The 57671-nt window shown below is 34.3% G+C and carries 50 protein-coding genes, 3 pseudogenes and 2 riboswitches (2 of these 55 running past the window's edge); of the genes and pseudogenes, 30 read left to right on the top strand and 23 right to left on the bottom strand.

Annotation, left to right across the window (positions count from 1 at the left end):
- On the top strand, nucleotides 1-333 hold the 3' portion of the coding sequence (locus LO754_RS10690) for a methylated-DNA--[protein]-cysteine S-methyltransferase (RefSeq protein WP_231786219.1). It extends 201 nt beyond the left edge of the window; 333 of the gene's 534 nt are visible here — the last part of the coding sequence; its start codon lies beyond the left edge, outside the window; it ends in the stop codon at nucleotides 331-333.
- Nucleotides 334-355: 22 nt separating this feature from the next.
- Nucleotides 356-1174, top strand: a complete 819-nt coding sequence (locus LO754_RS10685; RefSeq protein ID WP_231786218.1) for a radical SAM protein — start codon at nucleotides 356-358, stop codon at nucleotides 1172-1174.
- 377 nt (nucleotides 1175-1551) lie between these two features.
- Here LO754_RS10685 and LO754_RS10680 read toward each other — a convergent pair whose 3' ends face one another.
- Nucleotides 1552-1890, bottom strand: coding sequence for a winged helix-turn-helix transcriptional regulator (locus LO754_RS10680; protein ID WP_024361736.1), 339 nt, complete (start codon nucleotides 1888-1890; stop codon nucleotides 1552-1554).
- 322 nt (nucleotides 1891-2212) lie between these two features.
- On the opposite strand from LO754_RS10680, the gene LO754_RS10675 reads away from it, so the two are divergent.
- Together LO754_RS10675 and LO754_RS10670 are read left to right on the top strand one after the other, a co-directional pair.
- Nucleotides 2213-2764: an NAD(P)H-dependent oxidoreductase gene (locus LO754_RS10675; RefSeq protein WP_024361737.1), complete on the top strand. Its 552-nt coding sequence runs from the start codon at nucleotides 2213-2215 to the stop codon at nucleotides 2762-2764.
- A gap of 30 nt (nucleotides 2765-2794) precedes the next feature.
- Nucleotides 2795-3508, top strand: coding sequence for an SDR family oxidoreductase (locus LO754_RS10670; protein ID WP_231786217.1), 714 nt, complete (start codon nucleotides 2795-2797; stop codon nucleotides 3506-3508).
- Between the two features lie 340 nt (nucleotides 3509-3848).
- Here the strand turns inward: LO754_RS10670 and LO754_RS10665 are convergent, their stop codons facing one another.
- On the bottom strand, nucleotides 3849-4124 hold the full coding sequence (locus tag LO754_RS10665; RefSeq protein ID WP_024361739.1) for a YqhV family protein: 276 nt from the start codon (nucleotides 4122-4124) through the stop codon (nucleotides 3849-3851).
- Nucleotides 4125-4601: 477 nt separating this feature from the next.
- A riboswitch (cobalamin riboswitch) is annotated at nucleotides 4602-4794 on the top strand.
- A 265-nt stretch (nucleotides 4795-5059) separates the two neighbouring features.
- Between LO754_RS10665 and nikA the strand changes: the two genes are divergently transcribed.
- From nikA to LO754_RS10640, 5 genes are all read left to right on the top strand, one after another.
- Nucleotides 5060-6553 (top strand): nickel ABC transporter substrate-binding protein, encoded by a 1494-nt coding sequence (gene nikA, locus LO754_RS10660; protein WP_231786216.1) that lies wholly within the window; start codon nucleotides 5060-5062, stop codon nucleotides 6551-6553.
- A gap of 72 nt (nucleotides 6554-6625) precedes the next feature.
- Nucleotides 6626-7579, top strand: a complete 954-nt coding sequence (gene nikB / locus LO754_RS10655) for a nickel ABC transporter permease (protein WP_231786215.1) — start codon at nucleotides 6626-6628, stop codon at nucleotides 7577-7579.
- Nucleotide 7580: 1 nt separating this feature from the next.
- Nucleotides 7581-8393 carry an ABC transporter permease subunit gene (locus LO754_RS10650; protein WP_231786214.1) on the top strand — a complete coding sequence of 271 codons (813 nt, stop codon included), beginning with the start codon at nucleotides 7581-7583 and terminating at the stop codon, nucleotides 8391-8393.
- A 10-nt stretch (nucleotides 8394-8403) separates the two neighbouring features.
- Entirely contained in the window at nucleotides 8404-9183 is a 780-nt protein-coding gene (locus LO754_RS10645) for an ABC transporter ATP-binding protein (RefSeq protein WP_024361743.1), read from the top strand.
- Nucleotides 9184-9194: 11 nt separating this feature from the next.
- Nucleotides 9195-9992 (top strand): ABC transporter ATP-binding protein, encoded by a 798-nt coding sequence (locus LO754_RS10640; RefSeq protein WP_024361744.1) that lies wholly within the window; start codon nucleotides 9195-9197, stop codon nucleotides 9990-9992.
- 141 nt (nucleotides 9993-10133) lie between these two features.
- Here the strand turns inward: LO754_RS10640 and LO754_RS10635 are convergent, their stop codons facing one another.
- The 8 genes from LO754_RS10635 to LO754_RS10600 form a co-directional block, all read right to left on the bottom strand.
- Nucleotides 10134-10829 (bottom strand): ECF transporter S component, encoded by a 696-nt coding sequence (locus LO754_RS10635; protein WP_024361745.1) that lies wholly within the window; start codon nucleotides 10827-10829, stop codon nucleotides 10134-10136.
- Nucleotides 10808-12460, bottom strand: a complete 1653-nt coding sequence (locus LO754_RS10630) for an ABC transporter ATP-binding protein (protein WP_024361746.1) — start codon at nucleotides 12458-12460, stop codon at nucleotides 10808-10810. The genes LO754_RS10635 and LO754_RS10630 overlap by 22 nt, the downstream gene beginning before the upstream one ends.
- Nucleotides 12433-13296, bottom strand: coding sequence for an energy-coupling factor transporter transmembrane component T (locus tag LO754_RS10625; RefSeq protein ID WP_255702667.1), 864 nt, complete (start codon nucleotides 13294-13296; stop codon nucleotides 12433-12435). Before LO754_RS10625 ends, LO754_RS10630 begins: the two co-directional genes overlap by 28 nt.
- A 16-nt stretch (nucleotides 13297-13312) precedes the next feature.
- Nucleotides 13313-13825, bottom strand: coding sequence for a DUF4430 domain-containing protein (locus tag LO754_RS10620; RefSeq protein WP_231786212.1), 513 nt, complete (start codon nucleotides 13823-13825; stop codon nucleotides 13313-13315).
- 132 nt (nucleotides 13826-13957) lie between these two features.
- Entirely contained in the window at nucleotides 13958-14182 is a 225-nt protein-coding gene (locus LO754_RS10615) for a hypothetical protein (protein ID WP_231786211.1), read from the bottom strand.
- A 1-nt stretch (nucleotide 14183) separates the two neighbouring features.
- Nucleotides 14184-15719 (bottom strand): S-layer homology domain-containing protein, encoded by a 1536-nt coding sequence (locus tag LO754_RS10610; protein ID WP_231786210.1) that lies wholly within the window; start codon nucleotides 15717-15719, stop codon nucleotides 14184-14186.
- A 71-nt stretch (nucleotides 15720-15790) separates the two neighbouring features.
- A complete protein-coding gene (locus tag LO754_RS10605; RefSeq protein WP_231786209.1) occupies nucleotides 15791-19588 on the bottom strand; it encodes an S-layer homology domain-containing protein in 3798 nt (1265 codons plus the stop codon).
- A gap of 108 nt (nucleotides 19589-19696) precedes the next feature.
- Nucleotides 19697-20428 carry a DUF4430 domain-containing protein gene (locus LO754_RS10600; protein ID WP_231786208.1) on the bottom strand — a complete coding sequence of 244 codons (732 nt, stop codon included), beginning with the start codon at nucleotides 20426-20428 and terminating at the stop codon, nucleotides 19697-19699.
- 170 nt (nucleotides 20429-20598) lie between these two features.
- A riboswitch (cobalamin riboswitch) is annotated at nucleotides 20599-20795 on the bottom strand.
- A gap of 491 nt (nucleotides 20796-21286) precedes the next feature.
- Here LO754_RS10600 and LO754_RS10595 point away from each other — a divergent pair.
- Nucleotides 21287-23085, top strand: a pseudogene (locus LO754_RS10595) (S9 family peptidase).
- A 539-nt stretch (nucleotides 23086-23624) separates the two neighbouring features.
- On the opposite strand, the gene LO754_RS10590 reads toward LO754_RS10595, so the two are convergent.
- Nucleotides 23625-24422 carry a dihydrodipicolinate synthase family protein gene (locus tag LO754_RS10590; protein WP_231786207.1) on the bottom strand — a complete coding sequence of 266 codons (798 nt, stop codon included), beginning with the start codon at nucleotides 24420-24422 and terminating at the stop codon, nucleotides 23625-23627.
- A gap of 169 nt (nucleotides 24423-24591) precedes the next feature.
- Complete coding sequence (locus tag LO754_RS10585; protein WP_024361753.1) at nucleotides 24592-25140, bottom strand: cupin domain-containing protein; 549 nt, start codon at nucleotides 25138-25140, stop codon at nucleotides 24592-24594.
- Between the two features lie 283 nt (nucleotides 25141-25423).
- Here LO754_RS10585 and LO754_RS10580 point away from each other — a divergent pair, with 283 nt between their 5' ends.
- The 12 genes and pseudogenes from LO754_RS10580 (at nucleotide 25424) to LO754_RS10520 (ending at nucleotide 39155) form a co-directional block, all read left to right on the top strand.
- Entirely contained in the window at nucleotides 25424-26338 is a 915-nt protein-coding gene (locus LO754_RS10580; RefSeq protein WP_231786206.1) for a LysR substrate-binding domain-containing protein, read from the top strand.
- 275 nt (nucleotides 26339-26613) lie between these two features.
- Nucleotides 26614-26766, top strand: coding sequence for a hypothetical protein (locus LO754_RS10575; RefSeq protein ID WP_231786205.1), 153 nt, complete (start codon nucleotides 26614-26616; stop codon nucleotides 26764-26766).
- Nucleotides 26767-26858: 92 nt separating this feature from the next.
- Nucleotides 26859-27425: a TetR/AcrR family transcriptional regulator gene (locus LO754_RS10570; RefSeq protein ID WP_025219476.1), complete on the top strand. Its 567-nt coding sequence runs from the start codon at nucleotides 26859-26861 to the stop codon at nucleotides 27423-27425.
- A gap of 55 nt (nucleotides 27426-27480) precedes the next feature.
- A pseudogene (locus LO754_RS23450) lies at nucleotides 27481-29336 on the top strand (alpha/beta fold hydrolase).
- A gap of 315 nt (nucleotides 29337-29651) precedes the next feature.
- Nucleotides 29652-30197 carry a hypothetical protein gene (locus LO754_RS10555; protein ID WP_231786204.1) on the top strand — a complete coding sequence of 182 codons (546 nt, stop codon included), beginning with the start codon at nucleotides 29652-29654 and terminating at the stop codon, nucleotides 30195-30197.
- 346 nt (nucleotides 30198-30543) lie between these two features.
- Nucleotides 30544-31323: a GNAT family N-acetyltransferase gene (locus tag LO754_RS10550; RefSeq protein WP_231786203.1), complete on the top strand. Its 780-nt coding sequence runs from the start codon at nucleotides 30544-30546 to the stop codon at nucleotides 31321-31323.
- A 430-nt stretch (nucleotides 31324-31753) separates the two neighbouring features.
- A complete protein-coding gene (locus LO754_RS10545; RefSeq protein WP_024361758.1) occupies nucleotides 31754-33322 on the top strand; it encodes a glycoside hydrolase family 10-like protein in 1569 nt (522 codons plus the stop codon).
- Between the two features lie 438 nt (nucleotides 33323-33760).
- Entirely contained in the window at nucleotides 33761-34411 is a 651-nt protein-coding gene (locus LO754_RS10540; protein WP_231786202.1) for a TnsA endonuclease N-terminal domain-containing protein, read from the top strand.
- Nucleotides 34387-36567 (top strand): hypothetical protein, encoded by a 2181-nt coding sequence (locus tag LO754_RS10535; protein WP_231786201.1) that lies wholly within the window; start codon nucleotides 34387-34389, stop codon nucleotides 36565-36567. The genes LO754_RS10540 and LO754_RS10535 overlap by 25 nt, the downstream gene beginning before the upstream one ends.
- Before the next feature lie 14 nt (nucleotides 36568-36581).
- Nucleotides 36582-37556: an ATP-binding protein gene (locus tag LO754_RS10530; RefSeq protein WP_231786200.1), complete on the top strand. Its 975-nt coding sequence runs from the start codon at nucleotides 36582-36584 to the stop codon at nucleotides 37554-37556.
- A gap of 19 nt (nucleotides 37557-37575) precedes the next feature.
- Nucleotides 37576-38265, top strand: a complete 690-nt coding sequence (locus tag LO754_RS10525; protein ID WP_231786199.1) for a hypothetical protein — start codon at nucleotides 37576-37578, stop codon at nucleotides 38263-38265.
- A 212-nt stretch (nucleotides 38266-38477) separates the two neighbouring features.
- Nucleotides 38478-39155 (top strand): hypothetical protein, encoded by a 678-nt coding sequence (locus LO754_RS10520; RefSeq protein WP_231786198.1) that lies wholly within the window; start codon nucleotides 38478-38480, stop codon nucleotides 39153-39155.
- Nucleotides 39156-39290: 135 nt separating this feature from the next.
- Here LO754_RS10520 and LO754_RS10515 read toward each other — a convergent pair.
- Nucleotides 39291-40025 (bottom strand): annotated as a pseudogene (locus LO754_RS10515) (DGQHR domain-containing protein); the annotation flags it as partial.
- A 56-nt stretch (nucleotides 40026-40081) separates the two neighbouring features.
- Between LO754_RS10515 and LO754_RS10510 the strand changes: the two are divergent.
- Nucleotides 40082-40441, top strand: coding sequence for a helix-turn-helix domain-containing protein (locus LO754_RS10510; RefSeq protein ID WP_024361764.1), 360 nt, complete (start codon nucleotides 40082-40084; stop codon nucleotides 40439-40441).
- A 245-nt stretch (nucleotides 40442-40686) separates the two neighbouring features.
- Here LO754_RS10510 and LO754_RS10505 read toward each other — a convergent pair whose 3' ends face one another.
- The 6 genes from LO754_RS10505 to LO754_RS10490 form a co-directional block, all read right to left on the bottom strand.
- Entirely contained in the window at nucleotides 40687-41721 is a 1035-nt protein-coding gene (locus LO754_RS10505) for a Ger(x)C family spore germination protein (protein WP_231786311.1), read from the bottom strand.
- 18 nt (nucleotides 41722-41739) lie between these two features.
- Entirely contained in the window at nucleotides 41740-41901 is a 162-nt protein-coding gene (locus tag LO754_RS10500; protein ID WP_231786196.1) for a hypothetical protein, read from the bottom strand.
- A gap of 178 nt (nucleotides 41902-42079) precedes the next feature.
- Complete coding sequence (locus LO754_RS23445) at nucleotides 42080-42268, bottom strand: GerAB/ArcD/ProY family transporter (RefSeq protein ID WP_255702666.1); 189 nt, start codon at nucleotides 42266-42268, stop codon at nucleotides 42080-42082.
- Nucleotides 42256-42819 carry a GerAB/ArcD/ProY family transporter gene (locus LO754_RS23440; RefSeq protein ID WP_255702665.1) on the bottom strand — a complete coding sequence of 188 codons (564 nt, stop codon included), beginning with the start codon at nucleotides 42817-42819 and terminating at the stop codon, nucleotides 42256-42258. The genes LO754_RS23445 and LO754_RS23440 overlap by 13 nt, the downstream gene beginning before the upstream one ends.
- 112 nt (nucleotides 42820-42931) lie before the next feature.
- Complete coding sequence (locus tag LO754_RS10495) at nucleotides 42932-44359, bottom strand: spore germination protein (protein WP_231786195.1); 1428 nt, start codon at nucleotides 44357-44359, stop codon at nucleotides 42932-42934.
- Between the two features lie 814 nt (nucleotides 44360-45173).
- Entirely contained in the window at nucleotides 45174-45536 is a 363-nt protein-coding gene (locus LO754_RS10490) for a winged helix-turn-helix transcriptional regulator (protein ID WP_024361768.1), read from the bottom strand.
- A 127-nt stretch (nucleotides 45537-45663) separates the two neighbouring features.
- Between LO754_RS10490 and LO754_RS10485 the strand changes: the two genes are divergently transcribed.
- From LO754_RS10485 to gshAB, 3 genes are all read left to right on the top strand, one after another.
- Nucleotides 45664-46779 carry an S-(hydroxymethyl)glutathione dehydrogenase/class III alcohol dehydrogenase gene (locus LO754_RS10485; protein WP_024361769.1) on the top strand — a complete coding sequence of 372 codons (1116 nt, stop codon included), beginning with the start codon at nucleotides 45664-45666 and terminating at the stop codon, nucleotides 46777-46779.
- 4 nt (nucleotides 46780-46783) lie between these two features.
- Nucleotides 46784-47617 carry an S-formylglutathione hydrolase gene (gene fghA, locus LO754_RS10480; RefSeq protein ID WP_024361770.1) on the top strand — a complete coding sequence of 278 codons (834 nt, stop codon included), beginning with the start codon at nucleotides 46784-46786 and terminating at the stop codon, nucleotides 47615-47617.
- A 130-nt stretch (nucleotides 47618-47747) separates the two neighbouring features.
- Nucleotides 47748-50006 (top strand): bifunctional glutamate--cysteine ligase GshA/glutathione synthetase GshB, encoded by a 2259-nt coding sequence (gshAB, locus tag LO754_RS10475; protein WP_231786194.1) that lies wholly within the window; start codon nucleotides 47748-47750, stop codon nucleotides 50004-50006.
- Nucleotides 50007-50836: 830 nt separating this feature from the next.
- Here gshAB and accD read toward each other — a convergent pair.
- The 4 genes from accD to LO754_RS10455 form a co-directional block, all read right to left on the bottom strand.
- Nucleotides 50837-51685, bottom strand: coding sequence for an acetyl-CoA carboxylase, carboxyltransferase subunit beta (accD, locus tag LO754_RS10470; RefSeq protein WP_025219471.1), 849 nt, complete (start codon nucleotides 51683-51685; stop codon nucleotides 50837-50839).
- Nucleotides 51686-52020: 335 nt separating this feature from the next.
- Nucleotides 52021-52143, bottom strand: coding sequence for a hypothetical protein (locus tag LO754_RS10465; protein ID WP_231786193.1), 123 nt, complete (start codon nucleotides 52141-52143; stop codon nucleotides 52021-52023).
- Nucleotides 52140-52289: a hypothetical protein gene (locus LO754_RS10460; RefSeq protein WP_231786192.1), complete on the bottom strand. Its 150-nt coding sequence runs from the start codon at nucleotides 52287-52289 to the stop codon at nucleotides 52140-52142. Before LO754_RS10460 ends, LO754_RS10465 begins: the two co-directional genes overlap by 4 nt.
- A gap of 850 nt (nucleotides 52290-53139) precedes the next feature.
- Nucleotides 53140-53760 (bottom strand): SCO family protein, encoded by a 621-nt coding sequence (locus tag LO754_RS10455; protein WP_231786191.1) that lies wholly within the window; start codon nucleotides 53758-53760, stop codon nucleotides 53140-53142.
- 559 nt (nucleotides 53761-54319) lie between these two features.
- On the opposite strand from LO754_RS10455, the gene LO754_RS10450 reads away from it, so the two are divergent.
- The 4 genes from LO754_RS10450 to LO754_RS10435 all read left to right on the top strand — a co-directional run.
- Entirely contained in the window at nucleotides 54320-54655 is a 336-nt protein-coding gene (locus LO754_RS10450) for a DUF485 domain-containing protein (RefSeq protein WP_024361773.1), read from the top strand.
- Complete coding sequence (locus LO754_RS10445; protein ID WP_024361774.1) at nucleotides 54656-56209, top strand: solute symporter family protein; 1554 nt, start codon at nucleotides 54656-54658, stop codon at nucleotides 56207-56209.
- A 460-nt stretch (nucleotides 56210-56669) separates the two neighbouring features.
- Nucleotides 56670-57008 carry a DUF485 domain-containing protein gene (locus LO754_RS10440; protein WP_024361775.1) on the top strand — a complete coding sequence of 113 codons (339 nt, stop codon included), beginning with the start codon at nucleotides 56670-56672 and terminating at the stop codon, nucleotides 57006-57008.
- Nucleotides 57005-57671 carry the start of a solute symporter family protein gene (locus LO754_RS10435; RefSeq protein WP_024361776.1) on the top strand. Its footprint extends 878 nt past the window's final position, so 667 of the gene's 1545 nt are visible here — the first part of the coding sequence; the start codon lies at nucleotides 57005-57007; the stop codon falls past the right edge of the window. Before LO754_RS10440 ends, LO754_RS10435 begins: the two co-directional genes overlap by 4 nt.

The following is a 57671-nucleotide window of genomic DNA, read 5'->3' as shown; positions in this document are numbered from 1 at the left end:
GTTGAATTGATTCAATACCTACAAGGAAAGCGAAAAACATTTACTATGCCATTTGATTATGTAGGGACACCATTTCAGATAGCAGTGTGGAATGCACTTTGTGACATTCCTTATGGACAGACGAAATCCTATTCAGAAATTGCCAATGCTATTAATAAACCAGCAGCTGTGCGCGCAGTTGGCACAGCGATTGGAGCCAATCCAGTATTAATTACTGTACCGTGCCATCGGGTAATTGGCAAGAATGGCTCATTAACAGGCTATCGAGGAGGATTAGAAATGAAAACACAGCTCCTAGAGTTAGAAAAGGGAACTTCAACTAGCTACGAGTAATTATGAATGGAGGGGGACGGTGATGAAAAGTGAATTATTCTATAAAAATCCAAAAACGATTCTGAATAAAGGAACTGGTTTTCTTGCTGGCTATACGCATTCACTAAATCCTTATACAGGCTGTTCATTTGGGTGCTCCTATTGTTATGTACGAGCAATGCCTGTGGCACTTTTTCGAGATGGTGAATGGGGCAATTGGGTCGATATAAAAAACGGAGCTGCAAATTTATTAAAAAAGGAGCTTCAGCGCGCCAAAGCTAAAGGAAATGTGACCATTTTTATGTCATCAAGTACAGATCCTTATCAGCCAATCGAGTATAAGGAAAAAGTGACAAGGTCCTTACTAGAAGTGATGGTCGCAGATCCCCCAGACTTCCTTTTAGTGCAAACTAGAAGCCCTCTTGTAAGCCGTGATATTGATTTGCTACAGCAATTTAAAGAGAAAGTTCGAGTAAGTGTAACGATTGAGACAGATTCCGAAACAATACGTAAACATTTTACCCCAGATGCACCAACAATTCAGGCGCGTTTTAAGACATTAGAAACATTAGCAGCCAACGGAATCCCGACCCAAGTAGCTATAGCCCCCATTTTACCAAGTGGGGAATATTTTCCTGAGAAATTGAAACCATTCGTCGATCGAATATGTTTGGATGACTACTTTTTAGGAGATGGCAGTGGAGGAAATCGCACAAGAAAACTTGGCATGGAGGAGAAATATGCCCAACTTGGTTTAGAAGATTGGTACGGACCACATGTAATAAATAATTTCTATAATCGATTGATTAAAATCTTTCCAGAAAGTGATGTTTATCTAAGTCAAGCAGGATTTGAGCCGTAAAAGTAATAGCACATTGGCTATCACAAATGGAGCTTTGCAAATAACGGAACGACCATTACAAGCATCCTTGCTGAATTTTACATAAACGATGCTTGTGCGCTGTGAGAGCTATCGAGATGGGCAACTGTATGTGTGGTTGAATCTCGATATGTTTTACAGTGTAATTTTTATGGGAAAATCCGTAAAAGCAATGTGTAGTAATCTACCCTACCCTAATATAATTACTTTTGTCACAACTTTCTAGTTATCGAAAGTATGGAAATGGGTGTGGAGCATCATATAGTGCATTAAAAAGTCGAACATACAAATTTGTATGTTCGACTTTTTTTACAATATATTAACAGACCAAAATGTAAAGCATGACTTGTTTAAACTATTTATAAATTTAATCCAAATCGCTTTAATTCAATGAAAACACCTTCCAACTGTTTTCCTTTGTCTGTTAACGTATATTCCACACGAGGGGGAACTTCTGGGAAAACCTTTTTAATCAAAATCCCATGATCTTCTAGTGTTTTAAGACGGAGGGAAAGTGTTTTCGGACTAATTCCATCCATAGATTTTAATAGGTCACTGAACCGCATTGTTCCTTCTATAAGTAAATCGCGAATTATTAAAAATGTCCATTTAGTTCCAATTACATCGAGTGTTTTCGCAATGGGGCAAGCCTCACCAGGTACTCCTTTGGTCAACACTACTGGCTCAATCACACTCATTTGAAACATCCTCCCTCAAAATTTTTGAGCAATTTACCTCATCATAGCACAATAGTATACTTTCAGAAACTTAATGAATTAAATATCACTACTTCCCTAAAGGAAGTTACTATATTTATAATATCATTGTATTTGTTAATTTCATCCTTAATTGAGGAGGTGCTCAAAATTATTGTCAGAAATCAATGAAATAAGCTACCGTTGCTATTACTATTTGTACAACACTAAGGGAATTTTCCCGCTGTAGCAAACGGTTAGTAGAACATTGGCAAGACACTAGGTTTGTTTTAAGAGATAACAGAATTGAAGGAGCCAGAAAAAGATGAAAAATATACTTATTATTAACGGTCATCAGAAATACAGTTCAGCTGAGGGGAATTTGAACCAAACATTGATGAACAAAATGGTTAGTTTTTTAGAAAAAAAGAACAATGTAAAAACAACAATTATTCAAAACGGATATAAAATCGAAGAAGAACAACAAAAATTTATATGGGCTGATATTGTCATTTATCAAACACCTATTTATTGGTTCAGTGTCCCCGGCTTATTGAAGACGTATATGGATGAGGTATATGCCTATGGTTTATTTTTTAGGGGTGCTGATGAGTATGGGAAAGGTGGATTGTTGACTGAAAAGAAATATATGTTTTCGCTTACCTGGAATGCCCCTGAAAAAGCATTTAACAATCCAAGTGAATTTTTTGAAGGGAATACCCTAGAAGATGCAATAATGCATTTACATCTTATACAGAAATTTCTCGGAATGAAACCATTAAAGAGTTTCTCTTGTTATGACGTAGTCAAAAATCCAAAGATTGAAAAGTTTGTATCCGAACTTGATTTACACCTGCAAGAGATATTGAATTTTTAAACTTATGTAAACGAATAAGGGGAGAGAAATATGTTAAAAGATAAAAAAGTTGTAATTATCGGTGGAAGCTCTGGGATTGGTTTGGCATCAGCTAAACAGCTAGTAGCGCAAGGGGCAGAAGTAATCATTGCCAGTCGCTCCGAAGAGAAATTGCAGAAGGCAAAAGAGCAATTAGGAGTTAGGGCAACAACTTATATTCTAGATACAACACAAGAACAGCAAGTACAATCTTTCTTTGAAAAGATTGGTCATGTCGATCATCTGGTGATAAGCGCGGCAGAAACATCCAGCGGGGCATTCCTCCAAACGGATACAGCACAAGCACGAAAACTGTTTGAAAACAAATTTTGGGGACAATATTATGCAGCCAAATACGGTGCTTCTAACATTTCACCAAACGGATCAATTATTTTATTTTCTGGCGTTGTAGCCTACAAGGCTATGGTGGGCTCAGCAATACTAGGTGCCGTTAATGCGGCTATTTCCAATTTAGGTCAGACTTTGGCATTAGAACTTGCTCCTATCCGAGTAAACATCGTTTCACCAGGTATAATTGATACACCTTCCCGTAGCAAAATGCCAGAAGAAGCACGTAATCACTTCTATAATACAGTTGAAAATAAACTCCCTGTGAAACGAATAGGGCAAGCTGATGATGTTGCACAAAGCGTACTATATTTGCTACAAAATAGTTTCGTGACTGGAACGGTTCTTCATGTAGAAGGCGGCCACATGTTAACTTAAGACTGCAGCAGAATATATTTCTTAAACAAACTTTTGTAGAACTAAAACTGACCTAACAAATAAAACACCTTTCGCGTTGACTAACGAGTATTGTATATATCAATTAACGCGGAGGTGTTTAGTTAGTGTTCTTTTTTACAACAGTGTGTGGACGATTTTAAGCACCAACGCCACAAACGAATAATTGCGTGCGATACACACAATCTCAATTTATTAGGTAGAGGTGACTTTTACATAAAAAAAGTAGCGTCGTCACACGCTACAGCAAATTATTTTGAACAGTAAAGATATTGTTCAGGATGGCTAATACATAACAAGGATTTAGAACAAAATGTCCCTATTACTTTATATGTGAGCTAACAATGATAAGTGTAATTCCAGTAAATAAGCAAATAATTCTCGCCACAGGAATTTTATCAGCTAGTCCAAATAATGCAATTGCTGTTGTTACGATTAAAACTGTTGGACCAACCAATGCAAGCATTGTATTAATATAGAATGCTTTTTCTAAATTGTTCAACTTTAGCATCAACAAACCAGCACTTACTTCAATACTCCCAGACAATACACGTAAAATAACCATAGCTAGAACCGATTTTTCAATAATGGTCATCATCCTATCTTTATCGATAATATTCGCATATCTTATAAATCCATCTCAGTCTAATTATAGAATTCTGTTTGAATGAAATACTAACATCACTATATGTATCATTCGTATGAGATATGCTTGTAATCGTATGCTTGATAGTGTTAATTACTATGTTGATTATCTAGTTAAAAGTGCAAAAAATTTATTAATACAATCAGTTTTATAAATCAATTTTCTGTATTGTAAAATCCTGGGGAAGATAGTATTTAAAGAGAGGTTTATCAAATGAGACTGGAAGGCTACGCTAAGATTTTTAAAATTTTATATTTGGAGTAGATATTTAATAAAACGTCAGCCTTATTCTCTTTTGGAACAATGGTCTTTTTTAGTTAAATGAATACACTCAGCAAGTTTATAAAATAATGAAGATTTTTCTTATTTTATTATATTCTGAAAATAAAATTGACGTAAACTTTCGTGCATGTTATGTTTAATACTAATTTCATAGCAATTATTACAAGTTTGAGTGAAATGAATTTTCATTCAATTAAAAGGAAAATGGGTGTAAATCCCATGCTGTCCCGCAACTGTAAATGAGGAGTTTTGTTTCCATTGACACAGAGTTATTACTCGTGAAGGTGAAACAAAATAATGATTCATGAGCCAGAATGCCTGCTTGTAAGAAGATTCATTGATGATCTACGAAAGATAGGGAGATGGATGGAGACTTACTTTTTGTAGGCTTATCTATCCTTATTCTTTTTGAATAAGGTTTTTTTATGCTTTCTTTTATCTAATAGTAGATGCTTTTGAACCAAGATAGGAGATAGGAGACAGAAAATGAGATTGACAAAGTATTTACTTCCTTTTGTACTTTTTTGACTTTCAGTGTTCTTGCAGGTTGTACAAACACTGATACAGAAAAGGGAAAAACAACAACACAAACAAATGACGAAAAAATGATAACGATTGGATGGCATTTAGATGTCGGTCCATTAAACCCTCATACATATTTACCTAATCAAATGACTGCACAAGCAATGGTCTACGAATCTTTGGTTGAGTATAACGATGATGGGACTATTACGCCTAAGCTAGCAGAAAGTTGGGACATTTCAAAGGATAAGACTTCTTACATTTTCCATTTAAGAAAAGACGTTAAGTATTCAGACGGAACTGCTTTTAATGCGGATAATGTCATTCGTAACTTCGATGCCATATTAGCAAATCGGGAAATACATTTTTGGATGGGCATGGTCAACCATATTGTTGAGGTTGTAAAAGAAGATGATTATACAATTCGTTTGCAATTAGATGAACCTTATTATCCAGTATTAAACGAACTGGCCTTTGTACGTCCATTCCGTTTTTTAGGGGATAACGGATTCCCTGAAGGAGATGCGACGCAAGATTCCATCAAAGCACCAGTTGGGACAGGTCCATGGGTATTAACAGATTACAAAAAAGATGAATATGCTTTATTTAGTCGCAACGAAAACTATTGGGGGGAAAAACCTCTCTTAGAACAAATTAAAGTAAAAATCATCCCTGATTCTGAATCGATTTCGTTGGCATTTGAAAACGAAGAGTTAGATTTAATTTATGGTCGTGGCATCATTAGTTTAGATAACTATTCGTATTTAAAAGATAGTGACAAATATAAGACGGCTACCTCTGAACCATTGTCTACAAAAGCGTTATTATTCAATACGCAGTCAGGACCGTTAGCAGAATTAAAGGTACGTCAAGCCATTCAATATGCTATCAATAAGGAGCAAATGGTTGATAGTATTACACATGGTACAGAAAAAGTGGCCGACACACTATTTTGGGATGCAATTCCTTTTGCCAATATTGATTTAGAACCAATCTTGTATAATCCAGAAAAAGCGCAACAGCTACTTGATGAAGCTGGGTGGACATTACAAAAGGGCGATAAAATTCGTTCAAAAAACGGACAACCATTATCATTAGATTTAATCTATATCGCAACAGATGCGATTCAAAAACCAATGGCTGAGTTGATGCAAGGGGAACTAGCAAAAATAGGGGTACAGTTGAATCTAGAAGGTGCAGATGTAATGGTTGGCCTTCAAAAATTAATGGATAATCAGGTGGATATTAATTTTTGGCGTACAAACGGACCACCAACAGATCCACATGGCTTTGCTAATGAATCAGCTACACCAAATGCTAGTGGTGTTTATGAAGCAAAATTAGGTTTACCAAACGCCAAAGAAATTGATACTAAAATTCACCAATTATTAGTTGGAACAGATGAAGAGGAACGAGTGCAGCTCTATACGGATATTTTAACTATGTTCCATAATCAAGCACTTTTCTATCCGATATCTTATGAAACAAATAACGTGATTTATCAACCATATATGAAGGATTTTGTGCCTCGTGCATCTGAATATGATATTCCATATGCACAAATGGATACAGAGTAATACAAGTAGAAGAGAGAGTGTCTTACAAAGACAGCTCTCTCTTTATCATAGGATTGGGTAGGAGGTGACAGCATGTACGAATCGACATGGATGTTTTGTTTAAAAAGAATTTTAACGTTACCGTTTGTATTATTAGGGGTATCTATATTGACGTTTGTATTTATTCGCTTCGTTCCAATAGAGCCTGCGGAGGTTATTTTAAGATTGGCTAAAGTTACGCCAACGGAAGAGGCAATCCAGGCATTACGTGAGGAACTTGGGACAGACAAACCTTTACTTATTCAATATCTGCTATGGTTAATAGGAGTTTTGCAGTTTGATTTTGGTACTTCTTTTGTTAGTAAATTACCAGTGGCACATGAGCTATTCGCTAAATTACCAGCAACTATCGAATTGGCTGTTGCTGCATTTGTGCTCATTCTTGTTTTTAGTATCCCATTAGGTATGATAAGCGCACTGTATAAGTGTGCCATAATCGATAAAATAATTAGATTGTTTTCTATCTTGAGTGTATCAATTCCAACATTTTGGTTAGGTTTTTTATTACTGTATCTATTTAGCTTAAAATTTGGTATTTTCCCGACTAATGGGAAGGGGACACTTGCTCATCTTGTTTTACCTGCGCTAACACTAGCCTTACCGACAATTGGATTATTTGTTCAGTTAATTCGTGCAACGATTATTGAAGAATTGCATAAGCATTATGTTCAATACGCTCAGTTAAGAGGATTAAAAAATTCTGTCATACTCATGCAACATGTAATGAGAAATGCTGCGATAACGTTGACTACGATGCTGGGCTTGACACTTGGTAATTTACTCGGTGGTGCGGTAATTGTGGAGCAAGTCTTTAGTTGGTCAGGACTCGGTAGGTTTTTAATTGAATCGATTATTAATCGGGATTACCCGGTTGTTCAATGCTATGTTCTAATTATTGCCGTCATCTATGTACTTTCTAATTTATGCGCCGATGTATTACATCGGGTATTGGATCCTCACCTGATGATGAAGGGCAGGAGAGATTGAAGTGAGTCTAGTAAAGAAACTAAGTCATGTAAATTATAAAAAATCGTTTAGTTTAACAATACTTGTAATCATTGGTTTGTTGGGGATTTTTGCACCATTATTAATGCCCCATGACCCTTTTGCAGTCGATATTACAAGGCGATTTTTAGCTCCTACTTGGCAATATCCATTAGGAACAGATCATTTAGGAAGATGTGTCTTTTCTCGAATACTTTTAGGTATTCGCTATTCTTTAGGATCAGCTCTTTTAATTCAAATGATAGCGATTATACTAGCTATCTTTCTAGGAGCATTTGTTGCTTTAAAAGGAGGTATGATAGATTTCCTATTCATTCGGATATGTGATATTTTATTAGCTTTTCCTACACTTGTACTAGCATTTGGGCTTTTAGGTTTATTAGGTCCAAGTTTGAAAAATGTGTTAATTGCACTTATTTTTACGCAGCTTATTTATTATTCAAGAATGATAAGAAGCTTATTTATAGGGATGAATGAAAAAGTATTTATTCAAGCAGCTAGAATTAGTGGAACTACAGGAGTCGGTTTAATCGTACGTCATTATGTCCCCAATGTGCTACCTATCATCGTAACAATGGTTGCACTGGATGTAGGGAAAGTCATTTTGGAAATTGCCGGCTTTTCATTTATCGGACTTGGCGTACAGGCCTCCATCCCTGAATGGGGAATGATGGTGAACGAAGGGAAGCAGTACATTCGCCAACATCCTGAATTAATGCTTTATCCGGGACTTGCCATTGTTCTGGTTGTTCTATTGTTTAATCGTTTAGCAAGTAGTCTGAAGAAATTTGAGTAAAGGGGAAGTTATGGACAAAGAGAAAGTGTTAGAAGTGAAAGATTTAACGGTGAAAATCGGCGAAAAAAATGTATTGTCCTCTATTAATATGACTGCCTATAAAGGGCGTGTCTTAGGAATTATCGGGGAAAGTGGTAGTGGAAAAACAATGCTTTGCCATGCCATGATGCAAACACTCCCATCTTTGGCGCAGATTACACAAGGTCAAGTTCTATATAGACAAAAAGATTTACTGGCTATGACAGCTTCTACATTAAGAGCTTATCGTGGAAGGCATTTGTCTATGATTATGCAAAATCCAGCCACTGCCTTCGATAGTATTCAAACAATTGAAAAGCATTTCCTAGAAACATTAAAAGCTCACTTTGTGATGACTAAAAAAGAAATGAGACAGATTGCAATTGATACCATGTATAAGGTCAATTTACCCAACGCAGATGAGCTATTGCACTATTATCCATTTCAATTAAGTGGTGGCATGTTACAGCGAGTGATGATTGCTTTGTCATTGGCGATACAATCCACCCTATATATTGCAGATGAGCCAACGACAGCTCTAGACACAGTCAATCAAAAACAAGTGTTAACATTATTTGATCGTATTTGCTCAGAAACGGGGGCTGCTATTATTCTTGTGACTCATGATTTAGGTGTGATTGCTGAACTGGCTGACGATGTTGCCGTAATGTATAAGGGAGAAATTATTGAGCAGGCAAATGTCTTTGATTTTTTTGATGCCCCTCAGCATCCTTATACAAAAAAACTTTTACAATCAAGAATTACTTTTTAGAGGTGAAAAATATGACACTACTAGAAGTGAAGAATATTGAGAAGTACTATTCTCAAAGACAGTTTATGTTTAGAAGAAAGCAGGAAGCACCTATAATACAAAAGGTGTCATTTTCACTTCGAGAGGGCGAGTGTTTAGGCATAGTTGGGCAAAGTGGTTCAGGGAAAAGTACATTAGGTCGCATTATTTTAGGTGTTGAGCGACCAACAAATGGTGAGGTTTTATTTCAAGGTGTCAATCTTTACGAAGCAACAAGCAAGGATAAAAAAATGGTACGGAGAGATTTGCAGGCTGTCTTTCAAAATAGCTACGATTCATTTAATCCGAAGCAAACGATTTTTGAAATATTAGAGGAACCATTACTTAATTTCGAACATTACAGCAAAATAGAAAGAAAACATAAAGTGATGGAATTACTAGACTGTGTGGAATTAGCGAACACCATTGCCCAACAATATCCTGCACAGCTTAGTGGAGGACAACAGCAGCGTATCAACATTGCTAGAGCGCTTGCCTTAAATCCTAAGTTAATCGTATTGGATGAGGCAATTAGTAGTCTAGACATGATACTTCAGAAACATATATTACAGTTACTTCAAACACTACAAAAAGAAAGAAAGCTAGCATATATTTTCATTTCCCATGATTTACAGGCGACACATTTTATGTCTGATCGAATACTAGTTATGCAACACGGTCAGCTTATGGAGGAAATCCAGAAAGGACAAACATGTCAACATCCCGTTTCTCAAGAACTTTACAATGCAATTTTGCCATCGCATCCACGGGAAAGAAATAAAATGAAATAGTAACAAGATGAAATAGTGAAGTATAAATCAAAAGAGCATGAAAACATGCTCTTTTGTTGTTAGGTCATTATATAAACGTTTTGGTCTTACTAAGGATTTAAAGTACGTTGATTAAAAAAAAACAACTTTTTTTACAAAGCATTACTGTAAAATCCCATATTTATTTTTTATTCGGTCTAGTTTTTCACTAATCGGTTTAGCTAACAATAGTAAAAAAATTACATTAGAAATACAGTAGATTATCATAAAAGGGACTGCAGAAGTCAATGCAAGTGCGTAAGCTTTCCAGCTAAAAACACCGTACATTGATATTGTTCCCCAAACATCCATACCAAACGAAAAAAATATGCCTGCAAAAATACCAAATAATATAAGTGGTATTTTTTTATGCATTAAACGAGTTTTACCTAACAAGCCAGCAATAAAACCAATCATTCCCCACATAAACATTTGGAAGGGTGTCCAAGGACCTTGTCCAAAAAACATATTGGATACTAACGCAGAAATTGCCCCTGTTAAAAAGCCTGCTTCTGCTCCAAGTGAAAAGCCAGTAATCGCTGTAATAGCTGCGACAGGTTTAAAGCCAGGTGTAACAACAAATAAAGCACGACCTGCCACTGAAATAGCAGACATCACTGCTATGACTAAAATTTCGCGTGGCTGTGGCTTTCTACGCTCAAATGAAAGGAAAAAGGGGACACACGCTAAAATCATAATGACAATCGATACAAAATAATATTTTCGATCAGCAAAAATTGTAATACCAGCATATAAAGAAAGTGGAATGAAAACTAGAATGACAATAAATGAAATAATTAATCGAATGTTTTTTTGCATAGAGTAACGACATCCTCACATGTAATCGCATTGCTCAATATATCTCTTGATATTCGATGCGCAGCAGTTGTATAAAAATTATTTCCACTATAAAATGCTCGTGGTTCGTCCTCTGATACGATACTACCATCGAAAAACAGAGCGCATCTATCGCTGTATTGTGCAGAAAATTCTATATCGTGTGTCACCATAATGATTGTTGTCCCTTTAGTTTGTAAATCTTTTAATATTTCTGCGAGCTCTTCCTTTGAATGTGCATCAAGACCTTTTGTCGGCTCATCTAGTAGCAGTATTTTAGGTTCTATTAATAAAATTTTTGCAAGCGCTAATTTTTGCTGCTCACCACCACTTAAATCATAAGGATGTCGATTTAATAAATGAGTTAAATTGAATAATTGAACAGTTTCTTGAATTTTTGCTTCTGTTACTTTATGTAATTGAGCCATGTCATTTAACTCTAGAAGTACTGTTTTTTGTACAAATAATGATTTCGGATTCTGTGGTAATACAGTTAAAAATTGTTGGTACAATTGTTTACTACTGTAGCTTTTCAGGGCTTTACTGAACAAAAATATTTTTCCATGATAAGGCTTTTGTAGCCCAGATAAAATAGCAAGAACGGTTGATTTTCCAGTGCCGTTTCCACCTATTATCGTTAAAAATTCCTGTCCCTTCACTTGCAAATTAAAATGATGGACAATATCCCTGCCTTTCTTTTCATACCGAAAAGCAACATCCTTTGCCTCTAATACAACATCTGATTTATTTTGAGTTATTGTATGAGGTGTGTGTAAGGGAGAACAGTTATATTGTTGGTTACTAAGCCAGCGTTGTCCCTCACGAATAGTAAGAGGAATAGGACCTATACCGTTTAGTAGGTGGAAAATCTTTGTAGCTGCCGGCAGTGCTGTAATCATAGCGTGATTTGCTGGTAAAGAGTTTAAAATTTCCTTAGGTGGGCCATCAAATAAAATACTGCCTTCATCCATAATAAGTACGCGATCAGCAAGAGGCAACACTTCTTCGAGACGATGCTCAATTAAAATTATCGTAATACCTAATTCTTTATTTAAACGATGCAATGTCTGTATAAACTCCAATGCAGCTATTGGATCTAATTGTGATGTTGGCTCATCTAACAGTAGCAATTTGGGCTGCATCACCATAATGGAGGCTAAATTTAATAATTGTTTTTGTCCGCCAGAAAGCTCGATTGTTTTTTGATGAAACCATTTTTCAATACCGAAGAAATTGGCCATTTCGGCTACCCTGCGGCGAATTGTTGGTGAATCTAGACCTAGGCTTTCTAGTCCAAAAGCAAGTTCATGCCATACTTTATCTGTAACAATTTGATTATCAGGATTTTGAAATACATAGCCAATGTCAGTAGCAGCTACTTCAGCATTTAGCTTCTCCAAGTCACAATCTTTGTAGAAAATATTACCCGTCACCGTGCCATGTGGGCGCAATTCTCGTTTGAAATGGCGAAGCAATGTACTTTTCCCACAACCAGATTGGCCTATTAACACGATAAACTCGCCTTGCTGAATAGTTAGATTAATATTTTTTAAAATAGGAATTGCTTCATTAGGATAAGTAAAGCTTACATTGTCGATTTTAACGATCGCCATTTTAATGCCCCCCAGATTTCAAATACTAATGGAATAGAGAGTAGAATGACATAGCTAATATAAAACAGAATGCTTGCTATATCCCATTTAACTGCTCCGAAAGTTGGATAAAAATAATATGTGGTTGTACCAATAAAGCTTGCAACTAAATTGCTAAAAAAAAGCAATATAATCATTGCCAAAACAAAGCCGTCACGACGCTCGAAAATAAAAATAGAAAAGGCAGTCCGCTTTTTGACACCGTAACCACGAGCTTTCATAGAATCAGCCGTATCAATGGCGTTATCCAATGCCCATGTAATCAAAATTGATAAAATTTGCACGGTACATTTAATACGGTGCCATAGTGAGCCAGTTGTAAAATCCATGCCAATTACTTTTTGCGCTTGTACAATTTGCGTTAACTGATGTCTAAAGCGCGGAACTAATCGCAATGAAATCGACAATGTTAATGATAAAGATGGCGATACTTTTCCAAACAGATAAATAAACTTATCAGATGTCATCATGACATTGTAGCAGCTGAACCATAGCATAATCGCTACAATCATTGTGGCGATTGCGATACCATACAAAATGGCCTCTACAGTAATGGCGTTACCATTTACATAAAGTAATACAAGTTGACCATTATGGCTAATCATTGGATTAATAATCGCCATTAAGAAAAACAAAGGTACATATAACTTCCAGTCCTTAAAGAAAAGTTGTCTGCGTAAAGCTATATTTAAGCTGATTGCTGAGAAAATTGTAATAGTTAAATAGATTGGATGCATAAAAATCATGGATAAGCCGATAGTAGCTACAAAAAAGAAAAAAGTACGATAGGGTGAAATGTTTCAAATGTCTTCATTAGTTACCATCCCAATGATGTCCTAGGTCGCGACCTAAATCGACCGTGTAGTTCCATTCAATGACATCGCCATCTTTTAATACGTATTGATTGCAACCATAATTTGGATAAACACCATTTACTTTGTACATCCAGCCACTTAATTCACCAGCACTAAATTCATATAAATGATTAATACCTTCTATATAAACACTGTTATAAATATTTTCGTTTGCTCCTTGATATTCCATTTGAATTTTATGCTCCTTCGTTGCGCGCTGTAATACATCCCAAACAGTATCCTTCTCTGATAGTAGCTCGTATGTTGTTGTCTTTAAAATGATGCCGTTCTTGGGCACATATCTCTCACTTTGTAGGGAAGAGTCTAACTTTTCCCAATGCTTTAGTAATGTATCAACACGGATTGAAATTTTTACAGTGCGTTTTTTAGGTTCTGCATTTTTTTGCTTATCTGTAGATGAGTTAATTGTTTTTGTTTGTTGTTTATTATCAGCTTGTTTAGTAGTAGACAAATCAGTTATTGTACTTGGTAATTTGGTGTCTTCTTGCTTTTTGTCCGCTTCATGTTTTGGTTGTTGTTTTCCATCTATCGTTTCTTGCTGTGCTTTTTGCTGGGAATTTTTATCTATTTCCTCCAGTGGGGCCTAGTCATCTATCTCAGACTCCTTCACTTCCTGCTTTTCCTCAGCAGTGTCATTTTCTACTGAGGGAGTTTGTTCTTCCGCTTCAAGTTGTTCAGAGGGAGGGAGGGAGTCAGCGCTTCGGTCCTGATCTTCCATTTGCTCGAATTGCTCAACTGTTTGAATATTGCACGCAGTTAAAAATAGAGCTAACAACGATACGAGTAAGCAGTGTAAAATTTTATTCATATTATTCTTCAACAACCTTTAAGAAATTAATATACATTTTAGCTGCATGTGCACGAGTAATAAAATTAGTAGGATTAAACGAGCCATTTGCGCCCTGTGCTATGTCAAAATCATACAAGAAAGTAATTGCCTGCTGAGATTCCTTTGATAGCTCCGCAATATCATTTAATGGTGCAATGTTTGTTGGTATATAAGGTCTGCCTGTTTTATATGTATAGGCATTTGCTAGCATAACCGCTAATTCCTTACGTAAAATAGGGGAGGAAGGTGCAAACTTCTCCGACTTTACTAATAAATTTGCCTCGTAAGCAGCAGCAATCTCCTGTTTTGTTTCATCATTATAGGAGCTAATGTCTGTAAAAGGTGCATTTTTGGAACTTGTTAAATTAAGAGCGCGAACTAAAATTGATACAGCCTGAATACGAGATAAATTGTTATTTGGCCTAAATGTATTATCGTCATAGCCTTTTAATAATCCTTTAGCTACTGCAGCTTCGATATCAGACTTTGCCCAATGAAATTCAATATCCTTAAAGCTCACTTTAGTAGGGGGAGCTTTAGGATGATTTGACTGAACCTGTGTTGATGGTTTATTTGTTATTTTATCAGACGTATCATATAACTTTGTTTTGCTCTCAATCAGTCGGTTATATGCTGCTAATGTATAAGACGCCTGCTCTGTTGCCATACCATTCGATACGGATTCTGTTAATACATGCTTGAAGCCGCCATCTTTTACATTATAGAAGGTGAAAAAGCTCGTAAATAACTTATGAAAGCGCTGATCTTTGTTGGCATCAATATTTAAACTAGCAAGTGCTGTAATAACTTGTGCTACACTTTCTAAGTTTGTTGTTCCCCAGCTTTGGTAACTACCATTAGCTCCTTGTAAGTTATTTAATGTATCAAGTGCTTTATTAATAGATGCCTTAACATCCTCTCTATCCCTATAAGTTGAAAGAGCTTGAATAGCCATTGCTGTCATATCTGGATCAGCTTTCACTCCTGATAAATTCCATCCACCATCAGGCAATTGCTTTGATAGTATATGTTGAATAAGTTTTTCGCGTGTAGTTGTTGCTTTTTTAGGAAGCTCGAAGCCCCATGTGTCTAAAGCGATTAAGGCAAAAAAAGCACCATTTGTGCCTTGCCATACTACTTTGTCAAAGTCACTTAATTTTTCTACTAAATTAAAGCCGCCTACATTTGTAGGGTCTTTACCGATAGCAGTGAGTGCAATAATTAAACGAGAATAATCAGTATACTTACGATTGTGTAAATTACCCTTTACGGATTGTACATGCTTCGTGACATTTTCATAATATTTATCATAATAGCCTTTCGGAACATTATATTCACCACGTGTAAGTGCCATAATAATCCACTCATCACCAAAAGAAGGGTTTGGTGCTTTATTTACTAAAAACTGACCTGTTGTATCATAAGCATCTACTGTTGATACTTGCTGTGCAGAGACTGGAACCACAATTAACAACAAAGCAAGTACCATTATAAACATCGATAATTTTTGTTTCATTTGAAAAACAACCTCCATTCTATAAAAGATACTAACCCAAATGCTGTGATCACTTGGGTTAGTAAGGAAAATTACATGATGCCTGCGATATTTAACGTACGTTTTAAAATTTTTGCTGTTTGTCCACGTGTTAAAGAAGCACGTGGATCAAATGAACCATCCGGCTTACCTGTCATAATATCCAGGCTATTTAATAGCTCGATATAAGGCAAGTATTCAGCGCTAATATTGCTAGCGTCTGTGAAATTAACCTCTCCTGTGGCTTTCACATCAGCATTTAAATATTCTAAAATGCGTGCCATAAATGCCGCTGCTTGTTGACGTGTAATCGGTGCTTCAGGATTAAATGTTGAAGAAGTTGTGCCTTTTGTAATACCTGCCTCGAACAGAGCTTGAATATCTGTTGCATACCATTTGCCTTCTGTATCGTTAAATGGATTTTCACCTTTTGCCTGTAAACCAAGTGCACGGCTGATTAATACTGAAAATTGCGCACGAGTAATTGGTTTATATGGCTCAAACGTCTCTGGTGTAGTTCCTTTGATTACAAGACGTCTCGCTAAAAATTCAATTTCTTCTTTATTAGCTAAATGGGCAATATCGTTAAATGTTACTGTACTTTCTGTTACAACGAATGTACCACTAGATTTTGTGAATAGAACAATTTCACCGTTCACAATTCTATGTGGAACAGGCTTGTATTCACTACCATCAAGCTGTAAAACGACCATATTCGGTTTTAACTCGTTGGCAAGTAGCGTAACTTTTAAATATTCTTTATCTATAGTAATTGACTTTGTTTTACCATTAGTAGTCTCAATACCGAATTTGACAGTGAATTGTTTATTTTTAGCTTCTTTCGTTACCGAGGCAATTATTTGCTCACTTTCTGTAAGCTTAATTCTAGTAAATATAGAAGTTGGAATTTCTATTTTGAAATTATTTTTGCTTTGAATAACAAACTTTTGTACATTCTTTTCAAGATATTCTTGAACATGTTTGGATGTAATAATTGCTTTGTTACTACCATCTTCAATAGTAATTTCAGCAACTGGGTTATCTACATTTCCTCTGTTTCCTTTGTTTTCTTCATTCCCTTTATTCATTTCTTCAGCGCATTGTGCTTCTACGCCTGTACAATTATTTTCTGTCTCTTTGCAATTTTCTGTATTTTTACCCTTGCATTTTTCTTTGTTTTCTTCAGCTGGAGGGCCACTTTTTTCGCTTCCATCTTCTACATATCCACCGACATCTTTACCTAAATCGGTCGTATAAAGCCATTCAACTGAATCACCAGGTGATAGTGTGTAAAGTGCCGCAGAATAAGATGGGTATTGACCATTTACACGATACATCCAACCACTTAAAGGACCGCGGTCAAATTCATAAACACCAGCAATTCCGTCAATATATGTTCCATATTCTGTTTGACGATAGCTTAAGGCAACACTGTTTTCCGATGTTACTCGTTTTAAAACGTCAAAAGCAGTTTCACCAGCAAATAATTTAGTTGATGTTGATTTTAATGGCACTTCAGAAGACGAAATTCGAATTGAGAATGTCGTATAACCAATTTCTTCATTATCAGAAGGTTGCCCATCAGGGTTAGAGGGTTGATTTCCTTTATCATCATGGTTGGAAGGTTCTTCTCCATCGCTTCCATTGTCAATATCTCCTGGATTATTTCCAGTATTATCAGACTTTGTATCTGACATATCGTAAAGAGCAGTTTGATTATTTAATAAACGGTTGTATGCTGCTAATGTATAGCCAACCTGAACCGTTGCCATGCCGTTTGCTTTGTTTTCGCTTAATACATGTTTAAAGCCACCATCTTCTGAGCTATATGTCATGATATGAGAAATGACTTTATTAAAACGATTATCGTTGTTAGCATTTATCCCTAAGCTTGCTAGAGCAGTCACAACCTGTGCTGCACTTTCAGCATTTTCAAAGTTATCTGACTTATATCCGCCATTAGGTAATTGAATAGCTGCTAATGTATCAATTGCACGATTAACGGCTGTTTTTACTTCTGCATTACTTTGATAGTATGGAGCGAGTGATTGAATGACCATTGCAGTGATATCAGGGTCAGCTTCAGTACCAGAATAGGCAAAACCACCATCGTTTAATTGCCTTTGTAAAATATATTTAATTAATTTTTCACGTGTTGTTGTAGCTGTTTTAGGTAATTCAAAGTCCCATGTATCGAGTGCAATTAAAGTGAAGACGGCAGAGTTGATGCCTTGACGTGTTACAAAATTAAAATCTGTTAATTTTTCAACTAAATTATAGCCTGCGACATTTGTAGGATCTTTCCCGATAGCTGTAAGAGCTATTATTACCCGAGAGTAATCTGTTGCTTGAGCGGCGATTACGCCACTGTTTGATTTTACATGATTCTCTATATTTTTATAATATTTACTATAATAACTATTTGATAAATTGACATACCCACCACGTGCAAGTGTTAAAATAGTCCACTCTGATTGATAGACAGGCTGCGGTGAGCTTGATACTAAATATTGACCAACAGAGTTGTAGGCTTTAATCGTTGTTGGCTTCAATTCTACTAATCGCTTTTGTAAAGCCTCTAGCTTATTATAATTTGATACAGATTGTTTTTCTTGAGCTGACAAATTATCATAGGCTTGTTGTGTTGCATTAACTTTCAAATGATCCGCCCATGTAATCGAATCTATAGGGGGGAGCACGTTAATTTTAAATATCACTTCTTGAATCCGAGGGGCTGTTGTGAAAATGTTTTCTTTATCTACAAGCTCTTGATAATTATTTATTTTAGTTTTTTGATTTTTATCTAAGGCATTGTATGTTGTCCGAGCTTCTTCTAATTGTTTTTTTGTTGCCTCATCAGCAATCTGAATTGTTTCAGGAAGAGAGTCAATTAAATATAAAACATATTCAATTTCTTTATCTACAAGATTTTGGTAATTTGTTACATTTACTTTTTGCTGTGCTGGTATTCCTTTGTATATTTTACGAGTAGTATTGAATAGTGAACCTAACTCTTCATTGCTTATTTCTAATGACGAAATAGTAGAAATTAAAAGTCCGACGTATTTCAGTTCCTTCTCTATTAAGATAGCCTCTATTTGCACTAGTTTCTTTTTTTCATTTAGTAGTAAAGTGTTCCATTTCGTACGAGCATTTATTAATTGTTGAGCAATTGCTTCATCTAATGTATCAAATGAAGGAATAGAATTAATGAAGGCTTCTACCAGTTGGCTTTCTTTTTCACCAAGTTTGTTATTGTAATTACTTATTAATGCTTTTTTCTTTTGATCTAGTGTTAATGCACTATATGTTTTGCGAGCTGCTGTTAATTGTAGTTCTGTTACCTCATCAGTAACTATAATTTCTGGAAGGCTATTTACCAAATTTATAAAGTTTTGTTCTTCAGGTGTAATAACATATACATCAATTGCCTTAGATACTTCACCAACTTTTGCGTTAATCTGAGCATCCCCAATTGAAATCGCTGTAACTAATCCTTGATTGTCAACTGTTGTAATTGTAGGAGCACTCGATGACCATTCAATTAGGGTACTATCTTCTGTTGTTGAGCTAGCTACAGCAAGTTGCGATGTTTCTCCAATTGTTAAAAATAAAGGTCCTGTGGTATTTAATTGAATATCACTAATTGTATTCGGCGCATTCTCTATTAATGGCGTAATAGTTAATTGTTCATTTGGATTGTCTAATTCTGTGTTATTTATGTCTGAAGTGTTTTGCTCGTACGTTTCTCCTTCAAGTTGCTGTGCTTTGCCAGTGGCAGCAGGGGATAATAGCGAAAATATTAAAATAAAGATAATGACTAAATGTATTTGCTTTTTAAAAATATCCATTTGAAAACTCACTTCCTTTAGAGATGTTGCTAGTTATATCTAAAAAAACAATAGTACTGAAAAAGTGCATTTCTTTAAAATGGATTCACTTTTTCAGTACTTAATTACTTAGTTATTGGGTGTGACGTCAATAGTTAATGGTTCACTTGTTGAACCACCAAGTAGTGCATTTGCAGAGGCTGTAATCGAGATACCACCTTCTGCAGCTTGACCAGAAAATGTGATAACTGCTTGTTGATCTGTGTTGACAGTAATTGATTGAGCTGTTAACGCTGTAGTACCTGTGTTAATTGTCCAATTAGCAATATTAGAGGCATTTGTTAGAAATAGGTCACCCGTTAAATCCACAGTAACCTTTGGATTTATTTGTCCTACATCCACTGTGCTAGCAGTGCCCAGCTTAGCCCATGTCGTATAATAAATATGAACTTTATCATCAGGCTCTAATTTATAAGCATCTAAACCAACAGTTGGGCTAATACCATTTACAGTGTATACCCAACCATCCCAACCATTTAAGCTGCCACTAGCTCGCCCATCAACAGATTCAAGATAAGGACCATAGATAGGATGAATAGTAACTATATATGGAATACCGTTTGCTGTTAATGTATTTTCCATTAGTGATAATGCCGTAGTTCCAGTTGAGACAATCTCTGTTGCTGCTGGTAGGATGGAGCCATATAAACCGTCAACAGCTAATTGGACATCGAATGTTGCAATTTGTGCCTCTTGTTTTGTAGGTTGTAATACTGTTGTTGCACTTGCTGTCGGTGATAATAGCGAAACAGCTAAAAGAAAAGCGAACGCTATATGCCACCATTTTTTAAAAGTAACCATTTTGAAAACCTCCTAATTTTATTGTAGTGAAAGTTTTTGCGATTAACTCCAATAAAAAAGATGCTTCTCTTAAAAAAGGGAAGCATCCAAGGTAAACAGAAAAGGAGCATAATAAAATAATATGCCTGTCCATCTATTTGCCGTAAGTTCTCCTAGCTTCCGAAGAGAGTTAATACGATGGAATAAAGGCAGGTCTCCTGGCTCGTGTATCCTATTCAGAACCTTCCCATCTACTGGGGGCATTTTTCCCCGTTTGACAGTGGTATTTTCTGTAGTCATCTACACTTACAGTTGCGGAAACAGCTTCGGCTTTGCACCGAATTCCCTATTAAGCTCTTAAAAGAGCACCTTTATTCTGCAATTGCTATTCACTTGATGTTTATTTTAACATATTTTCCTCATTTTCCAAATAGTTAAATAAAAAGGATAGATATTCCTTATCGAATAATGGAGTTACCTCCATTATTTTTGTTTATGTATATAAGTTATAATCGCAAGAAGAAACCGATAGATATCCCACTCTTCCGATTGTTAAAGCTATTACAAGTTATGTAGTAGATCGCAATATTGAGTAAAACTAGGGACAGATTTCTAAAATATTGTAGGGAAGAGAAGGGAGATAAGCTTTACTACTCAGGGAATATGAAGCTTTTTGAGGAGAAGCAGTTATCTTTAAAGATAATCCTATGAAATTTATCAATCAGGAAGTTTCTTTATTTTTTTATGATAAACAGAAGGTAAAATCATAGCATATAGTACATTTTCTTATCATATTTATTATACATTGAAGTGTAATAATGATATTTTATAAATAGATAGACTTTTCACGCAATTTAAAATAAGTAAGGAGTGTTGAATTTGATATCTTTTTCTAAACCAGATGTAGAACAGTTTTTACGAACATTTTCGATTGGTGATTTTGCGGTGAGTCCAGATGAAAAACAGCTAGTTTTCAGTACAAATTTAAGTGGCAAGTATAATTTATGGGCGATGAATTTACCAAATACGTTCCCGACACAGCTTACTTTCATTGACCAAAGCTGCCAAGGGCTTATCTATGACAAACAAGGACGGTTTATCATTGCTGGTTTTGACAGGAATGGGGACGAAAATACGCAATTTTATGGAATTCCACTTCAAGGTGGAACAATGAAAAAAATTATTTATGAAGAAGGAACTCGCAATTCTGTGCCCATTTTATCTGAAAATGGGAACAAGCTTTATTATACATCTTCGAAAGAAAATCCAACATATTTAAATGCATATGTCTATGACTTGGTGACAGGTGAGGAAAAAACAGTTCTTGTGGGAAAAGATGCGCCCACTTTTTTACTCGATTTTAGCCCGAATGAAGAGGTAGCCCTCTACTATAAACATTTTGCTAATACGAATACACTACTATACGCTAAACGAGGAGAGGAGCATATTCTCCTGACTCCGCCAACAGATCAGCAACATACGGTCGGTGACGCAGTGTTTGTATCCGATAACCTCATCTATTTATTAACAAATTACAATGCTGATTTTACGTATTTGGCTTCCTATAATTTAGAGACAAATGAGTTTGTAAAATTGAAAGATTTAGAGAATGAAAGCTTTACTACGTTGAAATATAACAAAGAAAAGCAGTGTCTGTATGTCATCAGTGAAAAAGGTGTAGAAGATCATTTGTATAAGCATGATTTGTTATTGAATAATTGGGAAGAACTCGATTCACCATGCAGTATTATTGAAAAACTTATCGTCACAAAATCCGGTAATTTGTATTTATTAGGAAGAAGTGCGACGAAGCCACATAATATCTATTATTTTAAGGAAAATGGATGGACATCTTTAACGGAATACACAGTTCCAGGCGTAGATCAAAGTGAATTAGTGGAGCCAGATGTGATTACGTATTCTTCCTTTGATGGACTTGAAATAGAGTCCTTATTTTTCAAAGCTAACAAAGAAAATGATAATGGTGAAATCATTTTTTGGCCGCATGGTGGTCCCCAAGCCGCAGAGCGAAAATTTTTTAGAGCTTCCTTCCAATTCTTTTTAAATAATGGGTATAGCATTTTTGCGCCAAATTTCCGTGGATCAACAGGCTATGGATTAGCTTTCACAAAAATGGTAGAGGGAGATTGGGGACACGGTCCAAGACTTGATAATGTAGCTGGTCTCGACTGGCTCATTGAAAATGATTACGCGAAAAAAGGCAATATTTTATTGATGGGCGGAAGTTACGGAGGATACATGGCCTTATTGCTCCACGGTAGACACGCTGATTATTTCAAAGCCGTCGTGGATATATTTGGGTCATCTGATTTGTTCTCATTTATCAACTCAGTTCCTGAAGACTGGAAGCCCATTATGGATCAGTGGGTGGGAAACCCGGAAAAAGACAAGCAAAAACTCATTGAATACTCACCAATTACTTATTTAGAAAACATGGTGAAACCAATGCTAGTTATCCAAGGAGCCAATGACCCGCGTGTTGTAAAAGAGGAATCTGATCAAATCGTGCAGGCTTTAAAAGATAAAGGTCGTGAGGTCGAGTATATGCTTCTTGAAGACGAAGGACATGGCTTTTCTAAAAAGAAAATGAAATTGCTGTTTATCAAAAAATCCTGTCATTTTTGAATCAGTTCGTTGAATCTAAAGTGAAAGCATAATGATACGTATGATAAAAGAAAAATAAGCCCAACTGGGAAAAAACCTAAAGAGTATTAACAATTCTTTCTTTAAGTAATGAGGGCGTAAGTTGATGGAAATATTAGTTGAAGTGAAAAAGACTAGATTCTACATCAGTAGACCCTAGTCTTTTTCCATTTATCGTCCGTTTATAAGGGCAAAGAGAACATTATATGTGCTAGTGCACGAATTTAAATCCTCATTCTCGGCAAATCATTTTAGTTTACATAATATAATACTAGCGAGGGAATATATGAATTGCTCCTGGAGTTACAAAGCGAAACACCTAGTTGCTGCGACTGCTTTTTTTACGTTAAACAAACGAGTACAGAGCGAGGCATAATTAGATTTTCGTATTGAAACCCCCTGACCAGCTTCAGGGGGTGCATTGACTACTAAGCATTCGCAGTCCATTTCTGTTTTGAACAGCATGAAGCCGCATTCTCATGTTGAAAAATGCGGCTATTTCAAAAAAGTCGTTTGTTTGAGTCAACTGTGTATAGTAGGTGGAAATTAGTTACTAATTAATGGGTGATCGACAAGGACCTACTTTTATACCAAGGGAATTGTAATGTTCTTTTATGTTAATAATGGCTTGATAATGTGTCACTTCGTCAATTAGTTGATTTATTTTATGAACGTCAACTGGTTTTTTCATTAGTAGGTCATTTAAAATTTGCTTGATTTCTTTAGGGTAAACATTGCCTACCATACTGGAAAGTCCATTGCAGCCACCGAGTATTTTTTCTATGAGGTCAACATCTCCTCCAGCAAACATAATGAAATCATCGGGTAACTGTGTATTTTTATGACGCTTCACATTGTACTCTTCTTTAAGGCCGATAAGGTTCGGGTGTTGTTGAGAAACAAGTTCATTCAGGGATTCAACACTTAGGTTAAATCCAGTTCGGGCAGGATTATTATATAGCACAACTTTTTTAGTAGTATGTGTTAGCAATTCATTAACATAAGCAATGGCTTGTTTTTGTGATGGTTGAATATAAAGTGGAAACTGGACAAGAATGGCATCAAAAACAGATTTCTCAAGTGCTTGAATTAGTTTTATCGCATCTCTCGTTCTCGCACCTGAAACACCAAACATTAGTTCAATATTTTGAAAGTTTTGCTTATTAAAGTAATCAATGATTTGCAATCGTTCATCAATGCTCATTGAATTTTGCTCACCGGTAGAACCAGATACAAGTAGTGACTCAATTCCGTTATTCTTTAAATGTTCAACAATGGGGTTGAAACCTTCTAAATATAAGCTTTCATCATCATGAAAGGGGGTTGGAATAGCAACATTTAGATTTTTCATCAATTATATCCTCCAATTATTTACCCAATAATATTAATATAGAACCAACGTAATACCACCACTTTGTACGGATAAGAGGATGAACTATCTCTCCACGTGTGTTCACGAATCCGTACAAACTTATTGTCAGAGGTATGAGTAAATTCATTGCTGGCAGGAGCTTGTTATTTTACTTTTCTGGTAAAATATCATTCTTATTCGTGATATTTTCTTTAACAACATGTTTTGCTCCTGACCCAACAGGTTCTTCCAAAAACCATGTCCCCATACCGGAAACAGTAGGTACATCCTGGATAGTATAAAGAACAGCATTTTCATGATCAGACGTATTGCAATGTTCGTGTGAAAGCCAAGCAGGAGAAACAAATACATCGCCTTTTTCCCACTCAATTTTCTCGCCATTAATGATACTATAGCCTTCTCCTTCAAATACAATAAAGATAGCCAAATTACTGTGTTTGTGTGGGTTATTATGTTCACCTGGCGCCAATACTTGGACCACTGCGTTTATAGTAGGGGTCACACCGTATTTATCACCAGTATCTTTATTTATCAGCGAAACTGCGCCTCTGCCATCACCCATAAAATCGCTAGACAATGAATCATCTAATTGTGCCTTTATATCTGTTCCTTTCCAAATACAAGGACGAACAGTCGGCTTGGTACTTTTTTGTAAAAAATCTTTGTAACTAATAATATCCGTTCTTTGATCGCTCATTTTAATAACCTCCTAGGTTTTTTGAGAATTTTTTAACCTTCCTGTGCTTCCATCGCCCTATCAAATCTTAAAGGCACCTCCTTTCAAGACTAAGTGAATTTAAAGCAATACAGCGTTGGAAAGGGAAACCCACTTTATTAAATACTGTTATAAACTGGGCTTGTAATTACAGTTTAGGGCACCTCAAACCATAGTTCAATTCAATTATTTATATAGTAATAATAGGTTAAAACTATGATACAATACATATTGCCATAAATTGATTTATGAGGGGGACCCTAGAATGGAATTAAGACAACTTGAATATTTTCGTTCAGTATGCCAGGAACTTCACTTTACAAGAGCTGCAGAAAAGATTGGAATTTCCCAACCATCTTTAAGCCAACAAATTCGCCTATTGGAGCATGAGATTGGAGCACCTTTATTTGATCGAATTGGTAAAAAGACGGCACTTACAGAATCAGGAAGACTACTTCTGAAGTATACTCAGAATATTTTCCATGAAATAGAACAAGCACAAACTGCTATAAAGGAATTAAACGGACTCCAAAGAGGAAATATTTCTATCGGAACATTGTTAACAGTTGAAAATTACCTAATTCCACCGACATTACTTAATTTTCATCGTTTATACCCTGCTATTAAAATTTCTGTGTTTGGACTACGCACGGAAGACATTAGGATAAGCTTGTTAGAAAATAAATTGGATATAGGGATTGTTTTTTTACCTATGAAAGATAGAGAATTAGAATCGATTTCTTTGTACAAGGAGGAACTGGCTCTTGCGGTACCCAATGGGCATCCATTAGAAGAACAGGAAATGGTCCATTTGGATGTTTTGCGGACAACAGCGTCCGTTTTATTTCCTGAAAACTACTTTATAAGACAACTTATCAATAAATCTTGCAATGACTTGGGATTTCTCCCTCAGCCCGCTTTTGAAATAACAACGATGGAATCGTTAATTGACATGGTTGAAAAAGGAGTAGGAGTGACTATATTGCCTAAACCTTATTTAGAGTGCCTTAGCAATAATAAAATAACAGTCATTCCAATTGTAAATTCTAATCTTTCCCGAGAAGTAGGAATCGTCTATAGGAAAGATAAATATATGGGTGCTGCTACACGTATGTTTATTGAACAGCTAAAGGCTACCACAATTAATTTGAATTATAAAACCAATAAAGATACTGATTAAAGATTACCTAGTTGAACCTAACGAGGTCGTGTTGCAATGGATAACACGCTAAAACAACAATGAATTCTCTTAAGGTCCATTTTTGGGGAAGTTCCGAAATCAAAACCCCCCTTGATGCTCAAGGGGGGTTCCGAATTGTTCATTTTTATCGTTTATACATGATTTTAAAGCAAAATAGATATTATAAAGGTTGTCACTTAACGATCGGAAGTGGTTAGGTTAAAAGTAGAAGACAGAAATAAAATTGGAGGTAGGATAATGGATAAAAGAGGGATGTGGAGGATGCTTTAGATGTTATCCAGCAAACAGTGCTACTGGCGATTGAGTCCATTCATCGTGAAGCCCAAGTTCGCTTAGTGTATCCACCCAATCTCTTTGTAATTCTATACAAAAAACCACTATGCAAAGTAAATACAATTAAAGTATAGCTTTTTTTATCAATTTTTTATTAAACTAACAAAAATACTTGCAACATCTGTTTTAGTACTATATAGTACTAATTATGACAAAAGGAAAATTAATGAATCAAAAACGTGTGATTGAAGTAGCTGCAACATTATTTTTAGAAAAAGGGTTTGCTTATACAAGCATGGATGAATTAGTTCGTGTAAGCAAAGTTTCAAAGTCTAATGTGTATTATCACTTTTCTAATAAGGAAGAATTGTTGGATGGGGTCGTCGATTATTGGATTGCAATGTATCAAGCTGCAATTGATGACTTACTATCTCAAAACCAATTATTAGTTGAAGATCGTATCCAACTGTTTTTAAAGCAATTATCACAAGGAGTACAGACGAGAGAATATAAGGGGGGCTGTCCATTTATTACGCTTTATATTCAAAGCCCTACAAATGCCTCAAAAGTAAAAGAAAAAATAGGTCTTTTTTTCGTAGGATTACAAACGAAAGTTTCTCTATTACTTAAACAAGGGGTAGAGAATGGTGAATTTAAAAAGACAATTAATATTGACGAGGTTGCATCTCTTTTTATTACAAATCTTGAAGGAGCGCTATTTATTTCAGAAACACTAAAGGATGCAACTGTAATCATGAAAACAGCAGATCATTTGTTTAACTTGCTTCGATAAAAGAAGCATTTTTTACACCAAATTAGTACTAAATAGTACTAAAAGGAGGATTTATATGAGAACAGTATTTTTAACTGGCGGAACAGGTTTTATTGGAAAGGAATTAGTGAAGGAATTAGCCAAAGAGCAGGTTACAATTCTTCTTTTAGTGAGATCGAAAAGCAAAGCAACACGTATTTATCAAGAAAGAGCCTCTTAAATGAGGCAGTTATGCACTTTATTGAAGGTGATTTGACGAAAATAGACTTAGGTCTAAGTGCTGAAGATAGGGAGTGGGTATTGAAAACGGATGTGATTATTCACGCAGGAGGCCTCATGGATATTCAAGCGACAAGCAAAGAGGCTGCTTCCGTATTTTTGAATGGTGCCAAACATATTAGTGAATTCGCTAAAAACATCCACCAATTGAAGGGATTGCAACAATTTATTCATGTTGTAGGCTATATGAGTCCCTTTGATGATAAAAATAGCAAAATTGCGATAGATGTGTTTAAAGAAGGAAACAATTTTTTGAAAATAAAAAATCCATATGAGAAAACAAAGTTTTTAGCAGATCTTTATATCCGTCAGCAGGCATCAACAATAGGTTATCCGCTTTCAGTAATTAATCCACCAACTGTAGTTGGTAGTAGTAAAACAGGGAGTACGGAGCAAACAGGAGGCTTAGGCTTGCTTGTGATGAGTATGCGAAAAGGGCTCATGCCAGTAATTCCTGGAGGTAAGAAATATAGATTACCACTTATTGCAAACGATGAACTAGCAAAGTTTATTGTGCAGGTTTTCAGATTGGAGCAACCAGCTATACAAACATATACACTTGTTGAAGATAAACAACACGATCAAAATATTTCACAATTATTAGATGTTATGTCAGAAAGTATGAATATGACTGCACCTAAAATCTCTGCCCCATTGCCATTTATGAAAGCACTTATGCATAGTGGCGTAAGCAAAATTACCAAAATTCCTGCTGATGGGCTAAACTTTATTACAAATCGAACATTTTCAAATGGTTCAGTGAAAAAGATTATGGGAGAAGATTGGTTTAAGGAGACAAATGTAATGAAATTTTCCCCAGCCGTAATAGCTGATCTGGATTATCGCATGATGTATCAAAATGGCCAGCACAGTCATTTATTTAAACGAACATTATGTTACAATACTACCATTTACCAATCACAAGGAGAGGGTAAACCGTTTATTTTATTACATGGTTTATTAAGTGATGGAGAGGATTTATTTCCTTTAGGGAAAGAGCTTCATGAAAAAACGGGTCGACCTGTATGGATTATGGACCTTCCGGGTTTGGGACGTTCTCCTTTTAAACGAGAGAAAAATCTTTTAAATATCTATTTGAATGTATTGAAACAGTTATTGGAGAAAGCTACTAATGGTGCCCATCTAATTGGTCATTCATTTGGTGCGTATATTCTTTTTGAAGCATTAGTACAAAAGCACATAGATAAGAAGTATACAATTACTTTACTTCAGCCACCTGTTGCTATAAAAAAGGCTAAATCGATAAATGTTCCTCAATTTATGAACAAATGGACATTGAAATTGGCAACTACTAAATTGATAGAGCGTTATTTATTAAGTAATGGTTTATTTGAAAGTACGGAGAGTATCCCTGAACATTACATTGAAAAAATTACTAGCAGTTTTACTTCTCCTAGAATTTTAAATACTACTGTTCAGCTTAACAGTTTACTATTGAAAAGCGTTCAAGGTGATTTCAATGAAGTAACAAAGTATAACCTTCACATTATTTGGGGGGATTATGACAGAGGCTATTCTGCTCCTTCGCATCTTGGTAAGGTTGATTTTGTTCCATATGGACATCATTTTCCTCTTAACCATCCGAGTGAAACGGCTAATTTGGTAATAAAAAATAGTAGTACTAGCAGATGAGAGTGTATATCCGTATCCTAAGGTAGTAAAATGTGAATTGAACAAAGTATTGCTCTTTACGCATGGCATGTAATTACCCTTATCTTGACAAAGGATAAAGACTTTTATTATGCGCTGGGAGAGTAATCGAGATGGGCAACGGTACGCGTTTCTGAATCTCGATACGTCTCATAGCTCTAATATTATTTTGAAAATTAGTAAATTACATCAACGAAATATCCCCAAACGATGGTTTTGAACTTAAATCGTAAAAAACTAATAATTTTCATTTATGTTAATATTAAGGAAACTCTTTGAATATTAAATGGGGTGGAAATGTTGAAAAGATATTTTTACATAAGCATTTTATTAAGTTCATTGGCTTTATCAGGTTGTATTAATGGGGAAGCTGATAACAAAGAAGCAACTGCAGAATCGTTGACTACTAAAAATACCAAAACAATTAACATAGATGATAAAACTAAAAAGACAGAAGAAGTAAAAGAAGTTGAAAAAAAGGAACCTGTTATCTTAGATGTCACTGATATAGAGAAAGTAGCACCAATTAGAAGTTTTTATCCTATTGCGATTGATGCAGAGATAACATCTCCTATAGGTGAAAGTAAATCTTATTTTAATCATTCTGGTGATAGTCCATTTAAAATAACTGTATTAAATATTGGTGCTGAAAGTTTTATATACAAAATTCAAAATGTAGATACAGAAACAAAAGTAGCAAATGGTATTTTAAAAAGTAATGAAAGTTATGAGAAGATATTTGATGGTTTCCCTAAAGGCGCTTATGTCATATCTTTCCTAATAGAAGAAGAAGGGTTGCCTACAGATATAAAGCTAAAGATAAAGGTAGAGATGCTCCGCTAACTAATTTGTTTTTTAGGTGTACAAACAAAACCTTGTTCAACTAACTGTAGCAGTAGTGAAACAAGGTGTTTCTAATGGAACTATCGCTTTAGTAACTAGGATCTTTTCTTTAATAGCATGCATATTCTTTTTCGAAATCTATTTTCCTTCTTTAACTATAACAAGGGGCTTTGTTGCACAAGTGAAAAAGTGAACACAATCGGGCGCGATTATGGAACAAGGAAAAGCGTCTTTTTTACGAAAAAAAAGATTGAGTCGAACGTCTTCTTTTGAAATAATTGGTACTAATCTAATTAAAGGATTAAGATTCGTTAGAAAAGAATTTTTAAAATATAGGGGGTCGCCCATGGATAAAAATGCATTAATCTCACTATTCCACAAAGAACTTCGACAAGAGGCTCGAGTAAAAGGTTACATAAGAGAGGAAACAGAACATGTCGTGCGTCACATTTCACAGTTTGGTGAAAAAGGGTTCATTGTCTCATCTAATGTAAACGAAAGTGATGTAAGAGAAATTATTAAGAACGAGTTAAACTATTTTAGTAACCTTGAGCAGGATTTTGAGTGGAAGGTGTACAACTATGACAAGCCTACTAGTTTGAAAGATATTCTTGAACAAGAAGGATTCACAGTAGATGACCCTGAAGCACTAATGGTCATGAAGTTAGAGGAACAACACCCCTTGCTTAATCATGACCGACACTTCAATTTAAAGGAAATAACAGATGAACAAGGCATTCAAGACATTATTGTGCTAGAAGATGCCATCTGGAATGTACCGCATGCTGAGCTGGGAGAAAGACTTTGGAGAGATAAACAGAATAATCCTGAATCCCTATACCTTTATGGAATTTATGAAGATGGTCAGCTTGTAAGTGCAGCTTGGATGTATTTAGAGGAAAATTCCTCTTTCGCCAGCTTATGGGGAGGTTCAACACTACCGTTGTTCCGAAGAAAAGGTTATTATACAGCACTTTTAGCTACTCGTGCAAAAAAGGCATATGAAAACGGGCATCCTTTCCTTACTGTTGACGCCAGTTCAATGAGTAGGCCTATCTTAGAAAAGAGTGGTTTTCTATGCCTTGCATACTCTTATGGCTGCCAGTCACCCTCTACCAAGCAGTAGCGCCTTGTACTTAAAAAACTAGCTAATAGAAGCTCATGTGTTATTCCGTTAAAGGGAGCGATTGTGGAATAAGCGTATTCAACTAATGGCGTGCGTTAGTTGAATATTCGCTTTCCGAAATAATCAATCTTTTTATGGTACACTTTATCACACAAACTTAACAATTGACCAAATGATTGGAAATAGAAATTACCAGTGAAGGGAGAATAATTGGGTATTTGTGGTATTATATAGTGAGCGAAGAAACAGAAAAAAATTTTCCACCGAGCTTCGCAAACAATTGGAATTACCAATAGGGGGTCTGCCGACAAAATTTAGAAGGATTAATCAGTTCCTACTTTTATAGAATAGGCTGAAATGGTATTTACTTAGGTTATAGTAACAGCTAGGTTTGAATAGCTAAGAATTAAAAGGAGAGATTTCAATATTTATGTTTAAAAATTTTTTTGGAAAGTGCTTAGTAACTTTTTTTGTTTTACTTTTACTTATCCCTGGTTTTACAAATCAAAAGGCTACAGCTAATTCACTACCTCAAAATGAAATGCGTGCAGCCTGGATTGCAACAGTTTCTAATATTGATATGAAGGCAGGTATGAGTAAAACCCAATATACTCAATGGGTTCAAAGTACCTTAGACAAATTAAAAGCTAATAACTTTAATACAGTTATTTTTCAAGTTAAGCCATTAAATGATGCACTGTACCCATCTAAGCTTGCTCCATGGTCATCGTATATAACAGGCAAGACACAAGGGACCAATCCGGGTTTTGATCCATTGCAAATAATGCTGGACGAAGCACATAAGCGAGGATTAGAACTTCATGCTTGGGTAAACCCATATAGGGTCACGATGCCATCGCAATCTTTGTCTAATCTTGCTGCCGATAATGTAGCCCGTAAAAATTCTAATTGGGTAGTGAAATACGGTAAACAATACTATTTAGATCCTGGTTTGCCGGAAGTTCAAAATTACTTATTATCAACCATAGAAGAATTAGTAAGCAACTATGATATCGACGCAGTACATATGGATGATTACTTCTATCCTTATAAAATAAAAGGAGAGACTTTTCAAGATCAACAAACTTTTAAAAAGTATGGTGGCTCATTCAATAATATTGAAGACTGGCGCAGAAATAATGTTAATGAATTAGTTAAAAAGGTTTATGCAAGCATTAAGGCAATTAAACCACATGTTCAATACGGAATATCTCCGTTTGGAATTTGGCGAAACAAAAAGCAAGATTCTACTGGTAGTAACACGAATGGAATGAGTAACTACGATGATCTTTATGCTGATACAAGACAGTGGATTAAAGATGGTAGTATCGATTATATTGCGCCTCAAATCTATTGGTCTAGAAATCATAAAGCAGCAAATTACTCGGTTTTATTAGATTGGTGGGGAAGAGAAGTTCAAACGTACGCAAAAGTCCATCCTGTTAATCTATATATTGGCATGGCCAATCATAAAGTTGGAAATGATTCTGATACTGCGTGGAATAATAAGACGGAAATTATCAGCCAAGTAAACGCCAACAGAGCAAATAATAATGCTCAAGGACAAATGCATTTTTCTCTAAGAAGTATTAACAATAACGCTCTTGGACATGCTTCTTATCTAAATCAGCAACTATACAATTATAAAGCTTTAACACCTTCAATTTATTGGAAAGACTCTGCAATACCTTTACGTCCAACTGATGTTAAATTGAGTAAAGAGTCTTTCGGCATGAAGCTTACTATTACAGATGAAAATAGTACTCAACCAAGGAAATATGTAATATATCGATTTGATGGAACAAAAGAAGGATCATATGAAGACGCTAAAAATATAGTGGACGTGGTTTATAACACACAAGGTAATACGATTTATGTAGATACGAAGGCAAATAGGAGTAAAGTATACACATATGGTATAAAGTCTATATCTGCTACAGGTGTGGAAAGTAAAACTGCTTTTGTTCTAAAAGATGGAATTCCTTACCAGTCAAACTGAAAAGTTTAATCATAACAACCTCGTAACTATAGCTTACGAGGTTGTTTCCATGAGTTAGTTAAACGCAGAGGAACATTTAGTTTTCCTTATTGTAAAGCAGCTCTATATACGGCCTAGAGATATATCAGTAAGGGGCAGGTTACGAACCATCAAAGGTCGTAACAGTTGCTACAAATGCTTAAAAACAAAAGAAAAGAGAATCACACAGTCACGCGTGAGAAACTTTATGTATCGTTAGTAATTAAATGTATATGGACAAGAATGTCCAGACATTAAATATTTTACTTGATAACTGGTATAATAGCATTTTAAAAAAAGAAGTCCGTACATTCTTGTCTAAATTTAGAGACAAGAATGTACGGATTTTGTATAATAAAGACAAGAATATCCATACTTATTATTTTCAGAATATTCAATTTATATAACGGGGTGATATTTTTGTATATACCATTAATTACTTCTGCTAGTAAAAAATTTGGCAACAATAGGTGGGAATCTTTTAGCAATAAATTAAAACGAAATGTTTTTTTATTTAGCGATTTAGAATATCAGCATTGGATACAAATAGAAACGGATCCAAACATAATTGATTTTTGTGAACAGGCGATAAAAATGGAGATTATAGAAGAAAATAAAAAACAATTCTCTATTATAGATATGTGGGTAAAATACAAAAATGGGGAGCAGCTTTTTATAGAAATAAAATATTCTAAGGATTTAAATAAAGATTCTGTAAAGAAACAAATAAATGTACAACGACTATGGTGCAAAGCAAATCAAGCGAATCATTTAATTAAGACGGAAAATGAAATAATACTTAACCCTATTAAACTATCAAATTTAAAGCTTTTAATACGTCAAATCAATAATACACTGGCAACAAAAGAAGAAAAGGTAGAAATAGTTAAGAAGCATATTATTGAGCATCCAAAATCAATACAACAAATAACACTTGAAACAAATATTGAAACAAGTGAATTGATAAATATTATATGTATTCTTTTATATAACGGATATATTAAGTGTGATTTAGATTCACGGCATTTAGGGAAGAATACGGAGGTATGGAAGATATGCGCAGATACCTAACAGATAAAGTACCTATTAATGATTTAGATATTACTAATTGGGAAGATATTTATACAGGGGATATGACAGCGAATGAACTACATACGTTTAAATCGCGGAAGAAGGCAATTGATCTCTTTTTCAGTACCGATATTCCCATAGATAAAATAGTAGAAATAACAGGGATTGTAAGGAGTGAAATATATCGTTTTGCTTCCCGCTGTATTATGTATGATGAAGTAAACAAAATTCTGGGTTATAGAGGATTAGTACATTATCAAGCTGTTGTCCCATATAATCGTAAAACGATTTGTAACATAAATCCAACTAATTATTCAGGTGCTTTCCAATTACTTTTGAAAAATTACCCTGAATTAAAAATCTTCTTAATAGATGAGTATTTTAATAAATCTAAAGCAAAAATTAGCGCTAGAGAACGTAAAATTAGTTATAAAAATTTGCATAGGAAATTCATTAATGAATGTAGGAAGATCGGTATTAGACCTAATGAGTATCCTTTTAACACAATTAGTTTAGCCCGAAAGTCCGTTGAAAGATTTATTAAAGATGTTTCAAATAACTATATCCGTGAAGTAGCTGATCTTAATGGAGGGCAATCCTCCATGATTTTAAATAATGTTAACAATTCTATTAACTCGAATTCAACAATTACTAGACCATTAGAAAGAGTAGAATTTGATGGCCATAAACTTGATGTAATATCCGCAATTGTATATCAAACACCCAAGGGAGAAGAAATAATAGATATACTTAATCGTTTTTGGTTATTAACTGTTGTTGACGTCGCAACAAGGGCAATTGTAGGTTACCATTTATCTTTCAATAAGGAATATAACCAAGAAGATGTTAAGAAGTGTTTTCAATCATCAATTTTACCTTGGAAACCTAAAACTCTTACTATACCAGGATTAAACTATTCTAAAAATGCAGGTTTTCCCTCATCAAAATTTTCTGAAGCTGAATACGGCATTTGGGATGAAATATGTTATGACAATGCAAAATCACACCTTTCAAATGAAATAAAAAATTTATTAACAAAACAAATCGGTTGTTCTATAAATATGGGGCCTATAGCAGTTCCAGTTAATATACCAATTATTGAGCGGCTTTTCAGAAGTATTGAAGAGAACAGTTTTCATCGGCTACCTTCAACTACAGGTAGTAATGTAATGGATCCTCGAAGAAAAGATGCTGAGAAGAATGCTATAAAATTTTCTATTACCTCTGATGCGATAGAGGAGTTATGTGACGTAATTATAGCAAATTACAACGCAACACCACATGACGGTAATAATGGCTTTACTCCTTTAGAGGTATTTGAAAGTAGGATTAATCAAGGTATGCATATTTCTACAATCCCAGTAGAAAATAGAGCCTTAGTTAATTTATTTCCAATAACTTGTGTACGAAGAATTAAAGGAAATTTAGATCAAGGCAGGAGGCCATATATACATTATAAACATGAACGTTATACTAGCCCTGAACTTAGTAGAGATTTTTCAATGGTAAATGAAAATGTAACAATTTTGATTAATACTGAGGATCTTCGGTCAGTTGTAGTTTATAGACAAGATGGCACAAAATATGGGGTATTAACTTGTAGTGGCTATTGGGGAACAGTACAGCACTCCTTAAAATTAAGAGATGCAATAAACAAATTTAAGCGCGAACGATATTTCCATTATACCGAAGATGAAGATCCTATGGATGCTTTCCAAGCTTTTTTAGAAGAAAATGCAATTAACGATAGAAAACTTAGAAATCTATTAGCTGAATTAAAATCCTATAAAAAAAGATATAAAATTGACTCGAAAAATAAAGAGAAGAAAAAAGTACAGGTAAGGTTAAAAAAAGAACAACAAAATCTACACCAAGAAGTTATTGATGTCAGAAAGGATGCTAAGGCAGAAGATATTTCAAAAATTAATCCTAGTAATAAACAGAATATTGAATTCAAATCAACTCATGATTTAATCATAGAACAAAAATTAAATCAAAAAGAAAAACATTCTACGGCGGGTAATACTAGTTTAGATAAAGATGAAATCAAATTAAATATCATTAATCCTGAAATCACAGAAACAAACTACTATGAACATTTAATAAACGCAGAAAAAAACAAAAATAAAAATAAAAGAAAATCAATCACACTTTAGGTGGTGTAGATATTATGGTGAACTTATCAAAATTTAATGTTCCTATTGGAAAACACCCTGTAGACACCGGAAAATATTTAATTGCTACGAATGAAATTGATAAATTATGTTATATAGTAGGTAACTGGATTGATAACAGATTTCCAGGTGCCATAATTCATGGTCGCCCTCGCTTAGGGAAAACTCGTGCCATTTCCTACTTAATTAAAGTACTTCCAGATGAATTAAAGCAGAATATTCCTATGTTCCATATTAGATGTAGAACCTATAAAAGTGCGAGGGAAAGTAACTTTTTTGAAGATTTGTTAGATGGAGTTGGACATGCTGCACCTGATTTAGGAAGACCAAGTGAAAAAAGAGTCCGGTTAAAGTATTTTTTTATTAATGCAGCCGAAAAATCAAAACAAAATAAAATTGTTATTTTTATAGATGATGCACAAAAACTATCTGCCATCCAATATGACTGGTTAATGGATGTATATAATGAATTAGACGAATATGGAATTGTATTAACCACTATTTTAGTAGGACATGATGAATTAATTGACCGTAGAAAGAGATTTATTAAAAATAAGGATTTTCAAATAGTGGGTAGATTTATGAGTGATAGCTATCAGTTTAATGGATTAAGAGATGCTGAAGACTTTAAGATATTACTGGAGCAATACGATGAAGGAACTGAATTTCCTGTTAATTCAGAGGTGTCATTCACACACTATTATTACAGGGATCATTTTGAAAACGGATTTAGGCTAGTTAACTTTGCAGATGAGTTTTATGAAGTATATTTAGAACTTCAATTAGAAAAAGGATTACAAAACAATAAAGAAATACCGATGCAATACGTTACGCTTTCTATAGAATATATATTAAAAAACTATGGGTTTTTTAGTGAAAATGTTCAACTTTTAAATAAAAATCTTTTTAAAAAAGCAATTATTAATTCTGGTTACATTCAATCTGAGTTAGTTTTATTAGATTTAGATTAAATACATTTGGAGGGGTAATTTGAATAATAAAGAGTTTGTTTGGGATAGGGATTGGATCCATAGTTATTTATCCAATTGGTGTATATTCGAACGCTTTAAGTACTCGAATGCCTTAAACAATAGTGCTTTACTTCGTATTTTTGGAAACAATAATGTTCAAACAGTTAAGCGTATTGAAGGCGTAGGAGATTACCTAAGAGACCTAGTAACCTTAAGTGGAATAGATGAAGGAAAAGCTATTGAAATATTTGGGATAAACTTAAAAAGTAGAAATTCATTGATATACAAGAAATTAAAACCCATATTAGGTTTAACATATGCTTATGCCATCAGAGAGAATATTACCATTTGTCCATGTTGCATTAAATTTGGCTTTCACAGTATTTTTCATCAAATAACCCTTTTTAAAACATGTATTTTTCATACAAATGAAACATTAGTAGATAGCTGTGAAAAGTGTGGAAAGGTTTTAGGGAAGTATCTCTTGTCCAATTTTTCAAATCCACCGTTTACTTGTGCATGTGGATTTTGTTTCTTAGATAATAATAATGTAATTTCAATTTTCAGAAGTTGGAAAAACAAATTTAGAATAGAAAATGCGGAGCTATTAAACCTCCTTAGCATATACAAAAGTCAAAAAGAAACTCCGTTACTAATCCAACCAATACGTATTTTAAGAAAAATAATGAATTCGTCCAATCCAATTTAAGTCTGTTAATTGATTATCAAAAAAATTACTACTTAAACAAAGAATTAAACGAAAATACAATTTTAAAAGAAGTATATTCTCAGAACTTTTTTTCCTCTAAAAGTGCTTTAAAAAATATAATGACCAACTACGAATACAATTTCAATTATCGTTATAACATTCGTTCATTCTTGCAAAAGGATAAGATTGACGCAGTGTTTTATGAGATTTATATGCAATCAAGAGATATTTATAAAGCCATTAAAAGATATTTAATGAAATACTATTTAAATGATCATAAGACTTGTATCCAATTAAATAATGAATTAAAAGCTAATGACTCTTTTTGTGGATTCGCTTTGGCTTTTACTTTTTGGAGAGAAGAGTTTGAAGAAATAAATTTATCTAAAAAAATAAAACAAATACCGGTTGAAACAAAAATATTTAACTATGAGTGTTATTTAGAAAGATTTTCTCTTTATCCTAAGGGTATTTATTCTAATTATCTAGAAGATTTATTAAATAATAGTTTTAAAATCACGCATGATTTTAATTTAATAGATATAAATCAAATTAAAAAAATAATAAATACGATGCTACCATATTTATTGCTCGAAAGGTTCGCTGAATATTTAGATTTGATATTAAATCCTACAAAATATAAATCAAACAATTATTATTTACACGATATAATACCAATGCATTTAATTATAATAGAACAACACATACAAGATACTACAATATATCACCAAAATATATTTAATAAATTAGAAAAATTAATTCAAGACATGCAAAAAGAAAAAAATATATGCGGTTTTGATAAAAATATTAAATATGAACGGTATAGAACACCATCAGAGCTTGCAATTTTAAAGATGGATCTTAATAGGGGTGAGAATATAACTAATTAATGATAATAGTGAAGTGTATCTAATACTTCTTGAAGATTACGGTGAATATAGTGTCTAGTAAAGAATCAAATATATTTACTATTTGTGGTTAAATAAAAGTAGTCTCCAATAAAATGGAGGCTACTTTTTATATAGCTAACCTTTAAGACAATTTAAAATATCATCAGCAAGCATTTTAGACCCTGCAGCACCTTTAATGTACTTTAAATTCCCTGAAGATAACCAATCAATATCTTTCAAATTTCTTAAAAGCTTTGTTAATTCAATAGAATCTGGTTGTTGGGATTTCATCGAATAGTTATCATTAATAATTTTATTCCCTACAATTGCCAATGCATTTAAACATGTAATATGTGTCATTCTATACAACTGATTATCGTCCCACTGTTCTGGAAACAAATCTTTAATTAAGTTGAAGTAAAATAAAGCCATGTTTAATTTTCTTTCTTTAGAGAGACTTGCTAAAGCAGATTTTTTAGTTAATAAATTCATGATATTATATAGATTTTGCAATGTTACGTTTTTTTCTTTAGTTCTTCTTCCTATTAAGGTCCCTTTACTAAAGAAAGGGCTCTCTGGCTTAAGAATTAAGTTTGTAGCTACCCAGCTAAGGTCATCATTATCCCTATTTAAATAACGACTTAGTGATGTACCAATACCCTTAGCTTTTGAATTAATTACATCGAATAATTTAATTTCTTCATCCTCATCTAAATAATGAAAAGCTAGGAAGGGAACGTTAAGTGTACTATCGGTTTCATTGATATATTCACTAATTCCTCCTAATCTATGTTGCCCATCCATTAATGTAGCTTTCTTAGTGCATATCAATCTCCCAAAATTTCTTCTATGTCCATCATAAGCATGAAACTCCCAATTTCCTAAGGTAGTACAAAGCTCACATAGTCTAAATGTGAGGTGATTTTGTGGATAGTTTAATCAAATTAGTTGGTAGCAACATCAAGGAAATTCGGAAATTGAAAAAACTAACTCAGGAAGAATTGGCCGAAAAATGTGGTCTGCAAACTTCATATTTGGCTGGGGTTGAAAGAGGGGATAGGAATATTACTATCCAGACCCTAGAAAAGATTACTGAAGGCTTGGAAGAAGCACCTAGTAGTATTTTTAAATTTGACACACTAAATTTTGATAATAAGTACTTTGAGAAAAAAGAGTTGGTTCTGATCTTACAAAATCTAATTGAGGATAGAAATGAATCAGAAATCAGGTTGATTTTAAATATTGCGAATGAAGTATTTAATACTTATGAAAAAAAAGAGAAATAATCAAGAAATTGCTTTTAACTTCAAAAACCACTCAGTAGAGTGGTTTATTTTTATATTAAGAACAAAATAAGCATTTAATAACAATAGGGTTAAAATTATTGGTTTTTATTTTTAAGATAAATACTTGCAAATTACAAATAATTTAAAGGGAATAAAAATGAAAGAGCTGTTAGATAAAGTTGTTATTGGAGGAGGGCAGGCTGAAAGTGAGCGCGTTTTTTTATTTTATAATTACCTTTTGTGTTCTAATCTGTCAAAGGCACAATATTTAACTGATAATCAATCTTAATATCCATCTTCTTGAATATTTCAATCCATTCTTTTTCATCCATTGGTTTTGAAAAAGGTTTTAATGTATGAATACCTAGCTGTAATGGATCTACCTTCAATTCTTGCATCTTTTTTATTAGCTCTTGTGTTTGTTTTTCAAGTTTGAATTGGATTTCTTTTTTCAAATCTTCTAATTCCTTTGGTTCAAAAATTTGCTTTTCTCCCCGGTATTCTTCAATTCTCGAGTCTAAATTCACTGTATAGGTCATTGTAGACAAGCTATTATTGATCTCTACTTTCGTATTAGACCTAACATGACCTAGAACAACTTCTAAATCTGGGATTGGCAGAACTGATAAGTAGTAATCATCTTTTAACAGTTGGAAGATGCGATCATCAAAAGTTGTTATTATTTCAACTAGTTTATCATTTTGAAACAGGGCTGTACCTTCATAACTGATAGCGTCATTTTCTATTTTAAATACAGGTAAGAAAGGATCTGAATAAGGCGTATATAATAAATTTTTAAATTCATGTAAATTAACAACGCTAATTTCGCCCTGATTCTTTTCCTCATAATGCTTCAGCATTCGGTAAAAAGAGTAATCAAGATTGTCTTGTTTATCCAATTGATTTTCCAAGTAACCTTCAAAATTTCCTTTTACGACAACTAAATAAATTCTTAAAGAAATATCCGGATCATTTAATAACACATTAATAATGGACATAATTCCTTCTTTACCAATGTCTTCATTAATAATCAGCATTCTCATTTGCCCAGATTTCATTTCCTGGTAAAAGTTTGAGTTAAAGACCATTAATCCTTCTTTTATTAAGCTTACTTCTCGCGTCATCACACTCTTTTTTTCTTTGCTTAGAGGAGGCAATATCGTACTAATTTTTATTTTACCTTCATCCCCTTTACGAAGTGATAAAAATGTGACTGGAGCGAGCTCTTCAATAATGTTATTTTCAGTAAATGGGGCACATCCAGTTAACCATACTGCAATAAATAAAATTGAAAATTTTTAGCCATCTTCTTTCGTAGTATCATGTTTATGAACTCCCTTTATCTTCATAGCTACGATAATAATAATTGGAACCGCAAAATAACTTAAGCTTCCTGCAATAATTTGAAGATTAAGTAAAACAACTTGTTTTTCATCTGACTTCCAAATCCATTCATTCACAAGTAACATTCCAATAAAATTATAAATACACTGAAAATAAAGCCTATACGACTGGAAGGTTTATACACTTTCTCGTTAACTACTTTAGATGCTCCATAAAACAACAGAAGAAAAATTGATCCCGCAAAGACGATGTTAAATAATTCTAAGGCAAGCATGACCATATCAATACGTTCAATTACTGGATTTTGAAAGTAACGGCCATAGTGACAATTGGAAATGGGGTTTTGCTTAAATAATTGGAACCGAAATAGAATAAGGATGCCATATAAAAGGTTACATACTCTATAACGGTTAGCGCATTTCCATAAGACAAATAACGAAATGTCCTATTATTTGCTTTAAACCATGGTCCTAAAAAAACCAGAAATTCATACTCTGAAAAGAAGATAATATTAATAATATTCCTTTCCAGGAATCCCTTGTTAATTCCATTGGAATAATAGGGTACAAATCACTGAGATGAGCTATTGGAGGAAAGAAGAAAAATACAAAGAATAAGAACATCCAAAATGTACAAAAAAAAGAAATTATGACAAAACGTATCGTTTTTCCAACACCCTTCCATGCTACATACAAACAAGTCAACAGTATAAAAAAGATAAGCCAATTGGAATCTGTAGCTGGAAACATAAATATTTGTACTATTTCGGTGAAGCCTAACATAATAACGAAAAGTTTAAGCAGGATAAAGAACAGACCGACCAGAGAAAGAAAACGTACAAGTTTTTTTCCGAATAATTGGACAAATCCGTTATAACCGTCGCTAGAAAACCGGGTTAAAAACCATCTGGATAAAAGAAGAATGTTTAGTTGGGACAATAAGCCGACCAATATAATAACCCAAATCATATATGGATGGATTAAATACCTCGGCATAATTAAGAAAAAGTAAAGTAATTGGAGGCGATTAACCATCAACATGATATAGAACCCGTTATAGGTTTCATTCTTATTAAAAAATTGAAGGGCTTTCATCAGTTCATCTCCTAGCTTGATATCTTTTCTTCTTCAGTGGTTTAAGATGTTCCTACTGTTCCTTCATTTTAACTAAAGGCTCTCTAATGAATAAATCAAGCCAATCTTTTCCGTAGAAAGGAGCTACAGGAGATAAATATGGCTGCCTTAGTGAAGATAATCCATTAAGGTGAGCTAAAATGATAATCATCGCAAGAACAATCCCTATAATCCCTAGAAACGAAGAACACACAAGAAGAATGAATTGAATTAATGAATTTGCCTTTGTCACAAGGTAATTAGGAACAAGAAAGGATGCGATAGTTGAAATTCCTACCATGACAATTAACACTTTACTAGCCAAACCAGCCTCAACTGCTGCTTGACCAATTACAATACCCCCAATAACCCCAAGTGTTTGACCAGTCTTTGTTGGCATCCTTAAACTTGCTTCTTTTATAATTTCAATAAAAATCAACATGATAAATGCTTCCCAAAAAGGAGTGAAAGGAAGCTTGCTCCTTGATTCCACCAAGACGAAAAGCGTTTGTAAAGGAATCATTTGATAGTGATGAGTTGTTAGTGCCACGTAGAAAGGAATTAATGTGATAGAGAGAATAAAACTTACATATCTTATGATGCGCAAAAAACTCGCAACGACCCAACGATTAATATAATCCTCTGGTGATTGGAACAAATGAAACATAGTAATAGGGGCAACTAACGCAAAAGGTGTATTGTCTACCAGGATCGTAATTTTTCCTATTCCCAGGGAATAAGCAACAACATCAGGTCGGTCAGTCTGCTGAAACTGAGGAAAAATACTGTCTGGATTTTCTTCAATAAATGCAGCTACTTGAGATGATTCAAAGAAGAGATCATAATTAATTTCTAAAATTTTCTTTTTCGCAATTGAAACAAATTCTGGATTGGTCAGTCCCTCTATGTACAATAAGACAACATTTGTCTCACTTAAAGAACCAACGGTGAACTTCTCTGTTTTCAGTTCATGTGTTGGAAGGCGTTTCCGAATAAGTGTAATATTTTGTTCAAGCTGTTCACTGAAGCTGTCCTTTGCTCCTAATAGGATGGTTTCAGTATCCGATGGTTCAATTGCACGTCCAAGCGGATTTTTTAATGGGATAGCGAACCAAAGGTTTGACGAGGAGTCAAATAACACAACAGATCCTTGAAACAGCTGCGTTTTTGCTTCATTTAAAGTAGAAATAGAGTTAATTGTTGAATGAACATAGTATTCTTGAATGGACTGTTTGGAATGATTAGATAAAGGTTTTACAATGCTTTCATTTAATCTCTCTTGGTCAATTAAGGTTCTTATGTAGATAAGAACAACATGTTGATTTTCAGAAATGGTAAGCTCGACAAATTCCGCATCATCCATTTGAACGAGGGCTTTTTTTAGAGACTCTATTGATATTTTTAATTCCACGTTTGATTGAGAAACAGTCTTATTTTCATTTGATTGTATTTTCCGAAACATGTATATTCCTCATCTCTATAAAAAAATGCATCTTTGAAAGAACGGTAAAATTCCATGTTAATGCGATTTTTAGCTCCTTAAGTGTTAAGTATTTATACACCTTAACCACCTAAGACATCAAAGGTGATCCATACAACAAGGATTACGCTCCATCAATTCTTTTAACAATTGGGGAGTACAGGAGCATTAATGAGCTTTTAAATAATTTCACTCGAATATAACTAGCTAATACAGATCGCTGGCGTCAAATTGTAACGCTTCTATTTGCCACTATTACAACGATTTGAATGATTCAACATTTAGTTTTACCAGATACTCATGGATTTACACACCAGCTAGCTCCTTTATTAAATATCTTACGCTTTTTTCTGCTATTATTTTTGCTGACTAATGGCGCTATGAATATTGCTAGTGATAAAGAATCAGGCTGGCTTGGGTGATAACGAAAATATTTAAAGATGAGTCAATAGTTCTTAACCCACGAAGTATATTGTAATATGTGTAGTCTTAGCAGGAGTTATCCTGTGTTTTTTATTATCGTCTAAGGGCTAAGTAAATGAATTTTCTTTGAAAAAGACCTTGGACAAAAAGGCATTTTTTATAGGGGAATACCATCGTATTAAGCAACATACTTTTGGTAATCGAAAAAAACATTTTATGTAAATATTAATTGAGAAGAATTATTTATATATTTTATAGTGCTAAATGCAAATTTTCATCACCAAAAATAATTATTTGGGAACATTCAAAAAGCCACGAAACGCCTTCATATCAGCGTTTCGTGGCTTTCATTTTAAAATCGTTTGTGAGCTCGTTATTCAACTGAAGTTTTATCAGCATTTTCTTTCAAAAATTCTCTGAAATTATCTCCCCAATCACAAATGGAATTTACAACAGGTTCTAAGCGTAAACCAATTTCACTTAGTTGATACTCTACTCTAGGAGGCACAACAGGGTATACATCTCTAACAATGATTTGATCTTCTTCTAATTCCCTTAATTGTCTAATTAACATACGTTGATTGACATCGGGAAGGTATCGCTGTATTTCACTTAACCTTAAAGGAGACTGTTGGAGTAAACACCATATAATCGCTATTTTCCAACGTCCACCTATAACGGATAAAGCCAAATCTTTGCCAGTGAAAAAAGTTTTTTCTTTATAATGGATTTCCATATATTGTTACCCCTTTACTATTAATGTTTCATTTATAGTGACAAAAAAGTCAGTATTGTATAGTTTATCATAAAGTGTAATCATGGGAAAAGTAATTATTAGTAAGGAAAAGAAAGAAGGTATTCATTTGAAGAGTAGAGCTGCTGTGGCATTTAAACCAGGTGAGCCACTAGAAATTGTAGAAATAGATGTTGAAGAACCAAAGGCAAAAGAGGTATTAGTAAAAATTCTATATACTTCTGTCTGCCATACAGATGCATTTACCTTATCAGGTGATGATCCAGAAGGCGTATTTCCTGCTGTACTAGGTCATGAAGGTGCTGGGATAGTCATTGCTGTAGGTGATGAAGTTACTTTAGTAAAACCTGGGGACCATGTTATTCCACTATACACGGCTGAATGTGGAGAATGTAAATTCTGTCGTTCTGGTAAAACAAACCTATGTAGTGCAGTACGAGAAACTCAGGGTAAAGGTTTAATGCCTGACGGAACAACTCGTTTCTCATATAATGGTGAACCTATTTATCACTACATGGGAACAAGCACATTCAGTGAATATACAGTCGTGCCCGAAATCTCTTTAGCGAAAATTAACAAAGAAGCGCCGCTTGATAAAGTTGGTCTATTTGGATGCGGTGTTACTACAGGGATTGGCGCTGTACACAACACAGCAAAAGTGCAAGAAGGAGCTGTGACAGCCGTATTTGGTTTAGGAGCCATTGGATTAGCTGCTATTCAAGGTTTGGTTCAAGCAAAAGCAAGCCGAATTATTGCTATTGACTTAAAGGAGGATAAATATGAATTAGCTAAAAAAATGGGTGCAACTGATTTTCTAAATCCATCTAAATTTGATAAACCAATTCAAGAAGTCATTGTTGAAATGACGGATGGAGGAGTAGATTATAGCTTCGAGTGTATTGGAAATGTTGAAGTAATGAGGTCTGCTCTGGAATGTTGTCATAAAGGTTGGGGTGAAAGTACGATTATCGGTGTAGCAGGTGCAGGTAAAGAGATTCATACTCGTCCATTTCAACTAGTAACAGGTCGAGTATGGCGTGGTTCTGCCTTTGGAGGTGTGAAAGGCAGAACGCAGCTTCCAGGAATGGTTGATGATTATATGAATGGTGAAATCGATATCGATTCGTTTATCACACACCACTTAAACTTTACAGACATCAATGAAGCATTTGATTTACTTCATAAGGGTGAGTCCATTCGTACGATGTTAACATATGGAGAGTGAGAAAGTGAGTCTTAAACTTATTGAAAAACATCGCTCTTTCGGCGGTGAGCAATATAAATACCGTCATTATTCACAAAGTTTAAAATGTGATATGACATTTAGTATCTACTTACCAGCAAATAAAGAAGAAAAAAAAATCCCCCTAATTTGGTGGCTATCTGGCTTAACTTGTACAGATGATAATTTTAGTCAAAAAAGTGGTTTTCAAAGATTAGCTGAAAAATATCAAGTGGCAGTCATTATTCCGGATACTTCACCACGTGGGGGTAATGTTGCTAATAATGAGGGATGGGATCTTGGACAAGGGGCAGGTTTTTATTTAAATGCGACACAAGATCCTTGGGCAAAGCACTATAACATGTATACGTATATAGTAGATGAATTAACTGCCATTGCGACATCTTTAATACCTCATTATTCAGGTGAACAAAGTATAATGGGTCACTCCATGGGGGGACATGGCGCATTAGTGATTGGTATGAAAAATGCTACCATATTCAAAGCGATTTCTGCCTTTTCGCCTATTTCAAATCCTAGTGAAGTCCAATGGGGAATAAATGCGTTCTCAACTTATTTAGGTGAAGATAAAGCTTCCTGGAAAGAATGGGATGCGTCAGAACTGGTCAAAGAAGCTGGTATGCCGCCTATTCTCATTACGCAAGGAACGCAAGATGAGTTTTATCCAAAACAATTAGATGAAACAAATTTTTTAAAGAATGCAAGGGAAAATAATCATTTAGTACATTACAAGAAAGCTGAAGGTTATGATCATAGTTATTTCTTTATTGCAACTTTTTTAGAGGAGCATTTCGCTTTCCATATGGAATACTTAAGATAATTTCTTTTATATCCATATTTTAGCAGAATGTGGATATTCTCGATCATTTCCTTTTGTCGTGCATTGCAGGTAACTAAATAATATATAAGAAACAGCTGAAGGGGTGAGCAAATTGGGGGCTATTTTTAAAATGGATTATAAAAAAATATTAGTTAATGACCATGTGAAACCATACTTATTAAAAGCTCGTTATGGGATTGAAAAAGAAAGTAAACGAGTAGATTTATCCGGAAATTTAGCTAAAACGGATCATCCTAAAAGTATTTCTCAACAAGATGACCATCCGTATATTCAGCGGGATTTTTCAGAATTACAGATGGAATTAATTACACCTGTTACTGATACATTGAACGAACTTTTTGATTATTTAGCAGCAATCCATGATGTTGCTTATCGTTCTATGGGTGAGAATAAAATGCTTTGGCCATTAAGCATGCCGCCACAGTTACCAGAGAAAGACGAAGATATTGTAATGGCGAAATTGAAAAGTGCTGAAAATGTTCGATATCGACAATCATTATCGAATTCTTATGGCCGTCGTAAACAAATGCTTTGCGGTGTTCATTTTAACTTCGAGTTTGGCGATGAGTTAATTCAAGCATTATTTAACGCACAATCGGAGATTAAAGAGTATCAGCATTTTAAAACAGAGATTTATCTAAAAGCTACAAGAAACTATTTGCACTATCGATGGTTAGTTACTTATTTTTATGGAGCTTCTCCTAGAAGTGAAAAGAATTTCTTTGAAGAAAATTTATTGAATGAGGTAGTAAGAAGCATTAGAAGCAGTAAATATGGTTATACGAATTCGAAAGATGTTCAAGTGTCATATAGTAGTATACAGAATTATGTATCAGACCTTTCTTCGATGGTTAAAAGAGGGCTTCTATCAGCAGAAAGAGAATTTTATTCACCTGTCCGTTTAAGAGGAGGACATCATGTTTCAGAACTAGAGGATAACGGTATTAGATATATTGAATTGCGAAATATAGATTTAAATCCTTTTGAAACATACGGCATTAGCTATGAACAAGCAGAATTTCTCCATCTTTTCTTAATTTATTTACTATGGAAAGATGAAGGGGAAAATAGTGATGAGTGGGTAAAAATAGGAGAATGTTACAATGATATAGTGGCTCTTGAGCATCCATTAGAGCATACACAATTTGAAAAAGAAGCAAAAAAAATGATTGATGAGATGAAACATTTAGCAACAATTTTAAATTTGACTATTTCAGATACGTTATTTGTTCATCTGAAAGAAATGCTAATGGATCCAAGTAAGACTTTAGCTGGAAGACTTTTTGAAGAAAGTGAAAAATGCAGTCAACGTCAATTGGCTACGTCGATTGCTAAAGAAAATTATAAAAAATCATGGGATAAGCCATATCAATTAGCAGGATTTACTGACATGGAGTTGTCTACTCAGATTTTAATGTTTGATGCGATCCAACAAGGAATCCAAGTAGAAATCTTGGATCGACAAGACCAATTTCTGAAGCTGAAATTAAAAGAACATGTTGAATATGTAAAAAATGGTAATATGACAAGTAAAGATAATTATGTATCCACTTTAATTATGGAAAATAAAACAGTAACAAAGAAAATTCTTCAACAACATGGATTTCGTGTGCCGAAAGGGAAGGAATTTCAGACAATTGAACAGGCTTTACGTAGCTATGATCTCTTTTCCTCCAAACCTTTTGTCGTGAAGCCGAAAACAACAAACTATGGATTAGGAATATCAATCTTCAAAGAAGGCTCAAATTATGAAGATTATCAAAAAGCCATTATATTAGCATTTAAAGAAGACTCTTCCATATTAGTAGAAGAATTTCTAAAAGGAACAGAATATCGATTTTTTGTATTAAATGATCGAGTAAAAGCTGTTTTACTAAGAGTTCCTGCGAATGTTAAAGGTGACGGTAAACATACAATCGAAGAGTTAGTCATGCAAAAGAATCGTAACCCGTTAAGAGGAAGAGACCATCGGACACCTTTAGAAATTATCCAGTTAGGTGAATTAGAGAATCTTATGCTTAAAGCTCAAGGATATCAAGTCAATTCGATTCCTAAAATGGATGAAATCATCTTTCTGCGTGAAAATTCCAATATTAGTACAGGTGGAGACTCGATTAATGTGACGGATCTAATTCCTGATGATTATAAAAAAATAGCAGTGGATGCAGTAGCTTCATTGGGAGCTAAAATTTGTGGTATTGATTTGATTATTGAAAATGGTAATAAAAATGCTTATGGAATTATTGAAGCCAACTTTAATCCATCTATGTATATGCACATCTATCCATATAAAGGAGAGACTCGACGTTTAACTATGCATATCATACATTATTTATTTCCTGAACTATTGCATAGTCAGTCAAATTAGGGGCACCACTAGCGAAATGCGGATTTCCGACGTTAAGCTGTTGAGTGACAAGTGATAATAAAGTAATTTGATGTTTCAATCTCAAATATTTAAAACCACGTCCTGAGTAAGGACGTGGTTTTAAATGCTGTGTATATAATGCTATACTATGCAAATGTTAAACGATTGAACGATTATGTGATAATTAATTTCGTTTTTCCTTATAGTTTATGGATCGCAGATAAGACACTTTGTTTATTTGTAAACGGTTATGATAGATTAAGATTAGTGTGAGAGCAATCGAGTTGACCAAAGGTACGTGAGACTGAATGTCACTGCGTTTTACATCACTCTGATTTAGTGGTAAATACTTAAAATACAGTATGTACAGGGAAAAATAAGAATGTCCGGACATTCTTGTCCTTTTTATTTTTTAAAAAAATGTACTGTCTGGACTTTCTTGTCCTTTTTAGCTTTTGAAATTGTGAGTTTGTCTGTATTTTCTTGTCCAAAAAGTAGGGAATTATCTTACGTCTGGACTTTCTTGTCCAAAATGTCTGTAGTTTCTTGTCCGTATACAAAAACCGATCTTTATGGGTAGTTGACGTATTCAAGCACTCCTCCACGCAAAATAATTTTAGTTTACATAATATAAATTATAGGAAGTTATGTTTCATAGTTAAGTATACTTATGATAGTGAGACAGAATAGATGTTCTTGGACATCAAAGTCTAAACTTTACTTCAGTGTCAAAAAGTTTAGACTTTGATGTCTTCTTTATTTATTTCTCAGTTTTTAATTCATCCATTTTTTCTCGTTATTGTACTATCGGTTCTTCAAAAGCTAAATTTTTAGACATGTTGCACATCGCCATTTGTATGCATTTTTACAAGCATCGCTACTTGGTTTCGTAAATCCTTCCTATGGAAAACTGCATCAAGCTGACCATGCGCTAGTAAAAACTCTGACTTTTGGAAATCATTTGGTAATTTTTCTCTTAGTGTTTCTTCAATTACACGGCGACCAGCAAAGCCAATCAATGCTTGTGGTTCTGCAATATTAATATCTCCAACAGAAGCAAAGCTTGCTGAAACGCCACCGTATGTAGGGTGCGTCATGATTGAAATAAATAATAGTCCTTCTTCACTATGACGTTTTAATGCCACACTCGTTTTTACCATTTGCATTAATGATAGAATACCTTCTTGCATGCGCGCGCCACCACTAGCAGTAAAGATAATAACCGGTACACGTAATTCAATAGCTTTTTCAACGGCACGTGTGATTTTTTCTCCTACAACGGAGCCCATTGAGCCCATACGGAAATGAGAATCCATAATTGCTACAACAATTTCTTCTCCATCAAGAGTACCTAACCCAGTCAGTACAGCTTCGCTTAATCCCGTTTGTTGTTTAGCCACTGAAATTTTTTCTACATAATCAGGGAAATTAAGTGGATTACTTGTTTGTAAATGATCATCCATTGAAACAAATGAACCTTCATCTAAGAAATAGGCTACGCGCTCCTGTGCAGTCATTTTGAAATGATGGTCGCATTTTGTACACACTTTATGATTTTTTTCTAATTCCTTTGTTAACTGAATATGACGGCATTCTGGACATTTTGTCATAAGTCCTTCTGGAAATCTCTTTTCCTGTCCGTCCTCTTTCTTTTTACTAAATAAGCTACGTATTGCCATGTTTTACTCCCCCTATGTTTGTCTAAATGCCTTGTTCAGCATTTTTGTTCGTAAGCTTTTAATGCTTCTTTTTCATAGCCAAGCTGCATCGATTTAAACGGTCACAGGCATAAACTGCTAATTGAAGCAGACTTTTAGTGAAAAACGATTATTTCTGAGTGATGATTATTTCTCGTAAAACATCCAGACAATTAGTCGTACCTCTATCTCTAGCTTTACAAAAAAACTGCCCCACACACTAGTGTTCGCAGAATCACTGTATAACTTATAGTGAATGGCTTCCTTCTCATGAATTTGTCGTGTTAATTTGACATCCTTTTTTGATTTTTCATCTTCTAATATAAACATTGACATATTTCTACGAGCTTATGCTTTTGTGTAGAAGCTAGAAACATACCTCTCCTAAGTCTTGTTTCAATAAGACCTAACAACTCTAAACTTCCCAATGCCTCTCTCATAGAGGATCGCCAGACACCCTGACGTTCTGAAAGGGCTCGTTCGGTTGGTACTTTTCATCAGCCTGTATTTTTGCCATTTTTATAAGCTGTCGTAATTGTTGGACGATATCTAAAAACACTTTCCTTTGTTCGGTTTTTTTATCCATACGATTAACTCCTTGGTCAATCTATTCCCTTGGCATAATTATGTTGTCGCTTTCCTTTCGCGCTATAAACAATGCATCCAAAGGCTTTATCTTCATTCAGTAGGTGTTTGGATACCTAATTATAAAGAAACAATCTCCACCACCTTTAGATGATGGCGTCTCTTACTGAATGAATCCAAAAGTGGTCTGGCCACTTTTGGATTTGGCTTTATCTTACAAAACAATTATTTAAAAGTAAAGAAAAAACTGCATAAAATTTTATGCAATTTCTAAAATTCCTTCAATTTCATATTCTTTTCGTCGTTTGTGCATGTTTACTTTCACTTGTGGTCTACCAAAGCGCTTTTCAAGCGTTCTCTCAATGTAAAGCAATTCATCTTCTAGTAACAGCTCTTGAACAAGATGAAAAACTTTGCGGGAATAAGGTTACAGAGACCGTTCCAAACTCATCCTGAAGAGCTAATAAAAGTAATTTGTAAACGGCGATCAACAAGGGAAAGCATGTACCTGGCAACGTCCGTACGTGCCCACTGAGCCAATATTCAGGGTTATTAATCGTAACTTTTTTTAATTGTTGCAACTTTACTAAATCAAGAGTTTTTCAGTATAGTTGTATATCGCGAAAAATCAATAATTATGAACAAACTATCCGTATTAAAAAAACAAGGAGAGTTAAAAAACTAGCTTGTATGAAATTAACTTTCATATTAAAATCCAAATAATATCTAAACACAATTTATAAATCATCAAATATGTTTATTATATTGCTTTATAGACTTTATGTCCTTTTCTAATAGAAAAAATAAACTCAGCTAATTGTTTAATCAACTGAGTTTATTTTGCGTTGTATTTAGTTTTTAGACAATGCTTTCATATCTGCTACGATTGTTTCAACCGGTACATCTGTCGTGCCATCATAATCTTTTACGACAACACCATCAGCATTTACTAAATAAAAACTCGACATATGTACTACTTGATCAGAATTCGGATCATTTTTTACTAATGAATTAAATGATTTTCGCGCAAATTGCTCAATATATACTTGCTTATAACCAGTCAGCAGCTGCCATTTGCTATCATCAACAACCGAGTACGTTTTTAAATAATTTTTTAATACTTCAGGTGTGTCAACTTCTGGATCTACGCTAAATGCTACGATTTGATAGTCCTTTACGCCTTCATCTTCTAATGACTTTTGCACATCTGTCATATTATATGTCATCGGCGGACAAATCGAATTGCAATTTGTAAATATGAACATGGCTAACCAAGGCTCTCCTTTAAAGCTATCAAGGTTCACTTGCTCATTGTTTTGATTTGTAAAAGAAAAATCTTGTACGTCAATACTCATTTCAGGTTCAAATTTATAACTACCACAAGCTGTTAATAAACTACTTATTACTAGTAATCCAACTAGTACGATCCATTTCCTTCTTAACAAAGTGTACACTTCCCTCCAACTTATCATCGTTTTTTATTGTATAAATTATAGATTACAAATACAAGATAATGGTCTTGAATCTTTTCCTTCTTTATGTCAAACTCCTTCATTTGTATGTTTTTGGTAGCTTTAAACCCATTTTATGCCATATTATTAAAAGTTTTTTTAAAAATTTTTTCAGCATTTTTTTACTAATTTTCTTATTTCCCAAGACATCATATAATTGTTATATAACAAGGTTTTTTTGCTATTCATTTATAGACTCTCTTTTATAGAAAAATAAGGAAAACACTAAATTTCTCTTTTAAGTTCATTTTTTCTTTTACATTCAAAATTATTATCAATAAGCTATTTCAACAATACTATTTCAAGAGTGAAATGCGTTCTCTTTCATACAGATAATTTCTATTAAATCCTTATTATTTCTACTTTATTTCGACTATCTAAATTTGACTAAAAATTTGAAAAACTAAAATTTTAGTATTGCATTATAGGATTCTTCCTCATAAAATAAGTGAATATAACGACGAGACAAAAAGAAATATGTCGTTTTAAACAGCAATATATAACTTTAGGGGGAATAATAATGGCTAACATTACTGAGAACAAAAACGTACAATCAGTTGACTATAATGCAATTGAAGCTATGGAATCGTTCAACAACTTCGTAAAAAAGAAAAATACTTTTCTTTTTTCGATCACAGCAGGGTTTTTAATTCTTTATATTTTACTACCAATCCTTGCTTTTCAGCCTGTACTACAACAAAAAGTTATTGGTAGTATTACGGGCGTTTGGATTTACTCAGCAGGACTTTTCATCATGACAATTGTTCTTTGTACAGTATATGTAAAAAAAGCTTCTTCATTCGATAAAGCTGCAGCTGCAGTTCTTGCAGAGTATCAAGCGAAAGGTGGAAAATAAATGAATTTAGTATCAGTAGGATTCTTCTTAGGAATCGTAGGTTTAACATTAATCGTTACGTACATCGCTGCGAAGCGTACTTCTTCTGCCAGTGATTTCTATACTGCCGGTGGTGGATTAAAAGGATGGCAAAATGGCTTTGCGATTGCTGGTGACTACTTATCAGCGGCTGCATTTCTAGGGGTTTCAGGTGCTATCGCATTAACTGGTTTTGATGGTTTCTTCTTCTCAGTAGGTTATGTTGTTGCGAACTTAGTTTTACTATATGTAATTGCAGAACCAATGCGTAATTTAGGACGCTATACATTAGCCGATATGTTAACAGCTCGCTTTAATGAAAAACGTATTCGTGGAGTAGCTGCTACAGGCACAATTATTATCGTTATTCTTTATATGATTGCTCAATTAGTAGGTGCAGGTGCTCTTATTAAATTATTATTTGGTATTGAGTATTGGGTTGCGGTGTTAATTGTAGGCGTTATGATGACTACTTATGTATTATTTGGTGGTATGACGGCTACTTCATGGGTTCAAATTATTAAAGCTGGACTTTTACTATTTGGGACAGGTTTATTAGCAACACTGGTATTAATGAAATTCGATTTCTCTTTAGTGAAAATGTTTGATACGATTTCAACTGATCACGGCGATAAGTTTTTAGTGCCAGGTATGAAATACTCAAGTTCAATTGACTCTGTTTCAATGATGATGGCACTAGTATTAGGTACTTCAGGTTTACCACATATCCTAATGCGCTTCTTTACTGTTAAAGATGCAAAGACAGCTCGTGCTTCTATTTCTTGGACAACTTGGATTACAGCAATTTTCTTCTCATTAACAATTTTCTTAGGTTTTGGCGCTATGCACTTTGTAGGGCTTGATAAAATCATCGCTGAAAGTAAAGCTGGAAATACGGCTGCTCCACTATTAGCTGAATTCCTTGGCGGCGATGTGCTTATGTCATTTATTTGTGCGGTTGCATTTGCAACAATCTTAGCGGTAGTTTCAGGACTAGTATTAACAGGTGCATCTGCAATTTCTCATGATATTTATGGTGAGATTATTAAAAATGGTAAATTAACTGAAAAGCAACAAGTTTTAGCTGCTCGTACAGGCTCAATTTCAATTGCCATTGTATCGATTATCCTTGCATTATTTGCACAAAGTTTAAACGTTTCATTCTTAGTATCATTTGCATTTTGTATCGGGGCTTCTGCCAACCTACCTGTTATTTTATATACAATTTACTGGAAAAAATTCAATTCAACTGGTGCGGTAACTGCCATGGTAACAGGTTTAGTTTCATGTTTAGTTCTAGGTGCTATGGGTCCGAACGTTTGGAGTCCAGTTGAAGGTGCAGCAATCTTTGTTGGAAATCCACTAGTGCCACTTGCAGTACCAGCAATTATCACGATTCCTCTTGGCTTTATTGCTGGCTACTTAGGTTCTGTTCTTTCATCTAACAAAGTATCTCAGGCTGAGGCGGATCGTATTTACAAAGAAATCCGTGTAAAAGCAAATACAGGGGTATCTGTTTCAGATATTTCCCATTAATCAGATTAAGGTTTTAACGACCCCTTTTTATAGTAAAAAAAGACTCGACTTCGGTCGGGTTTTTTCTTTTTTTATTATAAAAAATTAAACATTTTACTTATCGAACAATACTATTCTTTTTCCAAAAATAAGAAAATAACCAATTTTCACTAGAGAAATAGTGTTTATTTTTTCTAGAAAAAACGCATTTTTTCTCGGTTATTACAACTGTTTTTTTGTCAAGAACCTAGTAATATCATCATCCTATAAATTTATCTGAATTTTCGAAAACCCTTTAATTTCTAGGCTTTGTCATGTATTTTCTGTTTAAAGTCTATTTTTCAGAAAATTTTTTTTACATAATTTTTCTGAAATGTATTGCAATTTCGTGAACTGTCTCATAAAATTAAGATGTGAATTCACTAAAGTAGCAAAAAATAGTATTTAAGCAGTAAAAATAAACACAAAATGGGGAATGTTTATGGCGAACAATCAAGCAAGCAAAAGCATTGTTATTGATTATGATGCAATTGCAAAACAAGAATCGTTTAAAGCACTTGTAAGAAAAAAGAATGCCTTTTTATGGTCAATCACTGTATTCTTTTTAGCAGCTTACATGTTGCTACCTATTCTTACATCTTACACAACAATCCTACACCAAAAGGCTATTGGGGAAGTCACTTGGGTATGGATTTACGCAGCAGGATTATTCATCATGACTTGGAGTTTATGTCATCTATATGTTGCGAAAGCAAATAGCTATGACAAAGAAGCAAAAGCAATTATAGCTGAATATGAAAACGGAGGTGGCCGCCTATGAGCTTTATCGCAATATTTTTCTTCGTAGCAATTGTTGGTCTTACATTAGTTATTACATGGTGGGCATCTAAACGTACTTCTTCTGCAAGTGATTTCTACACTGCAGGCGGTGGTTTAACAGGCTGGCAAAATGGACTAGCTATCGCTGGTGACTACTTATCAGCAGCTTCTTTCTTAGGGATCGCTGGTGCCGTTGCATTATTCGGATTTGATGGATTCTTCTTCTCTATTGGTTATTTAGTAGCTTACTTAGTGGTGCTATATATCGTAGCTGAGCCATTACGTAACCTTGGTAAATTTACATTAGCGGACATGATTACAGCACGTTTTAATAATTCTAAAGTTCGTGGTACAGCAGCTCTAAGTACCATTACAATTGTATTATTCTACATGATTGCACAACTAGTTGGTGCAGGCGCACTTATTCAATTACTTTTAGGAATTGACTATTGGGTTGCAGTATTAATCGTTGGTGTTATGATGACTACTTATGTTTTATTCGGTGGTATGACTGCAACTTCTTGGGTACAAATTATTAAAGCTTGTCTATTAATGTTAGGTACTGTCATTATTTCGTTCTTAGTATTAAAAGAGTTTGGCTTCAGTATTTCAACAATGTTTACAGAAATGTCTACTGCTACTGACAGCGGTGCGGCATACTTAA

It is taken from the genome of Lysinibacillus sp. GJ-1, assembly GCF_021166035.1.
GTDB classification, from domain to species: Bacteria; Bacillota; Bacilli; order Bacillales_A; family Planococcaceae; genus Lysinibacillus; species Lysinibacillus sphaericus.
Note: the sequence above shows the minus strand (reverse complement) of the source record. Positions and strands in the feature narration are given on the sequence as shown.

What these genes read in the sequence shown, in the direction of transcription:
- LO754_RS10600 (WP_231786208.1), bottom strand. Translation starts at nt 20,428, where the DNA reads ATGGTTACTTTTAAAAAATGGTGGCATATAGCGTTCGCTTTTCTTTTA.
- LO754_RS10645 (WP_024361743.1), top strand. Translation starts at nt 8,404, where the DNA reads ATGGACAAAGAGAAAGTGTTAGAAGTGAAAGATTTAACGGTGAAAATC.
- LO754_RS10670 (WP_231786217.1), top strand. Translation starts at nt 2,795, where the DNA reads ATGTTAAAAGATAAAAAAGTTGTAATTATCGGTGGAAGCTCTGGGATT.
- LO754_RS10455 (WP_231786191.1), bottom strand. Translation starts at nt 53,760, where the DNA reads ATGATAAGTTGGAGGGAAGTGTACACTTTGTTAAGAAGGAAATGGATC.
- LO754_RS10630 (WP_024361746.1), bottom strand. Translation starts at nt 12,460, where the DNA reads ATGGCGATCGTTAAAATCGACAATGTAAGCTTTACTTATCCTAATGAA.
- LO754_RS10580 (WP_231786206.1), top strand. Translation starts at nt 25,424, where the DNA reads ATGGAATTAAGACAACTTGAATATTTTCGTTCAGTATGCCAGGAACTT.
- nikB (WP_231786215.1), top strand. Translation starts at nt 6,626, where the DNA reads ATGTACGAATCGACATGGATGTTTTGTTTAAAAAGAATTTTAACGTTA.
- LO754_RS10615 (WP_231786211.1), bottom strand. Translation starts at nt 14,182, where the DNA reads ATGAATAAAATTTTACACTGCTTACTCGTATCGTTGTTAGCTCTATTT.
- LO754_RS23440 (WP_255702665.1), bottom strand. Translation starts at nt 42,819, where the DNA reads ATGGTTAATCGCCTCCAATTACTTTACTTTTTCTTAATTATGCCGAGG.
- LO754_RS10685 (WP_231786218.1), top strand. Translation starts at nt 356, where the DNA reads ATGAAAAGTGAATTATTCTATAAAAATCCAAAAACGATTCTGAATAAA.
- LO754_RS10605 (WP_231786209.1), bottom strand. Translation starts at nt 19,588, where the DNA reads ATGGATATTTTTAAAAAGCAAATACATTTAGTCATTATCTTTATTTTA.
- LO754_RS10585 (WP_024361753.1), bottom strand. Translation starts at nt 25,140, where the DNA reads ATGAGCGATCAAAGAACGGATATTATTAGTTACAAAGATTTTTTACAA.
- LO754_RS10450 (WP_024361773.1), top strand. Translation starts at nt 54,320, where the DNA reads ATGGCTAACATTACTGAGAACAAAAACGTACAATCAGTTGACTATAAT.
- LO754_RS10440 (WP_024361775.1), top strand. Translation starts at nt 56,670, where the DNA reads ATGGCGAACAATCAAGCAAGCAAAAGCATTGTTATTGATTATGATGCA.
- LO754_RS10465 (WP_231786193.1), bottom strand. Translation starts at nt 52,143, where the DNA reads ATGAGAGAGGCATTGGGAAGTTTAGAGTTGTTAGGTCTTATTGAAACA.
- LO754_RS10635 (WP_024361745.1), bottom strand. Translation starts at nt 10,829, where the DNA reads ATGCAAAAAAACATTCGATTAATTATTTCATTTATTGTCATTCTAGTT.
- LO754_RS10665 (WP_024361739.1), bottom strand. Translation starts at nt 4,124, where the DNA reads ATGATGACCATTATTGAAAAATCGGTTCTAGCTATGGTTATTTTACGT.
- LO754_RS10535 (WP_231786201.1), top strand. Translation starts at nt 34,387, where the DNA reads ATGGAAGATATGCGCAGATACCTAACAGATAAAGTACCTATTAATGAT.
- LO754_RS10490 (WP_024361768.1), bottom strand. Translation starts at nt 45,536, where the DNA reads ATGGAAATCCATTATAAAGAAAAAACTTTTTTCACTGGCAAAGATTTG.
- accD (WP_025219471.1), bottom strand. Translation starts at nt 51,685, where the DNA reads ATGGCAATACGTAGCTTATTTAGTAAAAAGAAAGAGGACGGACAGGAA.
- LO754_RS10680 (WP_024361736.1), bottom strand. Translation starts at nt 1,890, where the DNA reads ATGAGTGTGATTGAGCCAGTAGTGTTGACCAAAGGAGTACCTGGTGAG.
- LO754_RS10550 (WP_231786203.1), top strand. Translation starts at nt 30,544, where the DNA reads ATGGATAAAAATGCATTAATCTCACTATTCCACAAAGAACTTCGACAA.
- nikA (WP_231786216.1), top strand. Translation starts at nt 5,060, where the DNA reads ATGATAACGATTGGATGGCATTTAGATGTCGGTCCATTAAACCCTCAT.
- gshAB (WP_231786194.1), top strand. Translation starts at nt 47,748, where the DNA reads ATGGATTATAAAAAAATATTAGTTAATGACCATGTGAAACCATACTTA.
- LO754_RS10610 (WP_231786210.1), bottom strand. Translation starts at nt 15,719, where the DNA reads ATGAAACAAAAATTATCGATGTTTATAATGGTACTTGCTTTGTTGTTA.
- LO754_RS10460 (WP_231786192.1), bottom strand. Translation starts at nt 52,289, where the DNA reads ATGGATAAAAAAACCGAACAAAGGAAAGTGTTTTTAGATATCGTCCAA.
- LO754_RS10520 (WP_231786198.1), top strand. Translation starts at nt 38,478, where the DNA reads ATGCAATCAAGAGATATTTATAAAGCCATTAAAAGATATTTAATGAAA.
- LO754_RS10570 (WP_025219476.1), top strand. Translation starts at nt 26,859, where the DNA reads ATGAATCAAAAACGTGTGATTGAAGTAGCTGCAACATTATTTTTAGAA.
- LO754_RS10640 (WP_024361744.1), top strand. Translation starts at nt 9,195, where the DNA reads ATGACACTACTAGAAGTGAAGAATATTGAGAAGTACTATTCTCAAAGA.
- LO754_RS10555 (WP_231786204.1), top strand. Translation starts at nt 29,652, where the DNA reads ATGTTGAAAAGATATTTTTACATAAGCATTTTATTAAGTTCATTGGCT.
- LO754_RS10590 (WP_231786207.1), bottom strand. Translation starts at nt 24,422, where the DNA reads ATGAAAAATCTAAATGTTGCTATTCCAACCCCCTTTCATGATGATGAA.
- LO754_RS10445 (WP_024361774.1), top strand. Translation starts at nt 54,656, where the DNA reads ATGAATTTAGTATCAGTAGGATTCTTCTTAGGAATCGTAGGTTTAACA.
- LO754_RS10675 (WP_024361737.1), top strand. Translation starts at nt 2,213, where the DNA reads ATGAAAAATATACTTATTATTAACGGTCATCAGAAATACAGTTCAGCT.
- LO754_RS10530 (WP_231786200.1), top strand. Translation starts at nt 36,582, where the DNA reads ATGGTGAACTTATCAAAATTTAATGTTCCTATTGGAAAACACCCTGTA.
- LO754_RS10495 (WP_231786195.1), bottom strand. Translation starts at nt 44,359, where the DNA reads ATGTTTCGGAAAATACAATCAAATGAAAATAAGACTGTTTCTCAATCA.
- LO754_RS10545 (WP_024361758.1), top strand. Translation starts at nt 31,754, where the DNA reads ATGTTTAAAAATTTTTTTGGAAAGTGCTTAGTAACTTTTTTTGTTTTA.